Source organism: Luteibacter sp. 22Crub2.1, from assembly GCF_900167995.1.
GTDB lineage: Bacteria > Pseudomonadota > Gammaproteobacteria > Xanthomonadales > Rhodanobacteraceae > Luteibacter > Luteibacter mycovicinus.
The window spans coordinates 1-57,671 of the sequence record NZ_FUYT01000006.1; the positions used below are offsets into that span (position 1 = coordinate 1).

Consider the following 57,671-nt stretch of genomic DNA (forward strand, 5'->3'; position numbering starts at 1 on the left):
GCCCGGCACGGCATCGTTCAAAGCATGAGCCGAAAGGGGAACTGCTGGGACAACGCCGTCGTCGAACGCGTCTTCCGAAGCCTTAAACAGGAGTGGTTCGGCGAGGAAACCTTCCCGACCCGAGCTTTGGCATCACAAGACGCGATCGACTATCTGGTTCGCTATTACAACCACGAGCGCCTGCACTCCGCGCTCGACTACCGCCCGCCAGCCGAGTTTGAGAGGATGGCGGCTTAACGCTCCTATGCGTGGTCCTCAAATACCCGGCCACTACAGCCGCGCTCCTACAGGGGATGCCGCATCCGTGGGAGATTCCGCATCCGTGCGTGGTACCGCGTCCGTGTGGGGTCCCGCATCAGCGGGTTCCGCACCGGTGGGATTTCGGTCAGTCCTGTGGCACCGGCGCGATCACCTCGCGCTGCCCGTTGATGCCCATCGCCGAGACCAGTCCGGCGGCCTCCATCGCTTCGACCAGACGCGCCGCGCGGTTGTAGCCGATACGGAACTGCCGCTGCACGAACGAGATCGACGCGCGACGCGAACGCAGCACGAAGGCCGCCGCTTCGTCGTACAGCGGATCCAGCTCCGCATCGAGGCCATCCTCACCCGGTTCGCCTTCGACCGCCTCACTCGGTGGCCCCGCAAGAATCTCGTCCTTGTAATCCGGCTCGCCGAACTGCTTCAGCCAGGCGACGATGCGGTGCACTTCCTCGTCGGCGACGAACGCGCCGTGGATGCGCTGCGGATAGCCCGAGCCCGGGGGCAGGAACAGCATGTCACCCGCACCGAGCAGGCTCTCCGCGCCCATCTGGTCGAGGATGGTGCGCGAATCGATCTTCGACGACACCTGAAACGCCACGCGCGTGGGGATGTTCGCCTTGATCAGACCGGTGATGACGTCGACCGACGGACGCTGCGTGGCGAGGATCAGATGGATGCCCGCGGCACGTGCCTTCTGCGCCAGCCGCGCGATCAGTTCTTCGATCTTCTTGCCGGCGACCATCATCAGGTCGGCGAGCTCGTCGATGACGACGACGATCATCGGCATCGTGTCGAGGTGCTCGGGGATTTCCGGATGCGCGGGAAACGGATTGAACAGCGGTTTGCCAGCCGCGCGCGCCTCGCGCACTTTCTGGTTGTACCCGGCAAGGTTGCGCACGCGCAGGTCGGACATCACCTTGTAGCGGTTTTCCATCTCGGCCACGCACCAGTTCAGCGCGTTGGCGGCGAGCTTCATATCCGTGACCACGGGCGCCAGCAGATGCGGAATACCCTCGTAGACCGAGAGCTCGAGCATCTTTGGGTCGATCATGATCATGCGAACGTCTTCAGGCGTGGCCTTGTAGAGCATCGACAGGATCATCGCGTTCACCGCGACCGATTTACCCGAGCCGGTGGTGCCGGCAACGAGCATGTGCGGCGCCTTCGCCAGATCGGCGACCACCGGTTCACCGGTGATGCCCTTGCCCATCGCCAGGGTGAGCAGCGAGTCGGAATCACGATACTCGCTGGAGTCGAGGATCTCGGACAGCGCGATCATCTGGCGCTGTTCGTTCGGCAGCTCGAGGCCCATGCAGGTCTTGCCGGGAATCGTTTCGACCACGCGAATCGTAGTGCGACCCAGACCGCGCGCGAGATCCTTCATCAACGCGACGATCTGGTTGCCGCGCACGCCGACGGCCGGCTCGACTTCATAGCGCGTAATGACCGGACCCGCCGACGCACCGACCACCTGCACCGGTACCTTGAACTCGCGCAGGCGTTGCTCGATCAGTTCGCCCGTGTCGACGAGTTCCTGTTCGGAGACGGCGAGGGTGTTCTGAGACGCGGCGGCGAGCAGGGTGAGCGGCGGTATACCCACGGCACTGGCGGTGCTCGTCGCGAGCAGGGGACGTGCCGGCGTGAGCGTCACCATCCGCGCTGGAGGGACGATAGTCGCCTCCGTCGTCGTGGCCTGCTCATCGTTGGCGGCGATGGCGAAGCGCGACACCGGGGCGACCGGCGGGGGTGAGGGCATGGCGGGCACGGGTACGGGCGCCTGCGGACGGGAAGGCTCGGTGACCCGGGGCGTGACGTCCGCAAGAGGCTGGTCGTTCCGGACGACCTCGTCGGCCTCCGTGTCCGAAGCGTCGTGGCTTGAGGGTTCCCAGGGGGTCGTCGGCGACACCGACGAGCGCTCGGGACCATGCTTCGATCGCATCGACGGTGCAAGGAAAGCCTGGCTCTCCATGGGGCGCCGACGCTTGATCAGCATCGGTGCCTCGTCGGCGACGTCGGCGGCAGGCGGCGCGATCGGTAAACCCGGCGTAGCGGAGACGTGCGCCGCCGCCGCGGCGGCCTCCGGCGCGGAGGTGGTGGGCACGGTCTGGCCGCGAGGCGCAAGCCACGGTTCGCTGATCACCGTGTCCGGCTTCGCGCGGTGGCGCGGCGGCACCGGTGTGGTCACCGACGGGCGAACGCGCGTCGCGCGCAGAGGCTCGCCGCGCACGGTTTCCGTGCCGACATGCAGGGACGAGGAGGGCGGTGTCGATGCGGCGGCCGGAGTGACCTTGCCGCGGGTGGCGGCCGATGGCGTGCGACGGCGCGCCGGCCCGCGATCCGCGCGGCGCACGGCGCCGGCAGGGCGACGACCCGTGGCGCGCGCTGCCGAACGGGTGAACAGGCGCCGTGTGCCTTCGATAGCCAACGCACCCATCGGCTCGAGGATCCCATTCGCGCGGGCCACGGCCGTCGACCAGGTGATCCCGAGGTACCAGGGAAGCGCGACGACGATCACCGCCAGCGCGATCACCGCGGCCAGTGCGCCGCCGGGGAAGGCGCCGAAGAGATCGCCGAGCCAGCGACACACGACGCCACCCGTGGTCGGGTCATCGGTGTAGTGCGAGATGACGATGCCTTCCAGCGTGGTGCTGGCGAGCAGAACGAGGACAAAGCCCGTCCAGAAGCGAATGGCTCCGGGCCCTACGGTGGGCGGCCTGCGCCGACGGATCAGCGACGCGATGACACGCCACAGCAGGGGAAGCAGCCAGAGGGTGGACAGCCCGAAGGCGCCGAACACGTAAGAAAGCATGCCTAACCGCGAAGAACCGAGCGAGCCCCGTAGTTTAGCGCGCATTCGTTCGGAAGCACGCGCGAATGCGCTGTAAGCCGCTGGTGAGACTGGGAAGGTGTGAAGACCGCCGATCTGCGCCGACGCATCCACGCGTCGCGCTATGACACCGTGAATTCCGCATCAGGGCGTCGTTCGACAAGGGAATTTGCGATGGAATCGCGGGTTTGGACGATCCGGGCTATTTCGAGGCAGCGACGTCACCCTCAAACCACGTAGCTTCTTGCGACCACTCCCCGCACAAGGATCCTGTCATGCGTCGCCTGCCGCTTCTTGTCGTCCTGCTTGGAGGGGCGATCGCCGCCCCCTGCGCGTTTGCGCAAACGTCGTCGTACAACGCACGCGTCGCCGGCGCTCAGACCGAACCGCCCGCACCGTTCGTCATCACCGATCTTGCACCGTTCGACAATCCGTGGGGACTCGACTTCCTTCCGGACGGCCGCATCGTGGTCACGGAGAAGAGCGACCACATGTACATCGTGAACTCGAGAGGCGCCAAGATGCCGGTGACAGGCCTGCCTGTTTCGGTCGGCGCGAATGGCGGCGGCGGACAGAGCGGCTTCCATGACGTGGCCGTACCCGCGACCTATGCGAAAGATCACGTCTTATGGTTCAGCTACGTGGCGAAGGCCGCCGACGGCAATAACCACCTCACGCTGGCGAAGGCTCGCGTTGTCGAGGCATCGAACACCGCGCACATCGAGAACCTGACGATCGTCTGGCAGGAACCGTCGAAGTGGTCGGTTCGCGGCCAACCGGGTGCACGCATCGCTTTCGCGCCCGACGGCAAGCATGTCTTTCTCTCCGTCGGCGACGGCGACATCCCCGACGTCAATCAGGATCGCGGATTTACCGCGCAGTTGCCGGACAGCGGACTGGGCAAGATCATCCGCCTCAACCTGGACGGCAGCACGCCTTCCGACAACCCGAATGCAAGCCAGGGCGGCGTCGCCGGCCAGATCTGGGCCAGCGGTTTTCGTAACCCCTACGGGCTCGCCTTCAGTGAAGACGGAAAGCTGTGGGAAACCGAGATGGGCCCGTCGTCGGGTGACGAGTTCAACCAGATCGTGAAGGGCGGGAATTATGGATGGCCACTGGTGAGCAACGGCAATCACTATCCCAGCGACGCCTATATGCCGGGTCAGCCGTATCCGCGCCACGACACGGCGCCGCAGTACGTTCAGCCGTCCGCCTACTGGGGCTGGTTCCCCACCACGAATTCGATGTCTCCTTCGGGGCTGGTGTTCTACAAGGGCAAGCAATTCCCACAGTGGCAGGGCTCGGCATTGCTCGGTTCGACGTCGTCGGTCGCGCTGTATCGCGTCGTGCTCGATGCGAGCGGGAACGTGACAGGTGTCGAACGCTATGGGCGTGACGCCGCCGGTGTGTATACCGGCAGCGTGCGCGCGATCAAGGTAAACCCGTCCAACGGCAGCATCTGGTACGTGCGTGGCGGCAGTGACGGGATGCTGCGGAAGATCATGCCGAAAACCTGATCCCACCACCTCGTGTAGGAGCGCGCCCCGCGCGCGAAAAGCCAACGTGGCGGTGAAGCGGGGGCACCCCATCACCGCTCTGTTGGCTTTTCGCGCGCGGGGCGCGCTCCTACATGTTCAGATCAGGCGCGATAACGGGGCGCCACGTCCTTGCGCGACAGATTAGGCCCCATCGCGACGCGCGCGGCGTCATACGTCAGGAACTGCTGCTCATCGGCCAGCGGCGGAATCGTCACCACTTCGCCGCGGTCATAGCCCAGCAGCGCGGCATCCACCAGATCGGCGGTCTCCATGACCATCCCCGGCAGCATCGCATCGATGTCTTTACCCGAGTTCTCCCAGATTTCCGAGCGGGTCGCACCCGGCAACACCGCCTGCACGCGGACGCTGGTGCCCTTCAGCTGCGTCGCCAGGCTCTGGCTCACGTTGAGCAGGTGCGCCTTCGAGCCACTGTAGATACCGTCGAACATCTCCGGTGCGAAGGCGAGCACGGACGCGATATTGATGATGCCGCCATGGCCGCGAGCGACGAAGGTCTTGGCCGCCGCAGCGGTCAACAGGGTGGGTGCGGTGATGTTGATGGCGATGAGCTTTTCGATCGCGTCGCTGTCGTTGTCGAGGAAGCTGCCGTTGAGCGAGATACCGGCATTGTTCACCAACAGGGTGATCGAAGCATCCTCCGCCACCCGCTTCTCTACCGTGGCCACGTCGGCACGCTCGGTAAGGTCCGCCTTCAGCGTCTCGATCTTCCGCCCTGTGGCGGCGCCGATCTTCCTGGCCAGTGCGTCCAGGCGATCCAGACGACGTGCGACCAGAATCAGATCGTAGCCGCGCGCCGCCAGACGCTCGGCGTAGACCTCGCCGATGCCCGACGAAGCGCCCGTAACCAGTGCCGTGCCTTTGTTTTCAACGCTCATGAGGGTGACTCCGTATGGGTAAGTTGCAAAGTGATATCGACTACGTTGCCATACGATAGTGACCTAGCTATCATTATGCAATGGACACCGACAAACTTTCTTCAGGTACCTGCTCGATTGCCCGCAGCCTCGCGCTGGTGGGCGATACCTGGAGCGTGCTGATCCTTCGCGATGCCAGCCGGGGGATGACGCAGTTCGACCAGTTCCGGACGAGCCTGGGCATCGCGCCGAACATCCTGTCGCGTCGATTGAAGGGCCTGACCGAGGCCGGTGTTCTGGAAAAGCGCCGCTACAGCGAGCGGCCGCCGCGCGACGAGTACGTGCTGACCCAGGCCGGACGCGAGTTCCTGCCGATCATGGCCGCCATGGGCGAATGGGGCCGTCGCCACAACGGCGGGGGCGCGACGTTGTCCCATCTCGTCGCCGACGAGACGGGTGAGCGGGTGAGTGCGGTGGTGATCGATGAGGTGACGGGGCGACGCCTCGACCAGTTGCCGATGCGTCTGGTGATGCCGGACTTATAAGCCCGTCGATTCGTAACGAAGCAGGGCCTCATCGCAACCGGGAGCGCGGAGTTAATGCATCAGGGCGCGGGTTGTGACGGTGCATAGACCGTCCGCAACATGCATTCGTAGTCCGCGTTCACCGGCCTTGATCAACGCCGGCAACATGGAGGCTGAGATGCCGGATCCTTCAACACGCGTTCTCTCTCCCTGAGCGGCACCGGCTTACCGACAGACCGGTATATCGAATTTATGGGCAGGGTTCCCGTCGCGTGACGCGACGATCGGATGCTGCACCCCCGTGAACCATGGCTCCTTCGGCCACCAGCGTGGGACCACCGGATGCGTCGTCGGTTCCACGGCCTGTCCGGGTTCCGGAATCAATACCTCGGCCTTGCTGCAACGTGCCGCCGCCAGAATGCGCTCGGCGGGTTCGGTCCAACCGTGATGCGCCAGCTTGATAAGGCCCCAGTGCACGGGGATCAGCACCTTGCCGCGGACCTCTTCGTGCACCTGCATCGCCTGCTCGGGTCCGAGGTGCCAGTCCGGCCACTGTTCGTCGTACTGACCGTCTTCGATCAGCGTGACATCGAAGGGACCGAACTTCGCACCCACATCGGCGAAGGTGTCGTTCATGCCGGTATCGCCGGAGTAGAACGCGCGATGCTCGGGACCGATGAATGCATAGCCCGTCCACAACGTGGCATCGCTATGCGCCTCGAGGCGACCGGATGCATGACGGGACGGTGTGGAAACGATACGAAGTGCGCCCACCTTCGCGTCCTGCCACCAGTCCAGTTCGGTGATCTTTTCCTTCGGTACGCCCCAGTCGATCAGGTGCGCCGCGATACCGAGCGGCACGATGAATCGTGCGCCGCGTGCGTTGAAGGCCCGCACGGAGGCGCGATCGAGATGGTCGTAGTGATCGTGTGAGACGACGACGACGTCGACTCGCGGCAGGTTATCGAGCGGGACGGGTGCTTCGTACCAGCGCTTCGGGCCGAGCCAGGGAAAGGGCGATGCACGCTCGCTCCAGAAGGGATCGATCACGACGTTGACGCCGTCGATCTCCAGTAATGAAGACGAATGGCCGAACCAGGTGACGCGAAGGCCGCTCTTCGGTGGGGCTTTGTACAACGCCGATGAGTCCATCGTCGGAACCGGCGCATCGGGTTCCTCGCCTGGCTTCGACTGCAGGATCTGCCAGATGCCGCCCTTGAGGTTCATGAACATCGGTGCGGGGTTGGCGAAGCTCTGGCCACGCCATTGCGGCGATTTTGCCTCGGCGGCCGTCGGTGTTTTGCTGGGCCATGCGCCGATGTTCGGCCATGCGGTGACCGCGACGAAAGCCACGAAGAGGACGACGAGAGCGAGGAAGATGCCGAGGTAACGGAGTAAACGCTTCAAACCGGGTCCTTTTCGGGGGATGGGTTTGAAGATAGCGGGACAGGTGGGGGTTCGTCACCGTGAATCGCCAGCAGGGCTGGCTCCCCACAAGAGCAAGGATGCATGCTCGTGCAGGAGCCAGCCCGCTGGCGACCGGTGTTACCTCAAGCCAGCAAGGATCAAGCCGGCATCGTCGCCATGTCGATCACGAAGCGGTAACGCACATCGTTCTTCGCCAGACGCACATACGTCTCGTTGATCGAGCTCATGTCGACGACTTCGATGTCCGACACGATGTTGTGCTCGGCGCAGAAATCCATCATCTCCTGCGTTTCCGCCATGCCACCGATGGCGGAACCGGCGATCGTGCGACGCGGGAGCATCAGGCTGCCACCGATCACACCGTCGAGCGGAGTGAGTGCGCCGACCAGCACCATGGTGCCGTCGAGCTTGAGCAGGCTGGTGTACGGGTTGATGTCGTGCGACACCGGCACCGTGTTGAGCAGGAAGTCGAAGCTGCTGGCCTGGGCCTTCATCGCCTCGGCATCGGTCGAAAGCAGCACGGCGTCCGCGCCAAGACGCTTGGCGTCCTCACCCTTGGAGGCCGACGTGGTGATCATCGTGACATGCGCGCCCATGGCCTTGGCGAACTTCACGCCCATGTGGCCGAGACCACCCAGACCGATGACGCCGACCTTCTGACCCGGGCCCACCTTCCAGTGACGCAGCGGCGAGTACGTGGTGATACCGGCGCAAAGCAGGGGAGCGGTCGCCTTGAGATCGAGCTTCTCTGAGATCTTCACGACGAAGCGCTCTTCCACGACGATCTCGGTGGAGTAACCGCCCTGGGTCGGCGTGGTCTTGTCCTGCTCGGTGCCGTTGTAGGTGAAGCTGGTGTGCGTCGTGCAGTACTGCTCGAGGTTCTGCTTGCAGGAATCGCACTCGCGGCACGAATCGACCATGCAGCCGACGCCGGCGAAGTCGCCGACCTTTAGCTTTCCGACGGCCGAGCCAACGGCAACGACACGGCCCACGATTTCATGGCCCGGGACCATCGGGAACACGGAGTTGCCCCAGTCGCCCTTGGCCTGGTGCAGATCCGAATGGCAGACGCCGCTGTAGAGGATCTCGATGCGCACATCGTGCGCGCCCGGGTCGCGGCGCTGGAAGGTGAAGGGAACGAGGGGCGTCGTGGCGCTCTTGGCGGCAAATCCGCGGACTTCGATCATGGGAGTCATCCTCGATAGGTGGGATCAGGAAAGCGGGTAACGATAAAGCCTCAACAATACCGGACGCCAATGTGGATTTCGGCATGTATCGTTGAGGTATTCTTGATAATCATGCGTCCCGACAACCTTTCCCATCTGGCGGCGTTCGCCGCCGTCGCCCGACACGCCAGCTTCCGCAAGGCGGGCGCCGAGCTGATGCTGTCCACATCGGCCATCAGCTATGCCATCCGTGGGCTGGAAGAACGGCTGGGGGTGGTTCTCTTTCACCGCACCACGCGCAGCGTTTCGCTGACGGAAGCGGGTCAGCGGCTGCTCGAGCGACTGGAGCCGGCGCTGCTCGGCGTGAACGACGCCCTGGAAGAAATGAACAACTTCCGCGCGGCGCCCGCCGGTACGTTGCGGATCAACATGCCCCGCGTGACCGCGCAGCTGCTACTCCCGACGCTCCTGCCTCGTTTTCTGGCGACGTATCCCGACATTCACTTCGAAGCTGTGGATAACGATGGCCTGATCGACATCGTCGCCTCAGGCTTCGACGCCGGCATCCGGTTCCTGGAGCAGGTGCCGGAGGACATGATCGCCGTGCCCATCGGCGGTGCGCAGCGGGGTGCCATCGTCGCCTCGCCCGACTATCTCGCCCGCTACGGCAGTCCCCTGGTTCCCGACGACCTGTTCCGCCATAACTGCATCCGCTTCCGGTTCCCCAGCGGGCGGGTCTATAAGTGGGAACTGGAGCGGGGTTCGACCAAGCTCGAACTCGACGTGCGCGGGCGGCTGACCTTCGGGGACATGCGCCTGGCGCTGGATGCCGCGGTCGCAGGCATAGGCATCGCCGCCGTGCTCGACGATCAGGTCAAGGCACTGGTCGAGGACGGTAAGCTGGTCCGGCTGCTGGAGGACTGGTGCCCGCCGTATCCGGGATTCATGCTCTATTACCCACGCCAGCGGCGAGTCACGTCGGCCCTTCGCGCGTTCATCGAATACATCCGCGAGCACGCGGGCGCCTGAATCGCCAGCAGGGCTGACTCCCGCCCAGCTGCCCGACCGCGTATCCTAGGCCCATTGCTGCGACGCACCATGACGCCGCGGCCCACCTACCTCCCCGAGCACCCCTCATGTCTGGTTCCGCCCCCGTCCTCGATCCGGGCACCGCGCCCGTCCGCGCGCCTCACGTCGGCCTGGTGATCCTCGCGCTGGCCGTCGGTGGCTTCGCCATCGGTACGACCGAGTTCGCCTCGATGAGCATGCTGCCACTGTTCGCACAGGGTCTGGGCATCGATGCGCCGACCGCGGGCCATGCGATCAGCGCCTATGCGCTGGGTGTCGTCATCGGCGCTCCGGTGATGACCGTGCTCGGCGCACGCGTGCCGCGCCGTCGCCTGCTGGTGATCCTCATGGCGATGTTCACGCTGTTCAACGGTCTGACCGGCTTGTCGCCGAACTACCACTGGATGCTGGTGTTCCGGTTTCTGGCTGGCCTGCCGCATGGCGCGTACTTCGGTGTCGCCGCCCTGGTCGCCTCATCGCTGGTTCCCCCCAACCGGCGCACGCGCGCGGTCGGCCAGATGTTCCTCGGCCTCACGTGCGCCACCATCGTCGGCGTTCCGCTGGCCAGCTGGCTGGGTCAGCTGGTGGGCTGGCGCTGGTCGTTCGCGCTTGTGGCCGTCCTTGGCCTGCTGACGATTCTCGCCGTCGCGATTTACGCACCCAGGACGCCCGCCAATCCGAAGGCCAGTCCGCTTGGCGAGCTCAGCGCGCTGAAACGCTCGCAGGTCTGGTACACGCTGGCGATCGGTGCCATCGGTTTCGGCGGCATGTTCGCTGTGTACACCTACCTCGCCGACATCCTTATCAGCGTGACCGGGATGCCACTGTCGAGCGTGCCCTGGGTGATGGCCGTCTTCGGCGTCGGCATGACCGTCGGCAACATGGTCGTGCCCGTCTTCGCCGATCGCGCGCTGATGCGCACGGCCGGTGCGCTGTTGCTGTGGAGCCTGGTCATCCTCGCGATCTTCCCGTTCACCGCGAGCAATATCTGGCTGCTGAGCCTCGACGTGTTTTTCATTGGTGTGGGTGGGGCACTCGGTACGGTGCTGCAGACACGGCTCATGGACGTGGCGGGCGATGCGCAGGGTCTTGCCGCGTCGCTGAATCATTCCGCCTTCAATACCGCGAATGCGCTCGGGCCGTATCTGGGCGGCCTGGCCATCGCCGGCGGTTACGGGTGGACGTCGCCCGGATGGGTGGGAAGTTTGCTGGCGCTGGCGGGGCTCGCTATCTGGGCGGCATCGGTGGCGGCTGAAAAGCGGACCGCTAGCCGGGTGGCTGCGGAAGCCTGCTGACCCAGAGGGGCCGATCGCGCCGGGATGCCCGCGTGACGCGCTCCATGCCGCGATGTCGTCACACGCGCTGGCAGGAGGTGGTCGAGCATCAACAAACGCTTCGTGCCGTTCAACAAGCGGTCCAGGAATATCCCGATACCCGCACTTCCGTAACTGTAATCCGCGCAGATCCGGTAATGATCGAGTCCGCCAAACGCCATGCCAACGGGCCGATCGAGCGCATGCGCAAGAATGGCCTCAGCTTGGTAGAAGGCGATATCCCTGAACCGGGGCTCGTTTAGAAAAAATGCCATATCGAGCAGGAACTCACCGTACCCTGCGCTGCCCTCGTCCTGCCAGATTTTGTTCGACATACGCGTCCTGACCGTATGTGCACAGTCGACGGCCATGTCGTGGTAACGCCGGTCGCCAGTGAGCGCGAAGTAACGGATGCACACAGCACCGACACCAGCAGAGCCGTACCTGTGATGGGGGAGGTTTGGTGCATGCTCTCTCGAATTCGTGTGGACCTTCCAGACGATCCTGCCCGCGACACGCGTCGCGTAGCTGAGATCGAAATCGATCGCGCGTCCGGCCGAAGCGACGAAGTCATCGCGTCCGGTCGCCGACCCGAGGTAAAGCAGGAATAGCGCTACACCGCACTGACCCTCGGCGAGGCCAAGATAGGTCTTGTCTCCCGTAGGCCATGACAGGCCGCGCTCCGAATCTACGGCGTGCCCGAGCAGCCAGTCCCCGATGCGAATGGCTTCATCAAGAAAGGCTTCTTCGCCCGTCGTCGACCAGAAGTGCAACCAGGTCAGGCCCACGCCTGCACATCCGTAGTAAAGGCCCGCACGGTCGAAGACGAGCCCGTCGTCGGCGACCCTGGCCATCATGGCCCTTGCGGCGTCCCGTCGGCCCGCTAGCAGCAGACCGAGCGCCACGCCGGACAAGCCGGAATACAGACCCGGGGGACATAGCTTCGCCGCTGCCCGCCGTTCTATCCAGTCAAGCACAGGTGCGCTGACAGCGCCTTGCCGCTGGAGCAGAAACAGTGCGACGCCGGTCGCGCCATACTCCAACGATACGGGGTTAGTGACGAAGACCTCCGGGGAGGCAGGCCACAACCGATCCTCGCGCGCCAGGTCCATCGTCGAGTTCAGGAACTCCTCCAGGCCCGTGATTACATCGTCGATCCGACTAACCAGGTCTGGCGACGGCGAGGCGATGTCGAGAAGCTGTTCGCGCGAGGGAAACATCCTGCGTTGGACGAGGGGCAGATCGATGGCTTCGAGAAACGATAGCGCCTGAGCAACACTCCAGCGACGATCGGGCTCGGTGTGCATCAGTCCCAAGATGAGCGTCATCAACTCCGCAGGAAGTCCAAGATCGGACAGCACGAGCGCGAGTTTCCGAAAGATATTCTCGCGTCCGAGTTCGAGCCCCGCGGCGCTGAAAGTCAGCATGTCCAGAATCAGTACGCCAAACGCGTAGCAATCATCGGCGACGCTTGGTCGTTGTGCCGACGCCTGCTCAGCGGAAGCGTAGCCAGGTGTCCATCCCTGCACCCACGGACCGGCATCGTCCACTTCGAACGCGAATTCGAAATCGATAAACTTGATTCGCTTGTCGCTCTTGGTGAAGAGAATGTTGTTCTTGGTCAGGTCACGGAGCACGACGCCGTGCGAGTGGATGACCTGCAACCCCTCACCGATTTCGCGAATGGAGGACAGTATGCGGTCGAGACCGAATCCGGTGCTTTGATACTCGTTCGAGAAATAGAACTCCATCGAATGGCCCCAAAGGGAGATGGCGTCCAGCTTCTCTACTACGAGGAACCAATGGTCCCATGCCTGGAACAGATCTATATATTCTGGCACCAGGCCGGTGTGAGACAGTTTTTTGAGCACCCGCGCTTCACGCTTCAGGATGAACGCCGGGTCGTCCTCACTTTCCCGCTCCAGATGTCCCAGCTTGCCGCGTACCTCGCGAACGATTACCTCGCGTTGAGTTTCGGTATCGATGCCACGATAGATGCCGCCGGTTGCATTGAATTTGATGGCGCCCTGTATGACGTAGCGATCCTTGAGGCGGACGGTCTTTGGCTGATCCGGCTTTCTTACGGTGGCCGTGGAAGAAGGAAGTTCTTGTGGGCGTTGGAGCAACGGGTCGACGATGCCGGGCGGTAACCGAAACGTGGGACCGCGCACATCGTTGTACCAGGAACCATCCGGCAGGAAGAAGCCGGAGGCACTGCGTCCTGTCGCATCCACCGATGGCTTGCCGCGATGAACGCCGTAACGGTAGTAAACGACCTTGCTGTCCCGATAGGGCCGGTCAGTGAGGATGTAGGGGCCGTGCAGGTGGGATGTTGCAGCGTGCAATTCGACAAGAATCGCCGCAAATTCATCGACATTTCTGGGATAGATGGCGATGAACTTTCCAATCTGAAAGCGCGACCAGCCCTTGCCCAGTGACATCTTGAGCATGCGACGGTCGGCGCAAAATTTAAAGGCGATCCGCGCAGAGGACATGATCCCCGCGACGATCGTCAGTGTTTCCACCGCATTGGCCTGTGTACTTGAGAGGTGGATCTTCCACCCGTGTTCGAGATCTTCGCGATCGTCGGGCGAGCAGCTCGCCCAGAAGCCCCTTTCCCTTATTTTCCACCGTTCCCCGAGCGCTGCGCGTACCACGTCGAGGAACTCGTGGGAGGGCTCGTAGGAATAGATGTTCTCGTGATAGATCGGGCTGAGGAACGAATAGGCAAAGAACGGTGACGATTCCATCTGCACCTCTGTCCATGGCTGCGACGCTCAGTCGCTTATCGCTGCGCCTTTGCGGCGCGCAAAAAAAGAATGGGCGGCCAAAGCCGCCCATCTTTTATCAACAGCCGCCGTCGTTAGCGGTGCTGGTCGAGCTCGCAATCGAGAGGCAAGCGTGGAACAGATCCTCCCAGTCAATTTCCAGGGACTGGAGGTTCAGCACGTCGTTCTTTTCGATATCTTGCGCCACAGTAGTGCTCCTTGTGATTCACTCAGAAATACCGATGCTTCGGCGGCGCCGAAGCGTCTCTTGACGTCGATCGCATGCGCAGGTCTGCGTCATGCGGGACCGACCGTATCGAATGTTTGAGAAGATTCGCAAGTGACATCGGTCCCTGGCGGCCTACGGCGCGTCGCATTCACGAGTGTTCCGTCGATTGGGTCGCACATCGGATTTGGCCGGCATAGTCGATTTGCCGTTTTTGCTTACGCGCCGGCAATTCGTATTATTTTCCGATGCAGAACGAACCAAAGATGGCGCCAAGCAAATCGTCAGATGAGTAGGTGCCGGTAATTTCGCCCAGCGCGTGCTGGGCCTGACGCAATTCCTCAGCGGCGAGTTCGCCCGCGTGAGCCGACCGTAGTGCGTCGTCCGTCAGAGACAAGTGGCGCTGTACGGACTCCAGCGCCGTGACGTGACGGCGACGCGCGCTGAATGCGCCATCCCCCGCGCCCGCGGTCGCGAGCTCACGCAACCGGGCGCGCAGCGCGTCCATACCATCGCCCGTACGCGCTGAAAGCCAAAGGACATCGCCCTCGCAGTGTGCTTCGCGCTCGTCCAGATCAATCTTGTTAATGACGATCAGACGTTTTGCATATTCGACCATGCCATCCAACAACGAAAGATCGGCATGTGCGTGCGCATCGTCGGTGACCAGCAACGCGACATCGCAGCGTGCAAGCTGGTCACGCGCACGACGGATGCCCTCGCGTTCGACGATGTCGTCGGATTCGCGAAGACCGGCCGTGTCCGCGAGCTCCAGCGCGACGCCATCGATGTGTATCGCCTCGCGAAGCACGTCGCGCGTGGTGCCCGCGACGTCAGTCACAATCGCCCGCTCTTCTCCGGCAAGCGCATTCAACAGACTCGACTTGCCCGCGTTGGGTCGCCCGACGATGGCGACAGCGATGCCATCGTTCAGACGGACACCGCGGCGAGTTTCAAGCAACAGACGGCCGAGATTTGTCCGGAGCGTCGTTAGCTTGTCGCCGATGACAGGGTCGGCAAGAAAATCGATTTCTTCTTCGGGAAAATCGATGGCTGCCTCGATGTGTACTCTCAGCTCGATAAGCTCGGCAAGCAGGGCCTCCACGCGGGCCGAAAAAACACCTTCCATCGATCGCAGTGCTGCACGTGCTCCCGCACGCGACGTCGCGGCAACAAGATCGGCGACAGCTTCTGCCTGTGCCAGATCGAGCTTTCCGTTGAGGAAAGCCCGTTCAGTGAATTCACCGGGGCGAGCGAGGCGCGCGCCCAGCGCGAGGCAACGCTGGAGCAGCGCGTCGAGCAACACGGCGCTGCCATGTCCTTGAAGCTCGACCACGTGCTCGCCGGTGTAAGACGCGGGTCCCGGAAAGGACAACAACAAGCCGCGATCGATCAGCTCACCGTCTGCGTCGTGAAACGCGGTGAAGTGCGCGTATCGCGGTGTGGGTGCCCGGCCAAGGAACGCGGCGGCAATGAAAGGAGCGAGCGGCCCCGACACGCGAACGGCGCCGACCCCGGCCGCGCCGGCGCCGGTAGCGATGGCTGCGATGGTGTCGTCGCCGTGAGTCATGTCGTGCCTGTGGATAGCGAAGCGGCGCGTCTTTCGACGCGCCGCTTCAGGTGTTATGCCTTGGTGATCTTCGCCGCGGCGTCGGCTTGTTCGACACTACGGTTGATCCACCACTGCTGGAGCAGGCTGGTCGCACCGTTGACCGTCCAGTAAAGCACCAGACCTGACGGGAAGAAGGCGAAGAAGACACCGAAGATCAGCGGCATCACCTTCATCATCTTTGCCTGGGTCGGATCCATGCCCGCGGTCGGCATCATGCGCTGGGTGAGCAGGGTGACCAGGAAGTAGAGCACCGGCAGCACGTAGAAGGGATCCGGTGCCGACAGATCGTGGATCCAGCCGAAGAACGGCGCATGGCGCAGCTCAATGGATTCGGACAACACGCGAAGGAGGCCGATGAAGATCGGGAAGGTGATCAGGATGGGCAGGCAGCCAGCCATCGGATTGATCTTTTCCTTCTTGTACAGCTCCATGGTGGCCTGCTGCATCTTCATCCGGTCGTCGCCGTAACGCTCCTTGAGCGCGGCGATGCGCGGCTGCAGCTTGCGCATACGAGCGCCCGAACGGAACTGCGCGTCGGTCAGCTTGAACAGCGCGGCCTTGATAAGCAGCACGAGCAGGATGATCGCAACGCCCCAGTTACCGCTGATCGCGTGCAGCTGGGAGAGCAGCCAGTGCAGCGGCTGCGCGATGATGGTGAACCAGCCGTAGTTGCTGGTCAGCTCGAGGCCCGGTGCGATCGCATCGAGCGTTCCCTGCAGCTTCGGGCCGATGTACAGACGCGCGACGCTGTCGGCGGCCTGACCCGGCGCGACCTGCATGGCCGGTCCGAAGGCACGGACGAGGTAGCGCGGCGTAGCCGAGTTGGGATCGACGACCGCACTGCTATAGGTGACGTTCTGATTCGCCGGCGGAATCCACGCGACGAAGAAGTAATGCTGCAGCATGCTGACCCAACCGCCCGTGATGGAGCGATTGAGCGGCTTCTTCGCGAAATCGGCCAGCGGCAGCGTTTCGAACTTGGTGTCCGGGCTGAACCAGGCGGCGCCGAAGAAGCTGTGCTGCGCAGGATCCGTATACGCCTTGAACCAGTTGACCTTCTCGTTGGCGACGCGCTGCAGCTGGTGATAAGCGTTACCGGTCCACACCGCCGTCGAACCGTTTTCGACGCGCTGGTCGAGATCGACCACGTAGTCCATGCGCTTGAGCGTATAGCGCTTGACGACCTTGACGCCCGACGGATCGGTCCAGGTCAGGTCGAGACTGACGGACTTCTGGCCATCGGCCAGGGTGGTCTCGGTCTTGTCGGCGTGGAAGAGGGCGCGGTGATCCGGCGCGGCACCGTTGCTGCTGACCAGGCCATCCTGTGCCGCGAAAAAGTGCGCGCCCTCATCGTCGAGCAGACGGACGGGCGGCGACACCGGTTCCTTCTTCGTGACCGGGTTGGTCGGGTAATAGAGGAGTTCCGAACGGACGATGCTGCCGCCACGGGTATCGATGGTCAGGCGCAGGACGTCGTTCGAGAGGGTGACCAGCTCGGCCTTGCCTTCCGGGGCCGCGCCGTTTTCGGTCGGCACGGCGGCGGGAGCGGTGGAACCCGGCACGCTGGCGTCGCCGCCCGGCTTGCCGTTGGCATCGACCTGGGCTGCCGGCGCGGCTGGAGTCGGGGGCTGGACATAGTCCTTCTCCCACTCGGTCCACAGGAGATACGCCACGAACATGAGCGCGAAGAAGAGAAGCGTGCGCGTTTGATTCATTGCAGGGCCAGATTGGAATGCATAAGAGAGGTCAACGCGCGATTGTGCCGTCGGCACCCTCACGCTTCAACGGCCGGATGCGACGCAGCAGTGTCTCCAGCTCGGCCAGAAGGGCCGCGCCGGTCTCTTTCACTGCGACGTCTTTAGCCATGACCAGGATGTCGACCGGAGGCAGGTCGGGGCGGGCAAGGCGAAAAGCCTCACGCGCCAGGCGCTTGATTCGGTTACGGTCGACCGCGCGCTTGGAACAGCGCTTGGAGATGGCCAGGCCGAGCCGGGCCGTGTCGACGTCGTTGTTTCCGAAGCGCAAAAGAAAACAGCGGCCGCCGAGGCGACCGCTGACTGTTCGCAACGCGGCGAAGTCGGCGGCGCGGCGTAACCGCGCATCGCGCGGCATGGCGGCGGCACGCACGACCGTCGCCCGGTTACGGGATCAGACGCTTGCGACCCTTGGCACGGCGGGCGTTGATGATCTTGCGGCCGTCGGCGGTCGCCATGCGTGCACGGAAGCCGTGGGTACGGGCGCGCTTGAGCAAGCTGGGCTGGAAAGTACGCTTCATGGCGAAGACATCCGGGTGAAGATTGAATATGGCCGGCAAGTATGTCCGACAATCCCGAGGACTGTCAACCGGTTGGGCCATAGCCCGTGATCGGCCTTCGCCGTGGGGGAGTCCGGCGGGGGGCCGGAACGCTGGTAGACTTGGCCGTCCACCCCGCGCGCAAGCGCCCCTTCTGTGGCAAGAATACCCGATGAGTGATCTTTGGAGGCGCTGTCTCGAGCGTCTTGAAGGCGAATTGACCGCCGAGGAAGTCCATACCTGGCTCATGCCGCTGCAGGCCAGGGAAGACGCTTCCGGGCTGCACCTGTATGCGCCCAACCCGTATTCGCTGGACACCATCCGCGATCAGTACCTGGACAAGATCCAGACGATCGCGGGACATCTGATCGGTCACCCGGTCACGGTGCGGCTGGAAGTCGGTTCGTCCGGCGGCCGGCCGGTGCCCGTTCGTGTCAGCAGTGCGACTCCATCTCCCTCGCCGTCGCACCAGCCGGCATCGCGTGCGCCGGAAGCCGCTCCGGAGCCGCCGCACGTTCATAACCTGGATCTGCATTACACGTTCGAAACCTTCGTCGAAGGCAAGTCGAACCAGCTCGGCAAAGCCGCGGCGATGCAGGTGGCGATGAATCCCGGCCGCGCTTACAACCCGCTGCTTCTTTATGGCGGGACCGGCCTGGGCAAGACCCACCTGATGCATGCCGCGGGCAACATGCTGCTGCAGAACAATCCCGGGGCGAAGGTGCTCTACCTACGCTCGGAGCAGTTCGTCAGCGGCATGGTCAAGGCGCTGCAGCAGAAGAACATGGATGAGTTCAAGCGTCGCTTCCGGACGGTGGATGCGCTGCTGATCGACGATATCCAGTTCTTCGCCGGCAAGGACACGACGCAGGAGGAGTTTTTCCACACCTTCAACGCGTTGTTCGAATCCAAACAGCAGATCATCCTCACCTGCGATCGCTATCCGAAGGAACTCGACAAACTCGAGCCCCGCCTGAAGTCGCGTCTGGGCTGGGGTCTGTCGGTAGCGATCGAACCGCCGGACTTCGAGACCCGCGCCGCCATTCTTCTGTCCAAGGCGGCGGAGAAGGATATGGAGGTGTCGGAGGACGTGGCGATGCTGCTGGCCAAACGGATCCGGTCCAACGTCCGCGATCTCGAGGGCGCGCTGAATACCCTGGCGGCACGGGCCAACTTCTATCGCAAGCCGATCACCACGGACTTCGCGGAAGAGACGCTGCGTGACCTGCTGAATACGCACGCGCAGGCGGTCACGGTGCCGAACATCCAGAAGACGGTGGCCGACTATTACCAGGTGCGTCTGTCGGATCTTCTCTCCAAACGCCGTGTGCGCTCTCTGGCGCGCCCCCGGCAGGTAGCCATGGCCCTGTCCAAGGAACTGACCGAGCACAGCCTGCCTGAGATCGGAGAGGCCTTTGGCGGCCGTGACCACACGACGGTGCTCCATGCATGCCGGACGATCCGGGGCTTTTGCGAGAAAGACGTACGGATGAGGCAGGACTGGGAACAGCTGATCCGTATCTTGACGGGCTGAGAACCTGTGGATAATAGGTGGATGGACAGAGGATGAAATCGACCCTCGAAGTTATCCACAAGACACCCACATAGCACGACCGGTTAGGCGCAATCGATATGAAATGCCAAGGTACTGAAATTCAATAGTTTTTCCGTCTTGTCTACTTATCCACCGCCCTAACAACAACCACTAAATAAATCTTAAAAACATTAAAAGCAGGAGAAGGGGCGCATGCAATTCAGCATCCAGAGGGAAGTTCTGCTCAAACCCCTGCAGCAAGTCGTAGGCGTTGTCGAACGTCGACAGACGCTGCCGGTACTGGCCAACCTCCTGGTTCGCGCTTCCGGTAATGAGGTTTCGTTCACCGGTACCGACCTCGAAGTCGAAATGGTCGCGACGACCGCGGCCGACTCGGTGCAGGACGGTGAAATCACGATTCCGGCGCGCAAGCTGTTCGACATCGTTCGCGCACTGCCGGACGGCGCGAAGATAGACCTCAAGCTCAACGGCGAGCGCATCGCGCTGAATGCGGGCCGCAGCCGCTTCACGCTGGCGACGCTGCCGTCGAGCGAGTTCCCGACCATCGACGAGATCGAACTCGTCGAGCGCGTGACGCTGCCTGAGGAAGTTCTGCGCGATCTGATGGACCGTACGGCCTTCGCGATGGCCAATCAGGACGTCCGGTACTACCTCAACGGCATGTTGCTCGACCTGCAGGAGCACACGTTGCGTTGCGTCGCGACCGACGGCCACCGCCTGGCGCTGAAGGAAACGAAGCTGGAGAGCTCGGTGTCGGCCCGTCGGCAGATCATCATCCCGCGCAAGGGCGTGAATGAGCTGATCGGCCTGTTCGAAGCGGGGGAGGGTTCGGTAGAACTCGAATTCGGGCGCAATCACCTGCGCGTTCGTCGCGGCGGTGTCGTGTTCACCTCGAAGCTGATCGATGGTCGCTTCCCGGACTACGAGGCGGTCATTCCGCTCGGCGCCGACAAGTCGGCCACGATCGAGCGCGATGTGCTGCGCAGCGCCCTGCAGCGCGCCGCGATCCTGTCCAACGAGAAGTACCGCGGTGTAAAGCTCGAGCTGACGCCGGGTCGCATCAAGATCGTTGCGCATAACCCGGAGCAGGAAGAAGCCCAGGAAGAAGTCGAAGCCGAGACCGTCGTCGACGACCTCGCGGTCGGGTTCAACGTGGGTTACCTGCTCGATGCACTGGGTGCGCTACGCGGCGACAAGGTCCGGATCAACCTTCGTGATGCCCAGTCGAGCTGTCTTCTGCAGGAAGAAGGCAACGATGAGGCGCGCCACGTGGTGATGCCGCTTCGCCTCTGACGCCTATCCACGTTAAAGTTCGGCCACCGACGCCGGGGATGTCTTCGACACCCCGGCGTCGTTCGTTTCGACGCATGGCCAGGAAAAGCAGGGCAGCATGAAGTTCGAGTCACTCAGGGTTGCCGGATTGCGAAACCTCGAAGGGGTTTCACTGACTCCCGCAGCCGGCATCAACGTGTTTGTCGGCCCCAATGGCGCCGGCAAGACCAGTGTGCTCGAAGCGGCTTACCTGCTGTCACACGGTCGATCGTTTCGTGCCGGCTCCCGTGATGTTCTTCTCCAGCGTGGTGCGAGCTCGTTGTCGGTGTTTGCCGAGGTGCGGGGCAATGACGACCGGGTTCGGCGTCTGGGGCTGGGGCGTGAGGGCAGCCGCTGGCAAGCGCGTGTGGACGGCGATGCCGCCGCCTCGTTAGGCAGCCTTGTCCAGGAATGTGCCGTGGTCTGCTTCGAACCGGGCTCGCACGATCTGATCGCTGGTGCCTCGGACGAACGCCGCCGCTTCCTCGACTGGGGTTTGTTCCACGTGGAACACGCGTTCGTGAATCAGTGGCGTCGTTACCAGCGCGCGCTCAAACAACGGAACTCTCTTCTTCGCGCCGGGGGCCCGATTGAGGCGGCATGGATCGAGCCGTGGGAGGCCGAGCTTGCTACGACAGGCGAGGGAATCAGCGCTTTCCGTCGCGGCTATATCGATCGGTTGCTTCCACACATTCGCAGTTTCATGGGAAACGTCCTGCCGGAGCTGGGCGAGTTCACCATTCGTTACAAGCCTGGCTGGGACGACGCGGCGGATCTGCTTTCTACCTTGGCGGACCGGCGCCACCGGGATCTGGCGCGCGGTCACACCACCGTAGGACCCCATCGGGCGGACTTCTCCGTGACCTTTGAACACGCCCCGCTACGGGAACACCTGTCGCGAGGGCAGGAGAAGCTGTGCGCCCTGGCGTGCCTGTTGGGACAGGCCTCGCTTCACGCCGACATCCGCGGCGAATGGCCCGTCATATGTCTCGATGATCTTGCATCTGAGCTCGATCGTACCCATCAAGAGTGGGTAGTCGCGCAGCTTCTCGGCCGCGACGCTCAGGTCTTCGTCACGGGAACGGAGATCCCTGCCGCCCTTTCGGTACAACCGGTCACCGTGTTCCACGTGGAACAGGGTGCCGTCACGGCTTTGCTATAATCGTCCGACTGTCCCGACGCTTCCGCGCCGCATCGGGGCCGCACTCTGGCGCCACCACCAGGCATCGCATGAACGAACCTCTCGATCCGACCCATTCGAACGCGTACGACTCCGGCAGCATCAAGGTCCTCAAGGGCCTGGACGCCGTTCGTAAGCGCCCTGGCATGTACATCGGCGACACCGACGATGGCACCGGCCTGCACCACATGGTTTTCGAAGTCGTCGATAACGCCATCGATGAAGCGCTGGCAGGCTATTGCGACTACGTCACCGTCGTTATCGGCCAGGACGGCTCGGTGGGGGTTTCGGATAACGGTCGAGGCATCCCGGTCGAGATTCATCCGGAAGAGGGCATCTCGACCGCCGAAGTCGTCATGACCGTGCTTCACGCCGGCGGCAAGTTCGACGCGAACTCCTACAAGGTCTCCGGCGGCCTGCACGGCGTTGGCGTGTCCGTCGTGAACGCGCTGAGCGAGAAGCTCTGGCTGACGATCTGGCGTGACGGCAAGGAATACCGCCAGGAATACGCTCACGGCGAGGCCCAGGCTCCCATTGCCACGTTCGGCGACACCACGCGGCGGGGCACCATGGTGCGCTTCCTGCCCAGTCCGGCCACGTTTACCAACAACATCGAGTTCCACTACGACATTCTCGCAAAGCGTCTCCGCGAGCTGGCGTTCCTGAATTCCGGTGTCACGATCGAGCTCGTCGACGAGCGCAACGATCGCAAGGACATCTTCGCGTACGAGGGCGGCATCAAGTCCTTCGTCCAGCACCTGGCCCAGCTGAAGACGGCACTGCACCCGAATGTCGTGAGCTTCAGCTCCGAGACGGCCGACGGCATCACCGTCGAGGTGGCCATGCAGTGGACGGACGCCTACCAGGAAACGATGTTCTGCTTCACCAACAACATCCCGCAGCGCGACGGCGGCACCCATCTCACGGGTTTCCGCGCCGCGCTGACGCGCACGCTGCAGAGCTATATCGAGAAGGAAGGTCTGGCGAAGAACGCCAAGGTCGGTCTGTCAGGCGACGACATGCGCGAGGGCATGATCGCCGTTCTTTCCGTGAAGGTGCCGGATCCGAAGTTCTCATCGCAGACCAAGGACAAGCTGGTCTCCAGCGAGGTCAAGACAGCGGTGGAGCAGGTCGTCAACGACAAGCTCGCTGAATTCCTGCTGGAGCATCCGGCGGAAGGTAAGGCCATCGCCTCCAAGGCGGTGGACGCCGCCCGCGCCCGCGAAGCGGCCCGCAAGGCTCGCGAGATGACCCGCCGCAAGGGCGCGCTGGATATCGCCGGCCTGCCGGGCAAGCTGGCCGACTGCCAGGAGAAGGATCCGGCGCTGTCCGAACTGTTCCTGGTCGAGGGAGACTCCGCCGGTGGCTCGGCCAAGCAGGGCCGTAACCGTCGCACCCAGGCCGTGCTGCCGCTGAAGGGCAAGATCCTCAACGTCGAGAAGGCACGCTTCGACAAGATGATCGCCTCCGCGGAAGTCGGCACCCTCATTACCGCGCTCGGTACGGGCATCGGTAAGGAGGAGTACAACCCGGACAAGCTGCGCTACCACCGCATCATCATCATGACCGATGCCGACGTGGACGGATCCCACATCCGCACGCTGCTTCTGACCTTCTTCTATCGACAGATGCCGGAGCTCATCGAGCGCGGCCACGTGTATATCGGCCTGCCGCCGCTGTACAAGGTGAAGCAGGGCAAGCAGGAGATGTACATCAAGGACGACGTCGTCCTCAACGAGTACCTGATCTCGGGCGCCGTGGACAATGCGTCGCTGGCACCGGAAGAGGGCGCGCCTGGCGTCAACGGCGAAACGCTCGAGAAGCTCCTGCACGACTACCAGTCGGCGCTCGATCAGATCGCCCGCCTGAGCCACCGTTTCGACACCGCGTCCCTTACCGCGATGATCGAACACGCGCCGATGGAAGAGGGGCTCTGGGCCGATGCGTCGGGTATGCAGGCCTGGCTGGATGCCGTTGCCAAGCGTCTGAGTGCCAGCGGGCTGGGTAAGCCGACTTACGCGCTTCGCTTCCGTCCCGCGCTTAACGAGCAGGGCGCCGCCATCGAAGTCGAGCGCATGCAGCACGGCCTGAGCCACACCTGGATCATGCCGCAGTCGTTCTTCGGCGGCGTCGAGTTCCGGGCCATCCTGACAATCTCGCGTCAGCTGACCGAGCTGCGCATTCAGCCGGGTGCCGTCGTCCGCCGCGGTAACGCTTCGCGGGGCATCGTCAACTTCGCCGATGCGCGCAACTGGCTGCTCGACGAAGCGAAGAAGGGTCGTTCCATCCAGCGATTCAAGGGTCTGGGTGAAATGAATCCGGAGCAGCTCTGGGAAACCACGGTCAATCCGGAAACGCGCCGCATGCTCCAGGTGGGTATCGAGGACGCGGTGGCCGCGGATCAGATGTTCTCGATGCTGATGGGCGAGGCGGTGGAGCCACGTCGTGACTTCATCGAATCGAATGCGTTGAAGGTCGCCAACCTGGATATCTGATCCACGGTCGCCCTTGCCGATGTCGAGCCCGGTCGCAGCGATGCGACCGGGCTCTTCTTTTTTGCGCGACGCGGCATCGCTCCGAGGAAAGACGAAAACGCCGTTTTCAAGGGCCGAAAGGCTGGCGAATTTGCACCGCGCCAACAAACATATAACAAGTCATTGTTTTGACTCTTCTTTTTTATCGCACTGCGACTTGTTCTTAGGAATGAAATCGGGTTAACCTCTGTAGTCCCCCGGTGCTGCTTGTTGTGCGCCGAGTCCTACAGCCTGAGGTCATTCGATGAAACAGGGTTCCTTCGCAAAGCTCGCGCTCGCCACGGCGGTCGCTCTTTCCCTCGCCACTGGCGCAGTCTCTGCCAAAGACGCGGCGCCCAAGGACAAGAAAGAAGCGCTGTATCCGAACGCCACGCGTACGGAGCCCAAGCTCGACCTCAAGAGCGAGAAGGACCAGAAGGCCATCAACGAGGGCCTCGACGCCGCCAACAACGGCGACAAGGAGAAGGCCACCCAGATCCTGACGCCGCTGGCTGACGGTTCGGCCACCAGCAGCAAGTACGCGCAGGCGCTCGCTCTTCAGGGCCTCGCCAACATGAAGTACAACGACGGCGACGTGAAGGGCGCGATCACCACGCTCAAGCAGGCGCTCGATATCGGCGTCATGCCGAACGACACGTACTTCCAGCTCAAGTACATGTACACCCAGTTCCTCGTCGCCGACGAGCAGTACGCTCCGGCGTTGCAGTCGCTGCAGGAATGGCGCGCTGAAGGCAAGAAGGAAACCGCCGATTCGTACGGCCTCGAGGGCAACATCGATTACCGCCTCGAGAAGTATCCGGAAGCCATCGCCGCCATCAACAAGGCGAAGTCGATGCCGGACGCGAAGCCGCAGGGTTCGTGGGACCAGATCCTTGCCGCCAGCTATGCGGAGACGGGCCAGGGCGACAAGGCCGCCGAGCTCGCCTCGGCCGAACTCGCCAAGAATCCGAACGACCCCACCGCGATGCAGAACGCGGCTTCCTCGCTGATCCAGGCGCAGAAGTATCCGGAAGCGATCGCGCTGCTCGAGAAGGGCCGTGCCGCCGGCGCGTTCAAGGACGAGAAGCTCTACATCAATCTCGCCAAGGTCTACCTGATCGACGGTCAGGACCATACCGACCGCCAGGAAGCCAACGCGTCGAAGGCGCAGGCGGTTCTCGAAGATGGTCTGGCCAAGGGCATCGTCAAGCCGTCGGCTGAGGTCTACAAGCTCCAGGGCGACGCCGCCATCACCGGTGGCAACGAGAGCGCGGCTCTCGCTGCCTACCAGAAGGCCGCCCCGCTCGCGAAGGATGGTGAGGTCACGCTCAGCGTGGCGCGCCTCCAGCTGCAGAAGAATCAATACGCCGCCGCTGAGAAGTCGGTGACGGATGCCATCAGCAAGGGCGTTCAGCATAAAGGCCAGGCCTATATGGTGCGCGCGGAAGCCAAGCGTGGTCAGAAGAACAAGCAGGGTGCTATCGCGGACATGAAGCTCGCGGCGCAGGACCCTGAAACGTCTGCCAAGGCCAACGCCTGGTTGAAAAATGCAAACAACACCAAGTAAGCGTCTGTAAAGTGCCGGGAGTGGGGATTTTCAAGCGTCATAAATCCTCCCTTCAGGCGCTATACAAACGCCATATGCTGGTGTAACTTGCATATCTTTCCGCTTGCAGAAACCTGCGTTTTCGGCAATGTCAAATGCCGAACGTCGGACTCAGCAGTGCGGGCTCACTTCCGCTTGATTAGCTCTTGATAGTGACTGATGGCCTCAAGTAACGAATCAACCGGCCAAGCGCCGTTTAGTTGGGGGCGCACCAGCGCGTTGGCAGTCGCCATCGCTCTGCACTCGTTCGCTTTCCTTGTGCTTGTTGCGCCTATGGCGCCGCCCAAGACGCAGGAAAAGCAGAAGGAGAAGGTTGTGCAGGTCGATTTTATCGAGCCGCCGCCGCCCCCGCCCCCTCCGCCGCCGCCGCCGCCGGAACCACCCAAGCAGCCGCCGCCGAAAATCATTCAGCAGGTGAAGCCGCCGCCGACTCCGCCGCCGCCGGCTCCACCGCCGCCGGCAGTTGAAGAGGCGAGCTCGAACCCTGTTCCGGCACCGCCGCCGGCGCCTCCCGCGCCGCCAGCTCCGCCGGCAGATATCGCAGCTACCGCGGATATGTCGTACCGTCAGCGTAACCCGCCAAAGTATCCGCCTCAGGCGGTGCGTCAGCGGCACGAAGGTACGGTGGTACTTCTGGTTCTCGTTGGTGTCGACGGTTCGCCGAAGGATGTCAAAGTCGATCAGTCGAGCGGTTTCCGCGAACTGGACAAGGCAGCAGAAGACGCGGCCAGGAACTGGAAATTCAACCCGGGTAAACGAGGCGGCCAACCTGTAGAAGGCTATGCACGTGTCCCCGTTACGTTCAACCTAAACCAGCTGTAAGCCCCCACACTTACATCTTTTAAGTTCACGCTTGACTTCCCAAGGGTAGCGTTATGTTGCAAGACACCTCCGCTCAGCCTGCACAGCCAGGTCAAAACTCCAACGCCGACGCCCTCAAGCAGATGGGCTTCGATCACCTTATCCACAACTTCGATCCGCTCGGTTGGATCGTGTTCGTGGTGCTGGTCGCGATGTCCGTGCTCTCGTGGTACTTCATCGTCGCCAACTTCATCCGTAACAGCATGGTGCGTGCGCGCGCCGACAAGGTCATCCAGGGCTTCTGGAACACCTCGTCGACGCAGGAAGCCATCCGTATGCTCGAAGAGCAGCCGAAGGGCGAACCGTTCTCGAAGATCGCGCTCGACGCCGCTTCGGCCGTTGCTCACCACCAGCAGGCTGCTGGCGGTCGCCTCGCCGAGACGCTGTCGCGTTCGGAATTCATCGACCGCGCTCTGCGCCAGGCCGTGGCTCGCGAGAGCCTGCGTCTGGAAGGCGGCCTGACCCTGCTCGCCACGGTCGGTTCGTCGGCCCCGTTCATCGGTCTTCTCGGTACGGTGTGGGGTATCTACCACGCGCTTATCGGTATCGCCGCTTCGGGTTCCGCGTCGATGGATAAGGTTGCCGGTCCCGTCGGTGAAGCTCTGATCATGACCGCGTTCGGTCTGTTCACCGCTATCCCGGCCGTGCTCGCATACAACTTCTTCATGCGCTCCAACCGCCTGACCTACGCCAAGTTCGACGAATTCGCGCACGACCTGCACGACTTCTTCGCCACCGGCGCTCGCGTCGAAGGTACGGCGCCGGTCGTCGTCAAGAAGTAAGGAGCTGACCCATGGCTATGTCCAGCGGTGGCAACAGCGGCGGTCCGATGTCAGATATCAACGTCACGCCGCTCGTCGACGTGATGCTGGTTCTGCTGATCATCTTCATGATCACGGCGCCCCTGATGTCCCATAAGGTCCAGATCGATCTGCCGAAGGCTAATCCGAACGTTAAGGATGACACCCCGGTCGAACCGATGGATCTCGCGGTCAAGCCGGACGGTACGTACTTCCTCAATGACGGTGAAGTCAGCGAGGCTGAACTGAAGGCTCAGTTCGCGGTTGCGGCGGCGAAGTCGCCGCAGCCGGAACTCCAGATCCGTGCGGACCGCACCACCGAATATAAGGTGGTGAAGAAGATCCTTGGCGATGCCAAGGAAGCCGGTATGGTCCACGTCGGCTTCATGTCGACCGGCAAGGAGTAACGAACATGGCATTCAGCTCAGGCAACTCTGGTGGTCCCATGGCGGACATCAACGTGACGCCGCTCGTCGACGTCATGCTGGTTCTGCTCATCATCTTCATGATTACGGCGCCGATGCTGTCGCATAAGATCAAGATCGATCTTCCGCAGCCGAACCCGAACGTGCAGAACCCAGAGAATCCGCCGGATCCCGTCCGGCTGCAGATTCGCCAGGATGGCTCGCTGTACTGGAACGATACGCCGGTTGACGAGCTTGGCCTCAAGGCCCAGATCGCGGTGATCGCCACGCAGTCGAACCAGCCGGAACTGCAGATCGACGCGGACGACGCGGCACAGTACGAGGTCGTGGCTCGCGTGCTTTCCGACGCTAAGGGCCAGGGCCTGACCAAGATCGGTTTCGTTAACTCGAACTGATCCAGGGTCTGTCCGGTTAGACGAAAAACCCCGCCATTCGGCGGGGTTTTTTTTTGCTCCTGTAGGGAGCCAGCCCTGCTGGCGATTCCAGCCGCCTCAGGACAAGATCTCGAGATAAGCCTTCACCGTATTGGTAAGCCCCTGATACAACGCCTCACCAATCAGCGCGTGCCCGATCGACACCTCGGCCAGGCCGGGAATCGCCGACTTGAACGTGCCCAGGTTTGCCTGGCTCAGATCGTGCCCGGCGTTCACGGCGAGGCCGGCCTGCTGGGCACGTTGCGCCGTGTCGGAAAACGCAGCCAGCTGCCTCCGCGCATCGCCCTCGGCAAACGCTTCGGCGTACGGCCCGGTATAGAGCTCGATCCGCTGCACACCGATGGCTGCCGCCTCGGCAAAGCCCTCTCCCCCGGCGTCGACGAAGACACTGACACGGCAACCGATCTCGCGAAACGCCGCGACGATGGGCTTGAGCGTCTCGATGTCTTTCGTCAGATCGAAGCCGTGATCCGACGTGATCTGACCGTCGCCATCCGGTACGAGTGTGACCTGATTCGGCCGTACTTCCCGGGCGAGTTCGAGGAGACCCGGGTAAGCGCCGCGTGGGCCTGCAAAGGGATTGCCTTCGATGTTGTATTCGACGCGTCCCCGCAACAGACCGGCGATGACACGGACATCGGCTGGCGTGACATGACGCATGTCGGGCCGCGGATGCACGGTGATGCCGCCGCAACCTGCCTCGATGCAGGTGTGCGCCGCTGTGGCGATATCGGGCTCGTTGCCGCCGCGCGAATTGCGCAGCACGGCGATCTTGTTCAGGTTTACGCTGAGTAGTGTCATCGACCGTCCAAAAAAAACGCACGCCACCATTGCGACGTGCGTAATGACTGTCTTCCCAGCATAACTCGCCACATCCCTGTGGCGCACTCCACGGTCACGCACACACACGTAACTGAGACACGGCTCGCGGGGAAAAGGTTCAAAGCGCAGATGTGAAGACGCGGATCGAGCGTTCACCGCCGCGCCAGGCCACCGCGGCGACCGTTCCGCCGGCGCGCCCGAGCGGATGCACCTGCCAGGCCCGCGCGGGTGCTATGTCGCCGTCGAAGTCCTTCGGGTGCGTGCAGTTGCCGACGATCTCAAAGGCCGCGCGATGCAGACCGTAGGACAGGCCGCCTCCGTGGGCCTTTAGCACCGCTTCCTTGGCCGTCCACAGCGCGAGGAAGGCGGACAGCAGGTTCGCTGAAGGCAGCGTCTCCAGCCATGCCGTCTCGCTGGCCGCGAAAAAACGACGCGACAGCTCGAGCGCCCGGGCGCGGGGCCGGATCGTCTCGATGTCGACGCCGACCTGAAAACCGGCAGGGCCCCTTCCGACCGCGAGAACGGCGACGTCACCGCTGTGCGACCAGCTGAAACCAAGGGTGTCGAAGGGAGCCGGAAAATACGGCTTGCCGTGTTCAGCGCGCGCGATACGAGGAGCGGCTGGTCCGGCGTATGCCGCGAGCAGTTCGGCGAAATGCGCCTCACCGGCACCACCGGCCCATGACCCATGCCAGATATGGATCTCATCGTCGTGCAACGGAGGAACGGAGAGTGGCGACGTCATTCCGACGATGCTGCTTCGTATCGGGCGTTGGAGCAAGTCCTGCAACGGTCGCCGCAAAGCCCTAGAATCGACCTGTGCAAACCGGGGAGCACCATTCGTGATCGCAGGCTGGCTTCTGCTGCTGGTGGCCCTTCTGTACGTGGGGCTGCTGTTCGTCATCGCGTACGTCGGTGACCGGCGGCCACTGTATCCCCGTCAGCCCCGACTGCGCCCGCTCGTCTACAGCCTGGCGCTCGCTGTCTACTGTTCGTCGTGGACGTTCTATGGCGCGGTCGGCACCGCGGCGCGGTCCGGCCTCTCCTACCTCCCGATCTATCTCGGTCCGCTGTTGCTGTTCGTCTTCGGATTCGGCCTGCTTCAGCGTCTCGTTCTCGTGGCGCGCGAGCGCAACATCACCTCGATCGCCGATTTCATCGCCGCGCGTTTCGGCAAGTCGCACGGTCTCGCCGCGCTCGTCGCCATCATCGCCGTCGTCGCGATCATTCCGTACATCGCGCTGCAGTTCAAAGCCGTGGCGATGTCGTTTGCCGTGCTCGGTGCCGGTAACTCGGCATGGTGGTTCGGCGACACCGCGTTATGGTGTGCCGCCCTCCTCGCGGTCTTTGCGATCCTCTTCGGTACGCGCAACATCGACGCCACGGAGCACCACCACGGCATGATGCTCGCCGTCGCGGTGGAGTCGCTGGTCAAACTGCTGGCCTTCGTCGCCATCGGCATCTATGCCTGCATGCATGGTCCCGGATTGCAGGAAACGCTTCGCGCGCCGGTGCTCCAGATCGAGAAAGGCAGCCTGCCGCCCGGGTTTGTCGCACAGACCCTGCTCGCCTTCTGCGCGATGTTCTGCCTGCCCCGTCAATTCCAGATCGGCGTGGTCGAATGCGAAGATCCACGCGATCTGCGCCGTGCAAGATGGCTGTTCCCGATCTACATGATCCTGATCTCCGCCGCCGTGCTTCCCATCGTCAGCGCCGGCATGGGCCTGAGTCAGGTCCGGGGTGGGCACCTGGACGCGTGGGTGCTGAATCTTCCACTGGCGCTGGGCGATAGCGGCATGGCGCTGCTCGCCTTCGTTGGCGGGTTTTCCGCGGCGACCGGCATGGTCATCGTCGCCGCTGTCGCCCTCGCGACGATGATCAGCAATGACCTGGTCATGCCCGCGCTGTTGCGCATCCGTCGCCTCGACCTCGAGAAACGTGGCGATCTGTCGAACACCGTGCTGCTGATCCGCCGCATCGCGATCGTTGGCCTTGCGGCGCTTGCGTACATCTATTATCGGATCATCGCGGACGCCGAGAACCTTGCCGCGACCGGTCTGCTGTCGTTCGCCGCGGTCGCCCAGTTCGCTCCCGCCATCGTGTCGGCGCTCTATTGGCGCGGTGCCAGTCGCACGGGCGTGCAGGTCGGCTTGCTCGCCGGCTTCGCCGTCTGGGCTTATACCCTGCTGCTACCGGCAATGACGCGTGCGGGGTGGCTCGGCACGCCGTGGATGGAAGAAGGTCCGTTCGGCATCGGCTGGCTGAAGCCGACGGAGCTCTTCCACCTGACCGGATGGGAGCCGGTGACGCACGGCACGTTCTGGTCGTTGCTGATCAATATCGGCTGCCTCGTCTTCATCTCGCTGCGTTTTCGACCCAGCGTGGCGGAACGCCTGCATGCGGCGCTCTTCGTGGACCCGTTCGTGCGCAGCGTCGGTGGCGCGGGCGACTGGCGCGGCCGTGTCACCGTTCGCGACCTCGGTACGATCGCCGGTCGCATCGTCGGCGACCGCGTTACCGCACGTGCCTTCCACGAGTACGGTGAGCGCCACGGTGTCACCCTCACCCCGTCGGACGCCGCCGATCGACCATTGATTCAGTTCACGGAGCGACTGTTAGCCAGCGCCGTCGGCGCCGCCAGCGCGCGCCGCATTCTCATGGGCGCCCTCTCCGGTACCGGCCTGGATATCGCCGAAGCGATGGCGCTGCTCGACGAGGCATCGCAGGAGTTGCGTTTCAACCGCGAGCTGTTAGCCACCACGCTCGAAAACGTCTCGCAAGGAATCAGCGTGGTCGACGGCGACATGCGTCTGGTCGCGTGGAATCGCCGCTACGTGGAACTGTTCGACTACCCGGACGGGATGGTGTACGTCGGCCTTCCCGTCGCCGATCTCATTCGCTGGAACGCCGAGCTGGGCGAGTGCGGACCGGGCGAGGTCGACGAACACGTCGCCAAACGAATCCGCTATATGCGCGCGGGCTCACCGCATGTGTTCTCACGCGTGCGTCCCGATGGCACCGTCATCGAGATGCGTGGACGCGCGTTACCGGGCGGCGGATTCGTTACCACCTTCACGGACGTCACCGCGTACAAGTCGGTCGAACAGGCGCTGATCGACGCGAACGAGACACTGGAACAGCGTGTCGAAGACCGTACGGCCGAGCTGTCCGAAGCGCTCAACGCCACCGCGATGGCGCGTCGCGATGCGGAAGCGGCGAACGCGTCGAAGACACGTTTCCTCGCGGCCGCGAGTCACGATCTGTTGCAGCCATTGAACGCCGCGCGTCTCTTCACCTCCGCATTGCGACAACACCCTGGCCTGGATGGTGAAGCGGCCGGACTGGCCGAGCGCATCGACGCATCCTTCCGCGCTGCCGAAGATCTCCTCGACGCGCTACTGGATGTGTCACGGCTGGATGCGGGCAGCTACCGCCCCGAGGTCGTTCCGTTCGCACTGGCCGATCTGTTCGACTCACTGAAACAGCAGTTCGCCGTCGTAGCCGAACAGCGTGGCCTCACGCTGCGTGTGGTTCCTTCGTCGTTGTCCGTGCGATCCGATGCACAGCTGCTGCGCCGTATCGTCGCGAATTTCCTCTCGAACGCACTCCGCTATACGCGTTCGGGTGGCGTACTGCTCGGCGTCCGCCATGTCGGAGAACATCTTCGCATCGAGGTCTGGGACAGTGGCCCAGGCATCGCGGAAGAACAGCAGGCACGCATCTTCGGTGAGTTTCAGCGCCTCGAGCGACCGTCGCCCTGGGGTGAAAAAGGACTGGGCCTCGGCCTGTCGATCTGCGATCGCCTCGCCGGCATTCTCGAGCATCCGCTGGGACTGCGCTCGCGCGTCGGACGCGGTAGCTGCTTCAGCATCACGGTACCGCGCACGGCGTCGGTGTCGCGTAAGCGCGCACCGGCAATGGCGCGGCCTGGCGGCGGTGAGCAGCTGCCATTGACGGTATTGTGCCTCGACAACGACGAGACGATCCTGGACGGGATGCAGGCGTTGCTCGGTCGCTGGGGTGTGGATTGTCGTGTGGCGATCGACTTGCCGACGGCACTCGATATCCTGTCGAGAACGCATGTGGATCTGATTCTCGCGGACTACCATCTCAGCGATGACATGGATGGGCTCGAGGCGTTACGGCTGATCGGAACGAAAGTCGCACCGATGCCGCCGGCGGCGATGGTGACGGCGGACGGGAGTACCGAGTTGAAACAGCGTGCGCGGGCGTTGGGCTATCCGTTGCTGCATAAGCCGGTGAGGCCGGCGGCGTTACGGGCGATGCTAGTGGCATTGGCCAAGCGAGCAGGGTCGAATGCGGCGTAATGGAAGAGCAGCGCGCCTTGCGTGCGATGCATATAAATGTAGGAGCGCGCCCTGCGCGCGACGCTCCTAATTGGCGCCGGGAAACGCCTCCTTCTCCACATCCAGATGACTCGCCGCCAGAGCGACCTGCGTGCGGTTGGATACGCCGAGCTTGCGCATGATCGCCGTCATATGCGCTTTGACGGTCGCCTCGGATACCCCAAGGTCATAAGCGATCTGCTTGTTGAGCAACCCTTCGGCAATCATGTTCAGCACGCGAAACTGCTGTGGCGTGAGCGACGCGACGCGCGCGGCGACGTCGGCCTCGTCAGGCTTTAGTTCGACATTACCGCCGACCAGCTGATGAGGCAGCCACACGTCGCCGTCGAGCACGGTGCGTACCGCTTCGACGATCTGATCGACCGCCGCGGACTTCGGAATATAGGCCGAGGCACCGTGCGCAAGCGCACGACGCGCGACCTGCGCTTCCTCATGACCCGAGACCACGATGGTGGGCAGGCCCGGATACTGACCGCGAATGTGCGCGAGCGCGGAATACCCGCGCGCGCCGGGCATATGCAGATCCATCAGCAACAGGTCCGCATCCGGCACGGACTCGATCACCGCGAACAAGGCGGGCACGCTGTCGGCCGTGTGCACGGTGGCGTCGGGTAACGCGGCCAACACCGCGCGCTGCAAGGCATCGCGGAACAGGGGATGGTCGTCGGCGATGATGACATCGGACATGCGAATTACTTGATCAGCCTTTCTTCCACCAGACTCTTCACCACACCGGGATCGGCCAGGGTCGATACGTCGCCGAGCTGATCCGGCTGGTTCTCGGCGATCTTGCGCAGAATGCGGCGCATGATCTTGCCCGAGCGCGTCTTCGGCAGGCCGGGTGCCCATTGCAGATAATCCGGCGCGGCGATGGGCCCGATTTCCTTGCGGACGCCGGCGATCAGTTCCTTCACGAGCGAGTCGTCACCGTTCTCTCCCGCGTTGAGGGTGACGAACGCATAGATGCCCTGGCCCTTGATGTCGTGCGGGCAACCGACCACGGCCGCCTCGGCCACCTTGGGATGCGCGACCAGCGCGCTCTCCACTTCCGCCGTGCCGATCCGGTGGCCGGAGACGTTGATCACGTCGTCCACCCGGCCGGTGATCCAGTAGTACCCGTCTTCGTCGCGACGGGCGCCGTCACCCGTGAAATAGTTGCCCGGGTAGGTCTTGAAGTACGTGTCGACAAAACGCTGGTGATCGCCGTACACGGTGCGCATCTGACCGGGCCAGGAATCGGTGATGACCAGATTGCCACTTGCGGCGCCTTCCTGCGGCTTGCCTTCGGCATCCACGATGGCCGGCACGATACCGAAGAACGGCGTGGTCGCCGAGCCAGGCTTCAAGGCGGTGGCGCCGGGTAGCGGCGTGATCAGAAACCCACCCGTCTCCGTCTGCCACCAGGTGTCGACGATCGGGCAGCGTTCTTCCCCCACCACCCGGTAGTACCAGTTCCAGGCTTCGGGGTTGATCGGCTCACCCACGGTGCCGAGGACGCGAAGGCTCTTGCGTGAGGTCTTCTTTACCGGCGCATCGCCCTCGCGCATCAGCGCGCGGATAGCGGTGGGCGCGGTGTAGAACAACGTCACCTTGTGCTTGTCGACCACCTGCCAGAAGCGGCTGAAGTCCGGATAGTTCGGTACGCCGTCGAACATCACCACGGTGGCGCCGTTGGCCAGCGGGCCGTAAACCACGTAGCTATGCCCCGTGATCCAGCCTACATCGGCGGTGCACCAGTAGATATCGTCTTCGCGCAGGTCGAAGGTGAGCTCGTGCGTCAGGCTCGTATAGACGAGGTAGCCACCACTGGTGTGCAGCACGCCCTTGGGCTGGCCCGTGGAACCCGACGTGTACAGCGTGAACAACGGATCTTCCGCGTTCATCGCCTCATACGCGCAGTCCGCGGACTGGCCTTCCATCAGCGTGTGATACCAGCGATCGCGCGGCGACTGCATGTTGATGGCGCCGCCGGTACGACGCACCACGATCACGGTGTCCACGCTGTTGGTACGCGGACGGGTCAGGGATTCGTCGACGTTGGCCTTCAGCGGAATCTTCTTGCCACCCCGGCAACCCTCGTCGGCGGTGACGACCAGCTTGGCGCCCGAGTCCGCGATGCGCGCAGCGACCGAATCGGGCGAGAAGCCACCGAACACGACGGAATGCACCGCACCGATACGCGCGCAGGCCAGCATGGCGACGGCGGCTTCGGGAATCATCGGCAGGTAGATCAGTACGCGATCGCCCTTGGCCACGCCGAGGTTCTTCAGCGTGTTGGCAAACTTGCAGACCTCGGTGTGCAACTCCTTGTATGTAAGGCTACGCGTTTCGTTCGGATCGTCACCCTCGAAGATGATGGCGGTCTTGTCGCCACGCGCCTCCAGGTGACGGTCGAGGCAGTTGGCAGCCACGTTGAGCTGCCCATCCTCGTACCAGCGGATATGCAGGTCGGCCGGGTCGAACGAGACATCCTTGATCTTCGTCGGCGGCACGATCCAGTCCACCCGTTCGCTCATCTGCTTCCAGAAACCCTGTGGATCCTGGACGGAGCGGGCGTACATGGCGTCGTAGTCGGCCTTGCTGACGCGCGCGGTGGCGGCGAAGGCGGGATCGACCGGGTGGATGTCGGACATGCATGCTCCTGGAGACGATGGCGTAGTGGCTATGCCCGAAGTTTAGCCTCGCGGCGCAACATAAAGCTGCGAAGCGGCTACGACTTTGGTCGAGGTTCGACCTTTGGCCAATGGCACGCGTGATGGGCCTGCCACATGCTCGCCCTGCCAATGGTTGGGGAGACCATGATGAAGACGAACCGTTCCGGTGGCCGCAATGCCATCGCCCTGAGTGTCGCCTGTGCCTTGATGCTGCCGATGGCGGTCGTTCCCGACCTCGCCCACGCGCAAACCAGGTCGAAGAAAACCACGAGTCGCGAAGCCCAGCTCGAGTCCCGGGTGAACCAGCTCGAGCAGCAACTCGCCGAGCTCAAGGCGATGATCCAGGAGCAGAAAGCCGCGACCTCCGAGGCCACCACGACGGCGCAGGCCGCCCAGGTCCAGTCACAACAGACCGAAGAGAAGGTAACGAAGGTCGAGAAGGTCGTGGCCACCGTGCCTGCCAAACCGGCCTTTACGACAGGTACCGCACCGGGGGTATCGCTCGCGCTGCATGGCTTCATCAACGCCAGTGCTTTCACGCAGAACAAGGCGTACACCTATGGTAACGGCGCCAACTCGGAGTATCCGATTCCCGCCGGCGGAGCGAACCGCGCCGACGGCCGGGTCAGCGGCGTCGATGTGCGCAACACGCGCTTCTGGCTGGATCTCACTGGCGCGAAGTTCAACGAAAACTGGGCTGGCAGCGGCCGCATCGAGATGGACTTCTTCGGCGGCTTCAACGGCACCGGCGCCTACGCCGGATCGCAGCCGGAACTGCGGATGCGTCAGGCCTACATGGACATCACCAACGCGAACGCCGGCACGACGTTCCGCATCGGCCAGATGTGGGACCTGATGTTCCCACTCGACTACATCCCCCAGTCGCTCTCGCATATCGCGTTTCCGCTCGGCTATGGCAGCGGCGTGATCGGCTGGCGTTTCCCGGGCGTCGTCTGGATGCAGGACCTCAATCACGGGTCGGAAGGCACCAGGTGGCGCTTCGACATGGCTGTGTTGCAGGGCAGCTGGAATGGTCCTGGCGCGACGGCGACGACGAACTACCAGACCGCGGGCAATGCGGGCTTCAAGCCGCAGATCGAGGCGCGCCTCACCGCGAAAGGCAGCAACTGGCAGGTCTTCACCGCCGGTCACTACAGCAAGGTCGACCTGCACGGTGTCGACGGCCTGACTCCGACGCCGATCAAGAGCAGCCTCAAGAGCACGGCTGTCGAAGTCGGCGGTATGTGGACACCGGGTCAGTTCATCTTCAAGAGCGTGGTCTATACCGGCAATGCGATCGGCGAACTGTTCGGCGACCTCTCGCAGTTCGGCGACATCAAGGACAAGGGCGGCTACCTGCAGGCGGGTTACAAGTTCGACACGCACTGGACGGTCTACGCGTTCGCCTCGGTGAGCAAGCCGGACAAGGACGACGTGCTCCGCTGGCGTGCCGCCAATACCCCGGGCTTGCTGAAGAACCGACAGAAGGCGGCGAGCCTGCAATACACCACGGGCCCGTTCGATTTCAGCGTGGAGTGGATTCACGCCAACCTCGACTCGACAACGGCGAACGGCCTCGGTCGGCAGAAGACCGCCGGCAACGAGTTCACGCTCAACGGCAATTACCGGTTCTGATCGGAGACCGACATGGCGACTACCGCAAGCGGCCTGAGGGCTGACGGCACCATCGGAACCAGCCACAAGCGCGTGATCCTCGCGTCCAGCCTGGGCACCGTTTTCGAATGGTATGACTTCTATCTTTACGGCTCGCTCGCCGCGCTCATCGGCAAGCAGTTCTTCACGGGGTTGAACGAGACCAGCCAGTTCATCTTCGCGCTGCTTGCGTTCGCGGCCGGCTTCGCCGTCCGCCCGTTCGGTGCGATCGTCTTCGGTCGCATCGGCGATCTCATCGGTCGCAAGTACACGTTCCTGGTCACCATCATCATCATGGGTACGTCGACCTTCCTGGTCGGTGTGTTGCCCGGCTATTCGACGATCGGTGTCGCCGCGCCCGTGCTGCTGATTCTGCTACGCCTTCTCCAGGGTCTGGCGCTCGGTGGCGAGTACGGCGGCGCGGCCACCTATGTGGCCGAACACGCACCCAACGGAAAGCGTGGTCTGTACACGAGTTTCATCCAGATCACGGCGACGTTCGGTCTGTTCCTTTCGCTGCTCGTGATCCTCGGCACGCGTCTCGGGCTCGGCACCGAAGCGTTCGAAGCCTGGGGCTGGCGCATTCCATTCCTGATTTCCGCCGTGCTCGTCGGCGTGTCCGTCTACATCCGGCTGCAGCTGCACGAGTCGCCGGTGTTCCAGCAGATGAAGGCCGAGGGCAAACAGTCCAAGGCCCCACTGACCGAAGCGTTCGGACAGTGGAAGAACCTTCGTCTCGTGATCCTCGCGCTGCTCGGCGCGACGGCGGGGCAGGCGGTCGTCTGGTACACGGGTCAGTTCTACTCGCTGTACTTCCTGACCCAGAGCCTGAAAATCGACGGCACGACGGCGAACCTCCTGATCGCGGGTGCGTTGCTTATCGGTACGCCGTTCTTCGTGTTCTTCGGCTGGCTATCCGACAAAGTAGGCCGCAAACCCGTCGTGCTTGCCGGTTGCCTGATCGCCGCGCTGACGATGTTCCCGATCTTCCGGGGCTTGACGCACTTCGGCAATCCCGCTGTCGAAGCAGCTGCCGCTGCCGCACCGGTCGTTGTCACGGCCGATCCGGATGCCTGCACGTTCCAGTTCGACCCGGTCGGCAAGAAGACCTTCACCAGTTCGTGCGATGTCGCCAAGAGCGTGCTGGCCAAGAAAGGTATTCCATACACCAACGCGGCCGCACCGGTCGGCACGCTGGCGACGGTGAAGATCGGCGACGAGGTCATCGAGTCGTTCGAGGGCGGTTCGCTCGACAAGGCGACGTTCACCGCGCAGAACAAGGACTTCACCGCGAAGATCGGCGCGCAGGTCAAAGCCGCGGGTTATCCCGAGAAAGCCGACCCCGCGCAATCGAACTACCCCATGCTGGTGTTGTTGCTGGCGATTCTCGTGCTCTACGTCACGATGGTCTACGGCCCGATCGCCGCCTGGCTGGTCGAGATGTTCCCGACCCGCATCCGCTATACCTCGATGAGCCTGCCGTATCACATCGGTAACGGCTGGTTCGGCGGATTCGTCCCCACGATCGGCTTCATGCTGGTCGCATGGAAAGGCGACATCTACTACGGCCTCTGGTATCCGGTCGCGGTCGCCCTGATGACCTTCGTCATCGGCCTCTTCTTCGTCCGTGAAACCAAAGACGCGCCTCTCCAGGACTGAGCCCGGACGCGCCGCGCGCGCCTGTAGGAGCCAGCCCCGCTGACGAAAGCAACCTGACCCCGGTCCACAATGACCGGGGCCAGTGCTTTGCAAAACCCCCATCTCACAGCTCATTGATCCCCGACACGCGATAGTGTCGTGATGAACCCGCTAGACCTCCTCCTCCGCCTGAGCACCGCCGCCATCCTCAGCGGCATCATCGGCGTGAACCGCGGTCGCCTCGAATGGACCGCCGGCCTGCGCACCCACATGCTGGTCGGCGTGGGCGCCGCTCTCGCGATCATCGTCTCCGCCTTCGGCTTCGCCGACGTCATCAACCAGGAACACGTCGTTCTCGACCCCTCGCGTATCGCCGCGCAGGTCATCAGCGGCGTCGGCTTCCTGGGTGCGGGCACCATCCTCTTCGTCGAACGCGACCAGATCGTCCGTGGTCTGACGACAGCGGCAAGCCTGTGGGCCGTCGCATCCGTCGGCCTCGCCGCCGGCAGCGGGCTTTACGTCGCCGCCGTTCTGGCGACGGCGATCATCTGGATCATCCTGGCGTTGCTCAAGCCGCTCGAGCGCAAGCTTACGGGCAAGCGGAAGACGCGTCCGAGGCTTACCGCACGGTTGAGTGGGACCAATGCGTTGTCAGCCTGCGAAACCGTGCTGGCAGAGCAGCATCTTCCATTTGCGAAAACGATTCTGCGTCGCGAGCCCGATGGCGATGACGTGGTGACGATTCTCTTTGCGAAGCCGGTACGTCGCGAGCAGCTGGCAACGTTGGCGGATGCGATGCGATCGGTCGAGGGATTGAAGTCGGTGACTTACGATGCGCCTCCGGAGACGCGTCGTCGCTGATCCTGGGGACGGCGCACGCAGCCGATACCGATTTGTGGCCGAGGTTTCTTCATTCGCGCCGTCGGAAGTACACGATAGATTTTGGCATCTGGATCGGGATGGCCAGTCGATACGATGTGGGCAGCAGCCCTGATGAGGTCCTTTACGGCGAGCCCCATGTAGATGAGCAAGCTTAAATTCCTTTTTTGCGTCCACGCGTCTTTGCGATTCTGGGAGACGATGCTACCACCGGCTCCAGGTTTCGCTTTGCAACCATCGCAGCCGTCGCCTTCTTTACATCCTCCCAGACATCGGCATGCTCATGCCACGTCGCGACGCCTTGTTCCTCTTGTTGCAATGCCTCGTCCACCTTCGCCCGGAACCAGCGTTCGTGCTCAAGCGCTTCGGATGCGCGTTTTGCGCGATCGGAAACGTCAGTGCGCGGAGCGCGGAGCAAGCCCTTCTGATACTGAGAAATATCCACAAGAAAAGACGAAAGTCCGGCACGTGCGAGTTCACGCACTGCGGTATCGGTCGTGGCAAACATCTTTACCTGACCCGCCCGATTGGTCAGTACGCGCTCGCTGTTTCCCGCGTCGGCATGCACTGTAAAGCCCCCCTTCTCCCCTAGGATCGTTGCGGTCTTTACTGCGCCACTGGACACGAGATCCCGAAGGGCGTCGAGCTTGATCGGATGCGGCATGCGATAATCAGATTATTAATAAGTCGGAACAGATTAACATTAATCGGTGTCGTGTCGCAGAAGCTCATCCGGCTCGCCACGTCCACCTTAGAACTGCGAGCGCGTCGACAACGCCTGACACACCGCATCATCCGACCCGGCACTGCTGGAGTTGCAAGCAACGCGGTTTGCTTCGAGGCCTTCCGTCACGGCCGGGCTCCTGCCTGACGACGTATACGGAATCTCCGCATTCCCCGGCGGGTGCCAGGTCTCTCGCGGTGCCTCGACACTGATGGTCTCGGACGGCGGAAACGTCTGGTAACGCGCGCGATCCCATGGCGTACCCGCCGCCTGCTGGTCGCGCTGTTTCACGAGCTTGCCGTACTCGTGCTTCTGCCCGGGCGTTCCGTTCGGGATCGACGCCTGAAGCCGGCGCGTCTCCTGGCCGGTGTACTTCATGCGCTTCAGATCCTTGTCGATCGCCTTCTGCTGGGCCTGCTTCTGCTCGGGCGTGAGCTCGGCGTGCGCGGGGAGCGCCATGACGAGGGCGAGAACCATAATCCACTGACGCATGCCGGATCCTTCTAGCGGGACACGTATCCGAGGTTACCCTTGAGGAAACGCCCATCGACGCCCTTCCGATCCGCCGTTAAGTCACGAGAAGGTTGCGACTACCGATCAGGGTCGGCGGCCGCTTGGAGCAGCCAGGCTATCGCCCCGATATCGCAGCCCGTGAGACACGAATTGCGTACATTTGTATGCATGTCCACACCCATCCCCATGATCCGTCAGCACAAGGGCCGCGGCGCCGCTTCCAACCCGGAGGGCCGCTTCGAATCCACGCGGTACCAGGCCGAGGACGACGGCTGGCATCGGGAAGACGAGGACCGCCGCCCCGCCACGGAAGTTCGCGAAGAACTGGCCCGGAGCGTGATCTCTCGCAACGACTCACCCGACGTGGGTTTCGATCGGGCGACCAATCCGTATCGCGGTTGCGAGCATGGCTGCATCTATTGCTACGCCCGACCCTCCCACGGTTACCTCAACCTGTCGGCCGGCCTCGACTTCGAGACCAAGCTCTTCGCCAAGACCAACCTCGAGGAAGTGCTTCGCGACGAACTGGCGCGTAAGAACTACACCTGCCAGCCGATCAACATCGGTAGCAACACCGATCCGTACCAGCCGATCGAAAAGAAGTGGCGGCTCACGCGTGCGGCGCTCGCGCTACTCAGCGAGTGCAACCATCCGTGCACGATCGTGACCAAGAACGCGTTGATCGAACGCGACCTGGACATCCTCGTACCGATGGCGGAACGAAATCTCGTGCAGGTCTTCATCTCGATCAATTCGCTTGATAACAAGCTGGCGTCGAAGCTGGAACCGCGGGCGAGCGCGCCGCATCGGCGGATGAAGGCGGTCGAGACCTTGAGTAAGGCAGGTGTGCCGGTGGGCGTGCTGGTCGCGCCGATTATCCCCGCGCTTAATGAGCGCGATGTTGAGGCGATCATCGAGCAGGCCGGTGTGGCTGGCGCACGATCTATCGGCTATACCTGCGTGCGTCTGCCGCATGAGCTCAAGCAACTTTTCCGCGAATGGCTGGAGTTGCACTATCCAGATCGCGCATCGCACATCATCAGCCTGATTCAACAGATGAATGGTGGAAAGGATTACGACTCGAACTTTGCGACGCGTATGCGGGGGCAGGGGGTGTTCGCGGACATCATCCGCAAGCGGGTGCAGGTGGCATCGAGAAAAGCGGGGCTGCACCGGGCGTGGGATACGGTGCTCGATACCTCGAAGTTTGTGCCGCCGAGGATTCATTCGCCGCAGGGCGATCTGTTCTAAGATCGCCGAGGCGTTCGACGGGCAATTGCACTCTTCGATTGGCCTATCGGAAGAGAATCAGACGATACCCTCGATAGCCTTCAGAGGCTGCAGAACGATATCGGCAATGGCCGATACGCCAACCTTGAACGCAACCTGGTAATCCGGATCGGCGACCATCGTCTGAAACGCCGACCGTCGCGGATACTGAACCAGCACGACGGCATCCCATCCCTGAGTTTGCCCTTCGCTGAGCACGGACAAACCATCCCCGCCGAACACGATCTTTGCGCCGAATCGAGCGAGGATCGGCTTGGCCATACCGAGGTACTCGAGGTATCTCTCCCGGCCGCCCTCGGGCTCGAACCGGATGAGATTCAACATGACGACCGGCGATTCGTCGTTCTCGGCAAAGAAGGCCTCTAACGCAGGTTGCGACAGCGAAGCCATGGTTGTTCCTTTGAGATGGCGCGGGAGGTGCGCCCATCAAGGAATATCACCGCGGTGTGTCAGAAACTGTCAGCAGAAAATCGTAGCGGGGAATTCCTGCGAGAGTCTGCGCATGACGAATGCGCGCTAACCCTCTGTCGCCCTTTCCAGCGCATCGGCAAACCTGCGCATCAGGCGGACCAGGTCCGAGATATCGTCAGAGGGCCAATCCTTGAAGATCTCACGCCCCATGCGCTCTCTTGCCAGATCCAGCTGATCGGTGACCGCCTTGCCCTTCGCCGACACGACGGCCTCCCGCATCCGCCGGTCCTGCGCATTCTCGTTTCGGATGACCAGCTCCATGCGCTCCAGCTTGCTGACCTGTCGACTGATCGTGGTGTAGTCGCGACCCAGCCGGTCCGCAAGATCGACCACGCCGATCGGTCCGACTCGTTCGATCACCACGAGCAGACGAAACAGGGCCTGGTCGAGCCGTACGCCCGCTTCGGCGATAAGCCGCTCGTCGTTTCGCGGCCGGTTCATGACACTGACGATCGAGATCAGGGAGCGATGGAGGTCCTTCAGATCTCCGGCGATATGGATGTCCGGCACTTTCTTCGTGGTGGGCATGGCGTGCCTCCTGTTGCGTGCATTTTACACGCACCATAAAAGTCCTCCCGGAGGGAATATGACGCGGCCTCGTTCCCCCGATGCGAGGTCAGTTCCGTTCGTCGCCCGGGCTACGAATACGTGACATCTCGCGCAGATAGCCGAAAACTGCGGCCTCGACCCGCGGCCTCAGCGCCGCTTCGTCGATCTCGCTTCGCTGGCCAGCTCCATCGACCATCCCTCTGGCGATCGACATGACGTCGCCCGCTTGCTGGACGGCATCGCCTGATTCGACCCCCATCTCCCCGAGACAGCGCACGATCAGGTCTCTCGCGTCGTTTCCCGCTGCCGCCATATCGTGATGCATGGGGAGGCGGGCCTCCTCGAAATCGAGGATTCTGCCGAGCAACGGCCGGCGTAGCTGGTGGTGCACGGCGACGGCGATCATCGCCCTCAGCGCCTCCGCGCCATGCGCCTTCGAGACGGCATGACTCAGGTCAGCGAACAGTGCACGGCTTTCCCTCTCGATCAGCGCACGCGTGACGGCGTCCTTCGTAGGAAAGTACTGGTACAGCGACCCGATGCTTACTCCGGCGCGCTCAGCCACCGCGTTGGTCGAGTACGCCGACGGCCCGGCTGACTCCAGAATGTGAGCCGCCGCGTCGAGAATGGCCGTGACCGTGACGATGGAACGCGCCTGAAGCGGTTTTTTCCGGGGCTGTGACGACGCGTCGCGAGCATGCTTTGGCATCGGGAATGCGAGTAGAGAAGGTGAGCGATGACTCACATCATAAGGTCTACTCCGCAGTGCATGAAACCTTCCTGTGTCGCTATCCGAATCCTTGATGACCATCACGTGCGCCGCCCTGCAGAGGGCAGGTGTCGCTCTTCTCGATCGCTTTAGCGCCGATGCCCGACCCTCTACGGCGGCAGGCTTCCTGCAAGCTATGGCGGACAACGAGCTCGCGGTGAAGGGGCCGCTCGAGTCGGCCCTTCTGGCCGCGGTGCCGGGAAGTACTCTGCTCGCCGATGATGCTCCCTTGCCTGTGAGCGAGGACACCTATGGCTGGGTGATCGACGCCGTCGAGGGCAATATCAACCACGTGCACGGACGGGAGGAGTGGGCTGTCACCGCCTGTCTGGTTCGCGGCCGGGAGCCTGTCCTGGCCGCGGTGCATGTCCCGCGGTCCGGCTCGCTGTTCACGGCTGTCGCCGGGGAGGGCGCGACGGACGGTGAGCGCTCGTTGCATGTATCGGGTAAGGAGGAACTCACGGCATCCATCGCCGCAACGGCGCAGGCGCAGCCATTCGAGGCAGCGGAGACGCTTGCCATCGCCGCGCACAGCTTCCATCGCATGCTGACCGCATCGCTTCTGGTGCGAGCATCGGTCCCCTCCACGATCGAGCTCCTGGATCTCGCTTCGGGCAGACTCGATGCCTTCTGGCAGTATGCCGGTGTGGCTTCAGGGCTGGCCGCTGGCGCACTTCTGGTACGTGAAGCGGGAGGTCTCGTCACCGACGAGGAGGGACGTCGCTGGCGACTCGGCTCGCGTGGTTTCGTGGCCAGCACGCCCGGCATACATGACGAGTTGCTGCGCAGCCTGGGAGCGACGGCATGAAACGCTACGCTGTCGTGGGAGCCAGTAGCGGAACCGGTCTTGCCATCACGCAACGGCTGGCAGCACGTGGCGATCACGTCACCGCCATTTCGCGGCGTCCCATGGAAGCCAGCATCAACGTTGCGCCGGTGGCCGCGGACGTGCGTGACCGCGAGTCCCTTGAGATCGCGTTGCCGGAGCAACTCGACACGGTCTTCTTTACGGTCGACATCCACGGATTCAGAAAGCCCAGAGGCGACATCCGGCACGTGATGGTCGATGGATGCGTCCACGCCATGGAAGCCGCCCTGAAGCGTGGGGCCCGGCGTTTCATACTTCTATCGGTCATCGGTGCCAATCGATCGTCGTGGGTATGGCAGCTGTTGAACACGGTGAAGCCCGGTATGCGCGCCAACATCCTCGAACGGGAGGAAGCCTTGAGGCGCTCAGGCATGCCTTTCATCATCGTGCGCGCGCCTCGCCTCAGCGACGCGCTGGCTGAGGGAACCCATACGCTCTCTCGCGCGTCGACGAAAAAACTGGGTATGGGACAAAGCGTCTCCCGCACCGAACTGGGCAGGCTACTTCTCGCGGTGGCCGACGCTGGAACGTCGTACGAGGGCGCGACGTGGGACGTCGTGCAACCGTCGAAACCCGGGTCAGACTGATGCCCCGGGTATCGGGCCTACCGATGAGGCGCCTACCACCTCCTGGCAGGAAGAGACGGTCGCGCCCTTCACCCTTCTCATGGCACGCTAGCTTCATGAATGAGACCGATCGCAACACGCCCGTACGTCCCGTCGTCACCGCGCTCGCACTGGCCCTCCTTGTACTGGCGCCGTCGCTTCACGCCGAAGACGGCCCGGTATACGGCAGCGAACTCCAGGGCTTCGATTATCCGTACCCTGTCGCGCAGTTCCGCTTCACGTCGCAGCGTCAGGACGTGCAGATGGCCTATATGGACGTCGCCCCGAAGGGATCTAAGGCCAACGGCCGTACGGTCGTCCTGCTTCACGGCAAGAATTACTGTGCCGCCACGTGGGCTCCGACCATCGACGTGCTCTCGCACGCCGGCTATCGCGTGATCGCCGTGGATCAGATCGGTTTCTGCAAATCATCCAAACCGCAAAGCTATCAGTTCACCTTCCAGCAACTCGCACACAACACGAACGACCTGCTGAAGTCGCTGCACATCGACAAAGCCGTCGTCATGGGTCACTCGACCGGCGGCATGCTGGGCATTCGCTACGCGCTGATTTATCCCGATCAGGTCGAGCAGCTCGTGCTCGTCGATCCCATCGGTCTGGAAGACTGGCGCGCCAAGGGCGTACCGCCGGTGTCCGTGGACCAGTGGTACGACCGCGAACTGAAGACGACGGCCGATCGTATCCGGAATTACGAGAAAACGACCTACTTCGCCGGTCAGTGGAAGCCCGAATACGAGGCCTCCGTGCAGATGCTTGCCGGCATGTACCGGGGGCCGCAACGCGACCTCGTCGCCTGGAACTCGGCGCTGCTCTACGACATGATTTTCAATGAGCCAGTCGTCTACGAGCTTCCGCGCCTCCAGCCGCGCACGCTGCTCATGATTGGCGACAAGGACGTCACCGCCATCGCGAAGGATTTCGCGCCGGCCGACGTGCGGCCCACACTCGGTAATTACCCGAAGCTCGCGAAAGAGGCCGTGGCCGCGATGCCCCACGCGACGCTCGTCGAGTTTCCCGACGCGGGGCACGCGCCGCAGATGCAGGAGCCGGCGCGTTTCCACGAAGCGTTGCTCAAGGGCCTGCAGAGCGCCCATTGATCGCGCGGGCGCCGGGCGTTGGTGCGTCTTCACCGTCAGGCGGAATGCGTAGCCCCACGCTTCACCCGCTTCCCGCGCATTCCCCAAAACACGGTCCATCACAGCGCCGTGCTTTTTCAGATTCAGTCTTTTCCCGATAGTCCTCCGACAGACGGATGGACACGATGGTCATGCCGGCGCGTGACAGATGCCGGTCCACTTACCATCGAGGAGAAACGAACATGTTGGAGAACCTGCTGGGTTATTGGGGAGGCAAACCCACGGCCGGACTTGCGCACGCCGGTGAAGAGCTCAAGAAAGCGGCCACGACGGCAACCGCGGCAACGGCCGAAGAGGTCGAAGGCTATCGTAACGATCGCCGTGCCATACACCTCGCCATCGAAGAGGGGATTTACAGCAACCACGGGCGCCATAAAGGCCCTGTCCAGACGGCTGTCGGTTACCTCGACGATTGCATCGATGCGGCGCTGAAAGAGCATTACCGTCTGAGCAACGAAAAGGTGAAATCATCGCTGGGTTACTTCGCCCTGGCGCTGGCAACGGCCGGCTTCGACGGTGAGGACACGACGGGCACCCAGATGGGCCAGTTTCTTGGGGAGTGGCGCGGCGGGGGCTTCTGAAGCCCGCCGACTGATCCGATCGGTGCGGGCTACGGCTGGCGCGTGACTATCCGCTATCGGTCGTCGTGAGACGGCGGTCGGGGCCCGGTGGCCCCGACCGTCGCGAGCTTACTTCGACGGCGCGGGCTTGGCGCCGGCCGTGTTTTCCGGCAGCGCGAACGCCACCAGCGTGTCACCCATCTTCGTGCCCAGCGAGCCATGGCCACCGGCCATCACCACCACGTACTGACGACCGGTGGTATCCGAGACGTAGCTCATCGGGGTGGCCTGGCCGCCGAACGGCAGACGACCTTCCCACAGCAGCTTGCCGTCACGCACGTCGAACGCGCGCAGGTAGTAGTCGAGCGTGCTGCCGAGGAAGGCGACGCCACCACCGGTGGTAACCATGCCACCCAGGCTCGGAACACCCAGCGGCAACGCGATCGGCACCGGGGCGCTGTCACGCGTCGTACCGTTCTTGTGCATCCAGACCTTCTTCATGGTGCGCAGGTCGACCGCGGCCACATAGCCCCACGGCGGTGCCTGGCACGGGAAGCCGAGCGGCGACAGGAAGGCCTTGATCTCCACCGCGAACGGGGCACCGGTCTGCATCTGCAGACCCATCTCGTTGCCCTTGGTGCCACCGGCTTCCGCATCGGCTTCGGCACGCGGTACCAGGCGCTCGAGGAAGCCCATGTAATCCGGGTTGAGGATCATCAGCTGGCGAACCGGGTCGATCGTCGCGCCGCCCCACTCAAAGATACCGAGCGGTCCCGGGGAAATGATCGCGCCACGGCCGGCGGTCTGCGGCGTGAACGGACCTTCGTAACGACGCGACTTGAAGGTGATGCGGCACATCATCTGGTCGATCGGGTTCGTGCCCCACATGTCCGCTTCGGTGATGTTGCGGTCGGGCAGGAAGGTCAGCGCCGAGAACGGCTGCGTCGGCGACACGTGATCGCCTGCCGCGACGTTATCCTGCGGCACGGGACGCTCGGGTGCCGGCACCACGAGCTTGCCGTCACGACGGTCGATCACGTAGATGTCGCCGCGCTTGGTCGTGGCGACCACCGAGGGCACCTTGCCGTTCGGCGTATCGATATCGACCAGCGACGGCTGACCACCGATGTCCATGTCCCAGATATCGTGATGCACGGTCTGGTAGACCCAGCGCACCTTACCCGTCGCCAGGTCGAGCGCGACGATGGCGCTGTTGTACTTCTCGCCATACGGGTTGCGCTTGCCGCCCCAGGTATCGGGCGTCTCGTTACCCATCGGGATGTAGACCATGCCCAGCTTCTCGTCGACGCTGGATACGCCCCACGAATTCGGCGAGTTGGGAACGTAGGTCTGGCCTTCCGGCAGCGGGGTGGTCTCGTCCGGACGCGAGGCGTCCCAGTTCCAGACCAGCTTGCCGGTGATGGTGTCGTAGCCACGGATCACGCCGGACGGCTCGTTCGTCGACGCGTTGTCCGTGACGCTTGCGGCAACCACCAGCACATGGGCGGACACCGTGGGCGGCGAGGTCGGCATCAGGAAGCCGCGCTTCTTCATGCTCATGCCGTGGGTCAGGCCGATGACGCCGTTTTCGCCGAAGGACTTGCAGAGCTCGCCGGTGTCGGCGTTCAGCGCGATCATCGTGGCGTCCATCGTCGGCGCGAAGATGCGGCGCGGGCATTCGATCGAATCCGGCGAGCCGGCCACATCGGCGGGCGTGGTCGGCGCGGTGGTGTCACCGGCGGCGTTGGCGGCGACCTGATCGTGCACGTCCCAGTAGCTGACGCCACGGCAGATCATGTGCTGATAGGTCGACGCGTCGCGGTTGATCTTCGGATCGAAGCGCCACAGCTCCTTGCCGGTGTCCGGGTCGAGCGCGATGACGATGTTGTGCGGCGTGCAGATGTACAGCTTGCCGTTGACCTTGAGCGGGGTGACCTCGTTGGCGATTTCCACCGGGTCGTCCGGGCCCTTGAAGTCGCCGGTATGGAACGTCCACGCGGGTTTCAGGTTGGCCACGTTCCCGGGCGTGATCTGCGTGGCCGGCGCGTAGCGCGTGCCTTCGCCGGTCGAGCCATAGGCGCGCCAGTCCTTCGCTGCCTGCGACGCCGGGTCCGGCGCCTGGCCAGCCATCGGCTCACCCGCCGCGACACCTGACAGATCGGTGTAATTGGTGAATGCCGATGCGATACCGACCGCCACGGTCGCCACCATCGCCACCGCAAGGCCGATGCGACCGGCACGCAGGTTCGCGCCCCTGGTCAGGCCGCCAACGATGAAGGGCAACAGCAGCCAGACACCCAGCGCGAACCAGAGGTCCATGCGCGGCAGCAGCTGCCACCAGTCGAGGCGGACTTCGCAGACCGACCAGATCAGGCTGCCCGCCAGCATGACTGCGAACAACGCGAGTACTTCGCGACGCCGCGCGAAGATGAGCACCGCGCACACCAGTGCGGCGACGCCCATGATCAGGTAGTAAAGGGAGCCGCCGTAGCCGGCAAGGATGCCGCCACCGATGCCGCTGGCAAGGCCAAGCAGCACGAACACAACGCCTGTCGCGACCCTTAGGCCCGACGCCAGTGATTTCTTCATGACACGCCCGAGGATGGAATAAGTGACCCGATGGAAGGGAAATGGGGTGGCGCCGTCCCGTTCGGGAAAGGACGACGCGGGCCATCAGGGACGCGCGATGCGCACCTTCGGGTCACTGGCGTGACGGGCTTTCGGGAAGGATCGGGACGACGATCTCCACATAGGGTACCGTGCAGTTTCCTAAATCTCAAGTTATGCTGTCCGATGGATCTTTCCATCTCACGCGATGCAGGAGCGACCGTGCCATCAACCAAGCCAGCCAGGACGCGCGGTCGTCCGCCCGTGCATACGTCGGACGAGCAGATGGAACGCATCCTCGTCGCGGCGGAGCAGCTTCTTGCGCAGCATGAACTCGACGCGCACAGCATGGCTGAGGTCGCGAAGCAGGCTGGCATGTCAAAGCGCACTGTTTATGGTCTGGTCGGCAGCAAGGCCGTACTGATCGAGAAGATCATCGAGCGCGTCGCGCTGAAGGCGCTCGACCTGCTCGATGCGAAGGTGAGTTCGACGACCGAGGCGACTGACCTGCTCGAGCTGTTCCTCCTGAGCTGGATCAAGGCCGCGCATACGGCGACGGCTGTGAACCTGTTCCGTCTCGTCATCGACGAGCGCAAGAGCTTCCCCGATGCGACCCGGGATTACTTCGCTCTCGGAAACATCCACCTGCGTGCGCGCCTTACCCAGTGGCTCAAAGCTCAGGTCACGAAGAAACATCTGGTCATCCCTGATCCCGCGTTCTTTGCGGACGTGGCCGCCGATTACCTCGTGTCACGTCCGCTGATGGGCATGGCCCTGAACGCGGAATTCAAGGACGGCGGGCAAAAGCCCACCGTCCGTGTAGTAAGGATTATGAAGCTGTTCGGACTGCGTTAGCATCGCGTCCCCACTGCGTGCCGATGCGTAACGACCACAGAAATCCAACATGTGGTTGGTTATGTTTCGGGGCACCCCAGGCATGGAGCTCAACAATGTCCCGAATTGTCATCATCGGCGGTCACGGTAAGGTCGCGCTCGAACTGATCCCCCGTCTCGTGGCCGCCAACCACGAGGTCCGGGCGATTATCCGCAATCCTGCGCATGGGCCGGATGTGTCGAAGGCAGGCGCTGAGCCGTCGGTCTTCGATATCGAACACGCCGACGCGGAAGCGATCGCCGGGATGCTCCGCGGCTTTGATGCGGTGGTTTGGTCCGCAGGCGCGGGCGGCGGCAATCCGGGTCGAACCTATGCGGTCGACCGCGATGCCGCGATCCGAACCATCGACGCTGCCTCCCTGGCCGATGTCGCCCGGTTCGTCATGGTGTCGTATATCGGTGCGGGAACGGACGATGTCGACCCGGAGAACGGTTTCTACGCGTACGCGACGGCGAAGGCGGCCGCGGACGAGCATCTGCGGGACAGCCCGCTGCAGTGGACGATCCTGGGCCCCGGCGCGCTCACACTCGATGCCGCCTCTGAAAACATCACAGTCGTTGAGCCCACGTACGATGGCGACAATGCGACGTCCCGAGCCAATGTGGCCGCCGTGATCGAACGAGCGCTTCATAGCGACACATCGGTACGGAAGACGATCCGCTTCATCGACGGCGATACGCCGGTGGCTGAGCTCGTCTGACAGGTAAGATCGCATGCCTCGACGCTTCGCGATCTTCCCCAGGGCCTGACCATGCGCGCAACGATCTATCACAATCCCCGTTGCGGCACGTCCCGCAACACGCTCGCGATTCTGCGACACGCCGGTATCGAACCGACCATCATCGAGTACCTTACGACGCCACCCGATGAAGCGACCCTGCGACGACTGTTCTCCGATGCGGGCCTGACCCCTCGTCAGGCGATACGCGAAAAAGGCACCCCGTTCGATGAGCTTGGGTTGGGATGCGCGTCGATAAGCGACGAGGCGCTGATCGCGGCGATGCTCGCGCATCCCATCCTGATCAACCGGCCGTTCGTGGTGACGGATATCGGCACGCGCCTCTGTCGTCCGTCCGAAATCGTGCTGCAGATCATTCCCCCCTTAGACACGCCCTTTGTGAAAGAGGACGGCGAAATCATCGGCTAGCAACGGCGATCGCGGCGATCGCTTCCTCCGCCGCGCGGATGCCACTCGCATACGCACCATGCGCGGTGGAAAACGCGCTCTCATGCGTCGCCTCACCCGCGAAGAAGATGCGGTTCTCGAAGGGAGCCGCGAGCGTGCGCCGTGCGGAAGAGTATCCCGGCAAGGCATGGCTATAAGCGCCGCCGACGCGCGTGTCGTGGCGCCACTGCGATGTCGTCAGGAAGCGCAGGCCGCTCCGGGCTTTCGCACCGAATAAGCCCGTGAGTTCCGTCATGATGTGTTCGTAAGCCGCTACGGGCCCACCGTCGGCGAGAAGTTTCGCGCTGACGCCACCGAGAAAACATTCGATCATGGGGCGACCAAGCGGGCGAATGTGATAGGCCACGGTCGCCTCATCGTACGGGTTCCCGATGGCGTGAAGCTCCTTCGGAAAAGTCGCTTCATCCACGATATGCAGAAAGAGCTTCTCGTCGTAGCCCAGCGGAAGCCGACCTGCCGCCTCGCGCCACGGCTCAAGTTCGTCGGGAAGCTGCATCGTCCCACCAGCCAGCACGTTGGACGATACGGTCAGGATCACCGTTCTCGCATGCAATTCGCAGCGAGATGTCGCCAGCGTCACGCCGCCCCTGGCCGACAAGGTCAGTCGCTCGAGCGGCGTAACGAGCATGCACACGGTTTCAGGGGGAAGGTGGGAAGCGATCAGCGTGCCATAGCCCCTCAACGGCCGCCAGTTCTCCTCTGTGGCGACCGCCTCGTAGTTGGCGTAGTCCTGAATCGACAAGTGCTCCAGCGCCGTCCCGTTGATGAACCCGCTCAACGCCTGAAGGTAAGGGTTCCATCGATCCCCCGGTACGAGATGGTTCGCAGCGATATCGCTCGGCAAAGGCATCGTAAGCATCCGCTCGTGCCAGCGGTCATAGGCCTCGCCCGCCGCGGCTTGCTCTTCGATTGAGAATCCAGGACGCGGAACGGAGCGCCCCCAGGGCGGGTTACGCCGGTCGATCTCAAAGCCGGTCTGCTCCGCAATCCGCGTCCACGGGTTACGGTCGGCCGAGTGCAGCCAGCCACAGCCCAGATCGAGGGCCATGCCGTCGAGTTCGACGGTCCAGGCGCGCCCGCCGATGCGTGACGATGCCTCCAGCAGTATCGTGTTCAGGCCTGACCCGGCGAGCTTGCCCGCTGCGGCGATGCCGGCCGCACCGGCTCCGACGATGGCGACATCGAACGTTGTATTCAAAGCACATGATCCGTGTCGACGGCAAGACCGCCTATGGATATCTTGATACCTCAAACGGCATCGTCATGGCGCGAATGTGCGACTCGGTCCATCCATTGGCGGCGTCTTCTGAAGACGCCGCCGCCCGAACCGTTAGCGAGGCGGTTCCAGCTCCGCCATATCGAACAACAGCACCTCAGCGTCCACACCATCCGAGAGCACCACGCGCGACTCCTCCGTGATCTTCGCCGCATCGCCGGCGGACAGCGGATGCCCGTTCACGTGTACCGTCCCACGCACCACGTGTACGTAGATCAGGCGCTCGAAGTCGACGTTGTGGTGGGCGGTTTCGTCGGGACCGAACAATCCCGCATAGATCCGCACATCCTGATGCACCGTCACCGACCCGTGCTCACCGCTCTGACTGGCGACGAGACGAAGCTTGCCGCGCTTCTCGTCATCCGGGAAGAATGTCTGCTCGTAGCCCGGTTTGAGGTTCAGCTGGTTCGGAATGATCCAGATCTGCAGAAAGTGCGTGACCGTCTGGGCATGGTTCTCTTCGGAATGCGTGACGCCATGACCGGCGCTCATCCGCTGCACTTCGCCCGGCCGGATGACGACAGCGTTGCCCATCGAATCCTTATGGGCCAGCTCGCCTTCGAGCACGTAGCTGATGATTTCCATATCGCGGTGCGAATGCGTGCCGAAGCCGGCACCGGCCGCGACCCGGTCTTCATTGATGACGCGCAGCGGACCGAAGTGCACATGGTCTTCGTCGCGGTAGTCGGCGAACGAGAAGCTATGGTGGGAATCGAGCCAGCCGTGATTGGCGTGGCCGCGCTCGGACGCGTGGCGGATGACGAACATGGGATGCTCCCTGGAGAAGAGGCCCACGGTACAGCGCGCCCTGTCCGCTGGCTTGGAGAATCGACATGCATCGTGCGGTTTCTGCCGTCGGCGGACGGGGCGGAACGACGATAAAACGCTTCGCTTGCCGCTAATGCCTATGCACATTCGGCGCGCGAAGAAAATGATGGGCGAAATCGCAAGTGATATTCGGCAACGGTGCATTCGCGGTCCACGCGTCAAGAGATCGCCGCAGGGCCGTCGAGACGTTTGTTAAATCGCCACGATGAAATACGGAAATGGCGTGAACACTGAGATTCCTTAAGTATCTCTACCTGGTTTCTGACGACATCAGGTCGTCTTTTCATGCCGTATTTGTAGATGTGCACGAATTCCGCGAGCGACGTTTTCGCTTTCTGGAAAGGTCGCGGAAATGCATCGCCAGATTTGTGCATAGACCCCTCACGACCCTCGCTTAGGCTTGCGCCGAATACCAAGGGCCTGATTCCGTCAGGCTCATCGGCGTCACCAATCAGACGTCTATTTGCGGCACGGATTTTCCGGCGCCGCGGCTGAAGTGCGGCCGATATTTCCCGGTCAGGGAACACGCCGTGCGGACCGGGGAGCGTTATGAGCAAGCGTCACATGGGAAACATCCGCCGCACGTCGCTGAGCAGGGGTATCTACCTCACCTTTGCCTCGACCCTGTTCGGTCTCGTCAGCCAGCAGGCCATCGCCGACTGTGCACCCATCGCTCCGGCCAACGGCTCGACCATCACCTGTTCCGGCGGAACGCTGGTCGGCAACCCTTTCAGCACGAACGCGAACAACCTCACCGTTAACGTCACGAGCGACGGGCGCATCGCATCGGCACTCGGCCTCGGTACGGCGATGACTTTGTCGGGTAACAACGTCACCCTCAATAACTCGGGAAGCATCGACCCCTCGCTGCTGGGTCTTCTGACATTGCTGTCGGAAGGCACGGTCGTCGGTAATGCGAACGCGAGCAACCACGTCATCACGAACAACGCGGGCGCCAGCCTGTACGGCACCATCGGCCTGGCGTCGGTCACGATCGGCGATCTCGGTGGCGTGGCGCTCGACATCCGCAATGGCGCGGGTGGCACGACGACGCTTACCAACAACGGCTTTATCGGTGGCAAGCCCCTCGTCGGCGTGGCGGTGCTTGCCGCCGACGCACCTGCGATCGTCGCGTCCGGCCTGGGCAACACCGTCATGACCAACGGTGCGACGGGCACGGTGCAGGGCCGCATCAGTCTGCATGGCACCAGCAACTCCCTGACCAACAATGGCACCATCACCGGCAGCGTCTACATGGGCCAGGGCAACGACACCTTCGTTGCCGATACGGGGTCCGTCGTCAGCAGCACGGGTACGGGCGTGGCCGCATCCATCGGCGATCTGCTTGGCGTGGGGGTGCTCAACTTCGCCGCCGCCGGCATCGTCGATGGCGGCACGGGCACGGACACGCTGACGCTGAAGAGCGCGGCGGGTAACGGCACCAGCAGCGCTTCGGCGGCGCAGTACATCAACTTCGAAAATCTGGCGATCAGCAGCGGCACCTGGAACCTCTCCGGCCGCCTGGCCAACGCAACCACCATGACGGGGGGTACGGCGATCCTCGCCGATCCCGCCAATCTGGGCGACAGCGCGAACGTCTCGGGCGGCACTATCCAGGCCGCGACGAACGGGCTCGGCGTTACCACGGCATTCAATATTCAGGCCGGTACGGGCCTTATCGTCGCCGGTACGAACAATCTCGGTCTGAGCGGTGCCGTGTCGGGCTCGGGTCCTCTGACGAAGACGGGCACAGGCGCCCTGACGCTGGCGGCCGGCAACACGTGGACAGGCGGTACCACGCTCGCCGCGGGCAGTCTGCTGCTTTCGGGTAACGGTGCGCTGGGTACCGGCGCGGTCAACGTGACGGGCGCCGCCACGACGATCACCGCCCTGAATGCGACCACGCTTTCGAGCGGCAACGCTATCGCGGTAGGCGCCGGCAACACGCTCACCATCAACGGAACGCAGAACCTGACCCTCAACGGCGCCCTGTCCGGCGCGGGCAACGTAACCAAGGCGGGCACGGGTGTGCTCACGCTCGGTGCCGTCAATACACTCTCTGGCACGTTCTCGATCACTGGCGGCTCGCTCGCCGTCGGTGCGGGCGGCATGTTGATGCCGACGCAGGTGATCACGCTGTCGCCGGGCGGCACGCTCGATCTCTCCGCGGGTGCCAGCCAGACGATCGGCTCGCTGGCCGGCCTCGGTGGCACCGTCAACCTCGGCGCGACGACGCTCACGACCGGCGGGCTCAACACCAGCACGAGTTACGCGGGCCTGATCACCGGCACCGGCGGCATCGTCAAGGTCGGCACCGGCGTGCAGACGCTTTCCGGCGCGAACACCTTCAACGGTGGTGTCGCGCTCAATGGCGGTGGCCTGCTGCTCGGCAACAACGGCGCGCTTGGTACCGGCGCGCTTGGCGTCGGCGCGAACGTCACGCTCGACGGCACGGCACCGCTCGCGCTGGCCAACAACGTGAACCTCGGTACGGGCGGCACGCTCAACCTGCTCGGCGGGCAGCCGCTTGCTTTCGGCGGCGTCATCGCCGGCACCGGCAACGTGGTGAAGACCGGCGCGTCATCGCTCACGTTGACTGGGGCGAACACGTTCAGCGGCGGCCTCACCGTCAATGGTGGCGCGTTGTTGCTCGGCAACGACAGCGCACTCGGCACGGGCGCGCTCAACGTCGCGGCATCGACCACGATCGATGGCAACAACGTTGCGCTGACTCTCGCCAACGGGGTGAATCTGGCATCCGGTGCCGCGTTGAACG

The 57,671-nt window shown here is 63.2% G+C and carries 47 protein-coding genes and 3 pseudogenes (1 of these 50 running past the window's edge); 27 read left to right on the forward strand and 23 right to left on the reverse strand.

All coding sequences use genetic code 11. The annotated features are described in order from the left end of the window. Positions 1-237, forward strand: a 237-nt coding sequence (locus B5X73_RS07265) for an integrase core domain-containing protein (protein WP_139382695.1), incomplete at its 5' end; no start/stop codon positions are given. Between the two features lie 148 nt (positions 238-385). On the opposite strand, the pseudogene B5X73_RS21295 reads toward B5X73_RS07265, so the two are convergent. Beyond that, a pseudogene (locus B5X73_RS21295) lies at positions 386-1,876 on the reverse strand (DNA translocase FtsK); the annotation flags it as partial. Between the two features lie 852 nt (positions 1,877-2,728). Continuing rightward, positions 2,729-3,115 (reverse strand): annotated as a pseudogene (locus tag B5X73_RS21300) (DNA translocase FtsK 4TM domain-containing protein); the annotation flags it as partial. A gap of 248 nt (positions 3,116-3,363) precedes the next feature. Here B5X73_RS21300 and B5X73_RS07275 point away from each other — a divergent pair. Then, positions 3,364-4,605: a PQQ-dependent sugar dehydrogenase gene (locus B5X73_RS07275; protein WP_043696875.1), complete on the forward strand. Its 1,242-nt coding sequence runs from the start codon at positions 3,364-3,366 to the stop codon at positions 4,603-4,605. A 122-nt stretch (positions 4,606-4,727) separates the two neighbouring features. Here the strand turns inward: B5X73_RS07275 and B5X73_RS07280 are convergent, their stop codons facing one another. Further along, complete coding sequence (locus tag B5X73_RS07280; protein WP_079521136.1) at positions 4,728-5,522, reverse strand: SDR family NAD(P)-dependent oxidoreductase; 795 nt, start codon at positions 5,520-5,522, stop codon at positions 4,728-4,730. Between the two features lie 80 nt (positions 5,523-5,602). Between B5X73_RS07280 and B5X73_RS07285 the strand changes: the two genes are divergently transcribed. Beyond that, complete coding sequence (locus B5X73_RS07285) at positions 5,603-6,046, forward strand: winged helix-turn-helix transcriptional regulator (protein WP_079521137.1); 444 nt, start codon at positions 5,603-5,605, stop codon at positions 6,044-6,046. A gap of 204 nt (positions 6,047-6,250) precedes the next feature. Here the strand turns inward: B5X73_RS07285 and B5X73_RS07290 are convergent, their stop codons facing one another. Beyond that, on the reverse strand, positions 6,251-7,432 hold the full coding sequence (locus tag B5X73_RS07290; RefSeq protein WP_079521138.1) for an MBL fold metallo-hydrolase: 1,182 nt from the start codon (positions 7,430-7,432) through the stop codon (positions 6,251-6,253). Between the two features lie 158 nt (positions 7,433-7,590). Further along, positions 7,591-8,640 carry an NAD(P)-dependent alcohol dehydrogenase gene (locus B5X73_RS07295; RefSeq protein WP_079521139.1) on the reverse strand — a complete coding sequence of 350 codons (1,050 nt, stop codon included), beginning with the start codon at positions 8,638-8,640 and terminating at the stop codon, positions 7,591-7,593. Positions 8,641-8,751: 111 nt separating this feature from the next. On the opposite strand from B5X73_RS07295, the gene B5X73_RS07300 reads away from it, so the two are divergent. Both B5X73_RS07300 and B5X73_RS21305 read left to right on the forward strand, forming a co-directional pair. Then, positions 8,752-9,648 (forward strand): LysR family transcriptional regulator, encoded by an 897-nt coding sequence (locus B5X73_RS07300; protein ID WP_079521140.1) that lies wholly within the window; start codon positions 8,752-8,754, stop codon positions 9,646-9,648. Positions 9,649-9,755: 107 nt separating this feature from the next. Continuing rightward, on the forward strand, positions 9,756-10,982 hold the full coding sequence (locus tag B5X73_RS21305) for an MFS transporter (protein WP_079521141.1): 1,227 nt from the start codon (positions 9,756-9,758) through the stop codon (positions 10,980-10,982). Positions 10,983-11,089: 107 nt separating this feature from the next. Here B5X73_RS21305 and B5X73_RS07310 read toward each other — a convergent pair. The 6 genes and pseudogenes from B5X73_RS07310 to rpmH all read right to left on the reverse strand — a co-directional run. Further along, positions 11,090-13,750, reverse strand: a pseudogene (locus tag B5X73_RS07310) (lanthionine synthetase LanC family protein); the annotation flags it as partial. Positions 13,751-13,847: 97 nt separating this feature from the next. Beyond that, positions 13,848-13,976, reverse strand: coding sequence for a hypothetical protein (locus tag B5X73_RS21500; protein WP_255349727.1), 129 nt, complete (start codon positions 13,974-13,976; stop codon positions 13,848-13,850). 256 nt (positions 13,977-14,232) lie between these two features. Continuing rightward, positions 14,233-15,564, reverse strand: a complete 1,332-nt coding sequence (gene mnmE, locus B5X73_RS07315) for a tRNA uridine-5-carboxymethylaminomethyl(34) synthesis GTPase MnmE (protein ID WP_079521143.1) — start codon at positions 15,562-15,564, stop codon at positions 14,233-14,235. A gap of 53 nt (positions 15,565-15,617) precedes the next feature. Further along, positions 15,618-17,321, reverse strand: coding sequence for a membrane protein insertase YidC (gene yidC, locus B5X73_RS07320; protein ID WP_036109019.1), 1,704 nt, complete (start codon positions 17,319-17,321; stop codon positions 15,618-15,620). A 31-nt stretch (positions 17,322-17,352) separates the two neighbouring features. After that, positions 17,353-17,733: a ribonuclease P protein component gene (rnpA, locus tag B5X73_RS07325; protein ID WP_139382696.1), complete on the reverse strand. Its 381-nt coding sequence runs from the start codon at positions 17,731-17,733 to the stop codon at positions 17,353-17,355. Positions 17,734-17,746: 13 nt separating this feature from the next. Beyond that, positions 17,747-17,881 carry a 50S ribosomal protein L34 gene (rpmH, locus tag B5X73_RS07330; protein ID WP_036109021.1) on the reverse strand — a complete coding sequence of 45 codons (135 nt, stop codon included), beginning with the start codon at positions 17,879-17,881 and terminating at the stop codon, positions 17,747-17,749. A 190-nt stretch (positions 17,882-18,071) separates the two neighbouring features. On the opposite strand from rpmH, the gene dnaA reads away from it, so the two are divergent. From dnaA to B5X73_RS07375, 9 genes are all read left to right on the forward strand, one after another. Continuing rightward, the gene (dnaA, locus tag B5X73_RS07335; RefSeq protein WP_036109024.1) at positions 18,072-19,433 is read left to right on the forward strand and encodes a chromosomal replication initiator protein DnaA; all 1,362 of its coding nucleotides are present in this window, start codon (positions 18,072-18,074) and stop codon (positions 19,431-19,433) included. 213 nt (positions 19,434-19,646) lie between these two features. After that, the gene (gene dnaN / locus B5X73_RS07340; RefSeq protein WP_036109027.1) at positions 19,647-20,747 is read left to right on the forward strand and encodes a DNA polymerase III subunit beta; all 1,101 of its coding nucleotides are present in this window, start codon (positions 19,647-19,649) and stop codon (positions 20,745-20,747) included. Positions 20,748-20,844: 97 nt separating this feature from the next. Continuing rightward, positions 20,845-21,927, forward strand: coding sequence for a DNA replication/repair protein RecF (recF, locus tag B5X73_RS07345; RefSeq protein WP_079521144.1), 1,083 nt, complete (start codon positions 20,845-20,847; stop codon positions 21,925-21,927). A 68-nt stretch (positions 21,928-21,995) separates the two neighbouring features. Beyond that, positions 21,996-24,440 (forward strand): DNA topoisomerase (ATP-hydrolyzing) subunit B, encoded by a 2,445-nt coding sequence (gene gyrB / locus B5X73_RS07350; RefSeq protein ID WP_079521145.1) that lies wholly within the window; start codon positions 21,996-21,998, stop codon positions 24,438-24,440. Positions 24,441-24,723: 283 nt separating this feature from the next. Then, positions 24,724-26,025 carry a tetratricopeptide repeat protein gene (locus B5X73_RS07355; RefSeq protein ID WP_079521146.1) on the forward strand — a complete coding sequence of 434 codons (1,302 nt, stop codon included), beginning with the start codon at positions 24,724-24,726 and terminating at the stop codon, positions 26,023-26,025. A 198-nt stretch (positions 26,026-26,223) separates the two neighbouring features. Further along, positions 26,224-26,886, forward strand: a complete 663-nt coding sequence (locus B5X73_RS07360) for an energy transducer TonB (RefSeq protein ID WP_036109037.1) — start codon at positions 26,224-26,226, stop codon at positions 26,884-26,886. 53 nt (positions 26,887-26,939) lie between these two features. After that, positions 26,940-27,707 (forward strand): MotA/TolQ/ExbB proton channel family protein, encoded by a 768-nt coding sequence (locus B5X73_RS07365; RefSeq protein WP_036109039.1) that lies wholly within the window; start codon positions 26,940-26,942, stop codon positions 27,705-27,707. 11 nt (positions 27,708-27,718) lie between these two features. Beyond that, positions 27,719-28,132: an ExbD/TolR family protein gene (locus B5X73_RS07370; protein WP_036109042.1), complete on the forward strand. Its 414-nt coding sequence runs from the start codon at positions 27,719-27,721 to the stop codon at positions 28,130-28,132. A 5-nt stretch (positions 28,133-28,137) separates the two neighbouring features. After that, entirely contained in the window at positions 28,138-28,545 is a 408-nt protein-coding gene (locus B5X73_RS07375; protein WP_036109046.1) for an ExbD/TolR family protein, read from the forward strand. Between the two features lie 96 nt (positions 28,546-28,641). Here the strand turns inward: B5X73_RS07375 and B5X73_RS07380 are convergent, their stop codons facing one another. Then, the gene (locus tag B5X73_RS07380) at positions 28,642-29,385 is read right to left on the reverse strand and encodes a pyridoxine 5'-phosphate synthase (RefSeq protein WP_079521147.1); all 744 of its coding nucleotides are present in this window, start codon (positions 29,383-29,385) and stop codon (positions 28,642-28,644) included. Positions 29,386-29,524: 139 nt separating this feature from the next. Beyond that, positions 29,525-30,151 (reverse strand): 4'-phosphopantetheinyl transferase family protein, encoded by a 627-nt coding sequence (locus tag B5X73_RS07385; RefSeq protein ID WP_079521148.1) that lies wholly within the window; start codon positions 30,149-30,151, stop codon positions 29,525-29,527. Between the two features lie 97 nt (positions 30,152-30,248). Here B5X73_RS07385 and B5X73_RS07390 point away from each other — a divergent pair, with 97 nt between their 5' ends. After that, entirely contained in the window at positions 30,249-33,734 is a 3,486-nt protein-coding gene (locus tag B5X73_RS07390; RefSeq protein ID WP_176167766.1) for a hybrid sensor histidine kinase/response regulator, read from the forward strand. Between the two features lie 66 nt (positions 33,735-33,800). Here the strand turns inward: B5X73_RS07390 and B5X73_RS07395 are convergent, their stop codons facing one another. Then, positions 33,801-34,460 carry a response regulator transcription factor gene (locus B5X73_RS07395; protein WP_036109056.1) on the reverse strand — a complete coding sequence of 220 codons (660 nt, stop codon included), beginning with the start codon at positions 34,458-34,460 and terminating at the stop codon, positions 33,801-33,803. A gap of 5 nt (positions 34,461-34,465) precedes the next feature. Then, positions 34,466-36,406 carry an acetate--CoA ligase gene (acs, locus tag B5X73_RS07400; protein WP_079521150.1) on the reverse strand — a complete coding sequence of 647 codons (1,941 nt, stop codon included), beginning with the start codon at positions 36,404-36,406 and terminating at the stop codon, positions 34,466-34,468. A 168-nt stretch (positions 36,407-36,574) separates the two neighbouring features. Between acs and B5X73_RS07405 the strand changes: the two genes are divergently transcribed. The 3 genes from B5X73_RS07405 to B5X73_RS07415 all read left to right on the forward strand — a co-directional run bounded on the left by B5X73_RS07405 (position 36,575) and on the right by B5X73_RS07415 (position 40,579). Beyond that, a complete protein-coding gene (locus B5X73_RS07405; protein WP_079521319.1) occupies positions 36,575-38,062 on the forward strand; it encodes a porin family protein in 1,488 nt (495 codons plus the stop codon). A gap of 12 nt (positions 38,063-38,074) precedes the next feature. Continuing rightward, complete coding sequence (locus B5X73_RS07410) at positions 38,075-39,739, forward strand: MFS transporter (RefSeq protein WP_079521151.1); 1,665 nt, start codon at positions 38,075-38,077, stop codon at positions 39,737-39,739. Between the two features lie 141 nt (positions 39,740-39,880). Continuing rightward, positions 39,881-40,579 (forward strand): MgtC/SapB family protein, encoded by a 699-nt coding sequence (locus B5X73_RS07415; protein ID WP_051943134.1) that lies wholly within the window; start codon positions 39,881-39,883, stop codon positions 40,577-40,579. Positions 40,580-40,751: 172 nt separating this feature from the next. Here B5X73_RS07415 and B5X73_RS07420 read toward each other — a convergent pair whose 3' ends face one another. Next, positions 40,752-41,261 carry a hypothetical protein gene (locus B5X73_RS07420; RefSeq protein ID WP_079521153.1) on the reverse strand — a complete coding sequence of 170 codons (510 nt, stop codon included), beginning with the start codon at positions 41,259-41,261 and terminating at the stop codon, positions 40,752-40,754. Positions 41,262-41,348: 87 nt separating this feature from the next. Then, positions 41,349-41,813 carry a hypothetical protein gene (locus tag B5X73_RS07425; protein WP_079521154.1) on the reverse strand — a complete coding sequence of 155 codons (465 nt, stop codon included), beginning with the start codon at positions 41,811-41,813 and terminating at the stop codon, positions 41,349-41,351. A gap of 189 nt (positions 41,814-42,002) precedes the next feature. Between B5X73_RS07425 and B5X73_RS07430 the strand changes: the two genes are divergently transcribed. Then, entirely contained in the window at positions 42,003-43,085 is a 1,083-nt protein-coding gene (locus tag B5X73_RS07430; protein WP_139382697.1) for a PA0069 family radical SAM protein, read from the forward strand. A 57-nt stretch (positions 43,086-43,142) separates the two neighbouring features. Here the strand turns inward: B5X73_RS07430 and B5X73_RS07435 are convergent, their stop codons facing one another. The 3 genes from B5X73_RS07435 to B5X73_RS07445 all read right to left on the reverse strand — a co-directional run bounded on the left by B5X73_RS07435 (position 43,143) and on the right by B5X73_RS07445 (position 44,889). Next, complete coding sequence (locus tag B5X73_RS07435; protein WP_079521155.1) at positions 43,143-43,514, reverse strand: DUF1330 domain-containing protein; 372 nt, start codon at positions 43,512-43,514, stop codon at positions 43,143-43,145. A gap of 126 nt (positions 43,515-43,640) precedes the next feature. Beyond that, positions 43,641-44,123, reverse strand: coding sequence for a MarR family winged helix-turn-helix transcriptional regulator (locus B5X73_RS07440; protein ID WP_079521156.1), 483 nt, complete (start codon positions 44,121-44,123; stop codon positions 43,641-43,643). Between the two features lie 88 nt (positions 44,124-44,211). Then, positions 44,212-44,889, reverse strand: coding sequence for a TetR/AcrR family transcriptional regulator (locus B5X73_RS07445; RefSeq protein ID WP_217699747.1), 678 nt, complete (start codon positions 44,887-44,889; stop codon positions 44,212-44,214). A 58-nt stretch (positions 44,890-44,947) separates the two neighbouring features. Here B5X73_RS07445 and B5X73_RS07450 point away from each other — a divergent pair, with 58 nt between their 5' ends. The 4 genes from B5X73_RS07450 (at position 44,948) to B5X73_RS07465 (ending at position 48,124) form a co-directional block, all read left to right on the forward strand. Next, positions 44,948-45,721, forward strand: a complete 774-nt coding sequence (locus B5X73_RS07450; protein WP_079521158.1) for an inositol monophosphatase family protein — start codon at positions 44,948-44,950, stop codon at positions 45,719-45,721. Further along, positions 45,718-46,368, forward strand: coding sequence for an NAD(P)H-binding protein (locus B5X73_RS07455; protein WP_079521159.1), 651 nt, complete (start codon positions 45,718-45,720; stop codon positions 46,366-46,368). Before B5X73_RS07450 ends, B5X73_RS07455 begins: the two co-directional genes overlap by 4 nt. 95 nt (positions 46,369-46,463) lie before the next feature. Further along, positions 46,464-47,504: an alpha/beta fold hydrolase gene (locus B5X73_RS07460; RefSeq protein ID WP_079521160.1), complete on the forward strand. Its 1,041-nt coding sequence runs from the start codon at positions 46,464-46,466 to the stop codon at positions 47,502-47,504. Positions 47,505-47,725: 221 nt separating this feature from the next. Further along, on the forward strand, positions 47,726-48,124 hold the full coding sequence (locus B5X73_RS07465; RefSeq protein WP_079521161.1) for a hypothetical protein: 399 nt from the start codon (positions 47,726-47,728) through the stop codon (positions 48,122-48,124). A 108-nt stretch (positions 48,125-48,232) separates the two neighbouring features. On the opposite strand, the gene B5X73_RS07470 is transcribed toward B5X73_RS07465, so the two are convergent. Continuing rightward, positions 48,233-50,692 carry a membrane-bound PQQ-dependent dehydrogenase, glucose/quinate/shikimate family gene (locus tag B5X73_RS07470; RefSeq protein ID WP_079521162.1) on the reverse strand — a complete coding sequence of 820 codons (2,460 nt, stop codon included), beginning with the start codon at positions 50,690-50,692 and terminating at the stop codon, positions 48,233-48,235. 240 nt (positions 50,693-50,932) lie between these two features. On the opposite strand from B5X73_RS07470, the gene B5X73_RS07475 reads away from it, so the two are divergent. The 3 genes from B5X73_RS07475 to arsC all read left to right on the forward strand — a co-directional run bounded on the left by B5X73_RS07475 (position 50,933) and on the right by arsC (position 52,752). Continuing rightward, positions 50,933-51,565, forward strand: coding sequence for a TetR/AcrR family transcriptional regulator (locus B5X73_RS07475; RefSeq protein WP_176167767.1), 633 nt, complete (start codon positions 50,933-50,935; stop codon positions 51,563-51,565). Between the two features lie 95 nt (positions 51,566-51,660). After that, positions 51,661-52,305 (forward strand): SDR family oxidoreductase, encoded by a 645-nt coding sequence (locus B5X73_RS07480; protein WP_079521164.1) that lies wholly within the window; start codon positions 51,661-51,663, stop codon positions 52,303-52,305. Between the two features lie 51 nt (positions 52,306-52,356). Then, positions 52,357-52,752 (forward strand): arsenate reductase (glutaredoxin), encoded by a 396-nt coding sequence (arsC, locus tag B5X73_RS07485; RefSeq protein ID WP_079521165.1) that lies wholly within the window; start codon positions 52,357-52,359, stop codon positions 52,750-52,752. Here arsC and B5X73_RS07490 read toward each other — a convergent pair. Continuing rightward, entirely contained in the window at positions 52,742-53,989 is a 1,248-nt protein-coding gene (locus tag B5X73_RS07490; protein WP_079521166.1) for a flavin monoamine oxidase family protein, read from the reverse strand. The genes arsC and B5X73_RS07490 overlap by 11 nt on opposite strands. Positions 53,990-54,121: 132 nt before the next feature. Beyond that, a complete protein-coding gene (locus B5X73_RS07495) occupies positions 54,122-54,835 on the reverse strand; it encodes a pirin family protein (RefSeq protein ID WP_079521167.1) in 714 nt (237 codons plus the stop codon). Positions 54,836-55,444: 609 nt separating this feature from the next. Here B5X73_RS07495 and B5X73_RS07500 point away from each other — a divergent pair. After that, positions 55,445-57,671, forward strand: the start of a protein-coding gene (locus B5X73_RS07500) for an autotransporter-associated beta strand repeat-containing protein (protein WP_079521168.1). It continues 7,019 nt past the right edge of the window; only the first 2,227 of its 9,246 coding nucleotides appear in the window; the start codon lies at positions 55,445-55,447; its stop codon lies beyond the right edge, outside the window.

What these genes read in the sequence shown, in the direction of transcription:
- B5X73_RS07275 (WP_043696875.1), top strand. Translation starts at nt 3,364, where the DNA reads ATGCGTCGCCTGCCGCTTCTTGTCGTCCTGCTTGGAGGGGCGATCGCC.
- B5X73_RS07280 (WP_079521136.1), bottom strand. Translation starts at nt 5,522, where the DNA reads ATGAGCGTTGAAAACAAAGGCACGGCACTGGTTACGGGCGCTTCGTCG.
- B5X73_RS07285 (WP_079521137.1), top strand. Translation starts at nt 5,603, where the DNA reads ATGGACACCGACAAACTTTCTTCAGGTACCTGCTCGATTGCCCGCAGC.
- B5X73_RS07295 (WP_079521139.1), bottom strand. Translation starts at nt 8,640, where the DNA reads ATGATCGAAGTCCGCGGATTTGCCGCCAAGAGCGCCACGACGCCCCTC.
- B5X73_RS07300 (WP_079521140.1), top strand. Translation starts at nt 8,752, where the DNA reads ATGCGTCCCGACAACCTTTCCCATCTGGCGGCGTTCGCCGCCGTCGCC.
- B5X73_RS21305 (WP_079521141.1), top strand. Translation starts at nt 9,756, where the DNA reads ATGTCTGGTTCCGCCCCCGTCCTCGATCCGGGCACCGCGCCCGTCCGC.
- mnmE (WP_079521143.1), bottom strand. Translation starts at nt 15,564, where the DNA reads ATGACTCACGGCGACGACACCATCGCAGCCATCGCTACCGGCGCCGGC.
- yidC (WP_036109019.1), bottom strand. Translation starts at nt 17,321, where the DNA reads ATGAATCAAACGCGCACGCTTCTCTTCTTCGCGCTCATGTTCGTGGCG.
- rpmH (WP_036109021.1), bottom strand. Translation starts at nt 17,881, where the DNA reads ATGAAGCGTACTTTCCAGCCCAGCTTGCTCAAGCGCGCCCGTACCCAC.
- dnaA (WP_036109024.1), top strand. Translation starts at nt 18,072, where the DNA reads ATGAGTGATCTTTGGAGGCGCTGTCTCGAGCGTCTTGAAGGCGAATTG.
- dnaN (WP_036109027.1), top strand. Translation starts at nt 19,647, where the DNA reads ATGCAATTCAGCATCCAGAGGGAAGTTCTGCTCAAACCCCTGCAGCAA.
- recF (WP_079521144.1), top strand. Translation starts at nt 20,845, where the DNA reads ATGAAGTTCGAGTCACTCAGGGTTGCCGGATTGCGAAACCTCGAAGGG.
- gyrB (WP_079521145.1), top strand. Translation starts at nt 21,996, where the DNA reads ATGAACGAACCTCTCGATCCGACCCATTCGAACGCGTACGACTCCGGC.
- B5X73_RS07355 (WP_079521146.1), top strand. Translation starts at nt 24,724, where the DNA reads ATGAAACAGGGTTCCTTCGCAAAGCTCGCGCTCGCCACGGCGGTCGCT.
- B5X73_RS07360 (WP_036109037.1), top strand. Translation starts at nt 26,224, where the DNA reads ATGGCCTCAAGTAACGAATCAACCGGCCAAGCGCCGTTTAGTTGGGGG.
- B5X73_RS07365 (WP_036109039.1), top strand. Translation starts at nt 26,940, where the DNA reads ATGTTGCAAGACACCTCCGCTCAGCCTGCACAGCCAGGTCAAAACTCC.
- B5X73_RS07370 (WP_036109042.1), top strand. Translation starts at nt 27,719, where the DNA reads ATGGCTATGTCCAGCGGTGGCAACAGCGGCGGTCCGATGTCAGATATC.
- B5X73_RS07375 (WP_036109046.1), top strand. Translation starts at nt 28,138, where the DNA reads ATGGCATTCAGCTCAGGCAACTCTGGTGGTCCCATGGCGGACATCAAC.
- B5X73_RS07380 (WP_079521147.1), bottom strand. Translation starts at nt 29,385, where the DNA reads ATGACACTACTCAGCGTAAACCTGAACAAGATCGCCGTGCTGCGCAAT.
- B5X73_RS07385 (WP_079521148.1), bottom strand. Translation starts at nt 30,151, where the DNA reads ATGACGTCGCCACTCTCCGTTCCTCCGTTGCACGACGATGAGATCCAT.
- B5X73_RS07395 (WP_036109056.1), bottom strand. Translation starts at nt 34,460, where the DNA reads ATGTCCGATGTCATCATCGCCGACGACCATCCCCTGTTCCGCGATGCC.
- acs (WP_079521150.1), bottom strand. Translation starts at nt 36,406, where the DNA reads ATGTCCGACATCCACCCGGTCGATCCCGCCTTCGCCGCCACCGCGCGC.
- B5X73_RS07405 (WP_079521319.1), top strand. Translation starts at nt 36,575, where the DNA reads ATGAAGACGAACCGTTCCGGTGGCCGCAATGCCATCGCCCTGAGTGTC.
- B5X73_RS07410 (WP_079521151.1), top strand. Translation starts at nt 38,075, where the DNA reads ATGGCGACTACCGCAAGCGGCCTGAGGGCTGACGGCACCATCGGAACC.
- B5X73_RS07415 (WP_051943134.1), top strand. Translation starts at nt 39,881, where the DNA reads ATGAACCCGCTAGACCTCCTCCTCCGCCTGAGCACCGCCGCCATCCTC.
- B5X73_RS07420 (WP_079521153.1), bottom strand. Translation starts at nt 41,261, where the DNA reads ATGCCGCATCCGATCAAGCTCGACGCCCTTCGGGATCTCGTGTCCAGT.
- B5X73_RS07425 (WP_079521154.1), bottom strand. Translation starts at nt 41,813, where the DNA reads ATGCGTCAGTGGATTATGGTTCTCGCCCTCGTCATGGCGCTCCCCGCG.
- B5X73_RS07430 (WP_139382697.1), top strand. Translation starts at nt 42,003, where the DNA reads ATGTCCACACCCATCCCCATGATCCGTCAGCACAAGGGCCGCGGCGCC.
- B5X73_RS07435 (WP_079521155.1), bottom strand. Translation starts at nt 43,514, where the DNA reads ATGGCTTCGCTGTCGCAACCTGCGTTAGAGGCCTTCTTTGCCGAGAAC.
- B5X73_RS07440 (WP_079521156.1), bottom strand. Translation starts at nt 44,123, where the DNA reads ATGCCCACCACGAAGAAAGTGCCGGACATCCATATCGCCGGAGATCTG.
- B5X73_RS07450 (WP_079521158.1), top strand. Translation starts at nt 44,948, where the DNA reads ATGACCATCACGTGCGCCGCCCTGCAGAGGGCAGGTGTCGCTCTTCTC.
- B5X73_RS07455 (WP_079521159.1), top strand. Translation starts at nt 45,718, where the DNA reads ATGAAACGCTACGCTGTCGTGGGAGCCAGTAGCGGAACCGGTCTTGCC.
- B5X73_RS07460 (WP_079521160.1), top strand. Translation starts at nt 46,464, where the DNA reads ATGAATGAGACCGATCGCAACACGCCCGTACGTCCCGTCGTCACCGCG.
- B5X73_RS07465 (WP_079521161.1), top strand. Translation starts at nt 47,726, where the DNA reads ATGTTGGAGAACCTGCTGGGTTATTGGGGAGGCAAACCCACGGCCGGA.
- B5X73_RS07470 (WP_079521162.1), bottom strand. Translation starts at nt 50,692, where the DNA reads ATGAAGAAATCACTGGCGTCGGGCCTAAGGGTCGCGACAGGCGTTGTG.
- B5X73_RS07480 (WP_079521164.1), top strand. Translation starts at nt 51,661, where the DNA reads ATGTCCCGAATTGTCATCATCGGCGGTCACGGTAAGGTCGCGCTCGAA.
- arsC (WP_079521165.1), top strand. Translation starts at nt 52,357, where the DNA reads ATGCGCGCAACGATCTATCACAATCCCCGTTGCGGCACGTCCCGCAAC.
- B5X73_RS07495 (WP_079521167.1), bottom strand. Translation starts at nt 54,835, where the DNA reads ATGTTCGTCATCCGCCACGCGTCCGAGCGCGGCCACGCCAATCACGGC.